The sequence below is a fragment of the Legionella tucsonensis genome, assembly GCF_001468035.1.
Classification (GTDB): Bacteria; Pseudomonadota; Gammaproteobacteria; order Legionellales; family Legionellaceae; genus Legionella; species Legionella tucsonensis.
The window spans coordinates 115,343-173,013 of sequence record NZ_LNZA01000012.1 but is presented as its reverse complement, the minus strand read 5'-3'; the positions used below and the strand labels follow the sequence as shown (position 1 = coordinate 173,013).

Below are 57,671 nucleotides of genomic sequence, written 5' to 3'. Positions count from 1 at the left end.
TAACCTTTACTAATGTTATGACTGTATGCACCCACAGTGCTCCATCGATCACTAATCGGCCAAGAAACAGAAACAATCCCTTGATGTAATGCATTATCTACTCCTGCATTATTCCTAACTTTTGTTACATCTCCATTAACTAAATAGCTGTAACCAAAATTAATAATCGCATTCTGCTTAGGCTGATAATGTAAATTCAAACCACCATTGTTTGTCGCAGAAGTAGCAGGATCCCACACATAATTACCGAGAACTTTCAAAGCAGGGTTGAAATGATAAACCGCTCGAGAGGCTATAGGTGAAAAACCATAAAATGGAGACAATTGTCCGATTTCAAAAGGTCTTGGCATACAAAACCCAGTTGGGCTACGACATAGCTGTACTTTTCTATCCGAAAAATATTTGATTTGCCCAATAGAAAAACTAGCACGTTCAACACCAGTTTCTTCAGACAACCAACGGGAGGTCAAGGCATAAGATAACTGATTGGCATCCCCAATTCGGTCATACCCTGAAAAACGATTCGTTCTAAAAAGCTGATCAAAATTAAAAATCATATTCGCAGTATCATAGATAGGCAACTGACTTTGATTATAAAAAGGTACATACAAATAGAATAAGCTGGGCTCTAAAGTTTGCGTATAAGCCCCTCCCTTCCAATTAAAATTACGATCGAAAAATAAACCGCTGTGAGCGCTGAGACGTGGAATAAAACGATTATATTCAGTGTTCACATCATTCCAATTGTTCTCAACCTGATAATAGTTTTCTACAAATTCTACTGATGGTGTAATAAATCCCCAATCAGCTCGCTGAGGTAAAGAAAGCACCGGATTTAAATGAAATCGGGGACCTTGAGGTTTTTTTCTCCTTGGGGTCTGCCAAGTTGATGTTGGCCAAAAAAACTGATCATATTGCCCTATGATATTTAAGCGCGCCTCTGCAGGCAATTCATTATAATAACCACGAGCAGACAATTGCGGCAAACGCTCGTATTGATCGGCAATAGGCGTCTCATTAATTGGATGTAACGTTTGAAAACTTTGAGCCATACCTTTAAAAGTCCAATGCTCTGTTGAATAAGTTAAATCTGCTTGACGCAATAATTGTCTTTGAGTAATCAGGGCTAAATTAGAACTAAAATCCTGGAAATAATAATCATCAGAAACTTGTTGAACATTTACATTTAATCGTAAATCTGGAGTAAATTGCGTTGTATTAAGAAAACCAAAAAGCCATCGATTTGTTGATTTATCTTTAAAGGAAGGAAATTGCTCCGCATGGCTGTTCAAAAAATTTCGATAAGCAGCATCATCCGGCAAAAAGTTCCCAACAATCATTCCGGCAGTGTTTCTAGTTAAATACCGGAACTCACCACCTAACATCACATTACGTTTAGAGTAAAGATGCGGGGTTAAAGTCAAATCATAGTTTGGTGCAATATTCCAATAATAAGGGAGTCCTAGATCAAAACCACCTACATTAGAATATCCTCCTAAAGGCATTAAAAAACCTGATTTACGTTCTTTAGTTGTAGGGAAACTCAAATAGGGAACATAAAGAACAGGCCATTCATGGATGCGCAATTTAACATTTCTGGCAACACCTATTTTTTTCTTATTATCAATAACAATTGATTTAGCCTCAATATTCCAAGCTTTATCTTGTGGAGCACATGTGGTGTAAGTTGCCTGACGCAACAAGTAATCTGAATTAGGAAAGCGTTGCATTAAAGCGGCCCTTCCCCATGCAGGCAATATGGCAGTACGTTTATTAGTATTAAACCGATAGATTACATCTTCGGTTTGACCCGATTTATCCTGAGGATTAATCATAGCCTTACGAGCGATCAGTAATTTATCAGGTTCCAGATAACGCACATTTCCCAGGAACTCAATTTTTGTAATTTGCTTGCTTTTGGGATCTCGATATACATATGCAGTTTGTGCATTGACTATTCTCTGGTTTTGTTGAATCTCTACATTTCCTTTCAAAGTTGACGGTTTATCTTGATAAAAAGAAACGCGATCCGCCATAATTCTTATTTCATCAGGTGAAGCCAGAGGTGTAACCGTAAGGGGTTGGTACGAGCCAAGACAAAGAGGAGAGCTTTGATCTGCTTGCCATCCCAAACATTGGGCAAACTTTGCTCTTACTGCATCAGTTAAATCAACATCGCGTGCTATGACACAAGCCTGAACTGGTTCATCAATCAAAGTGGCAGAGTAAGCCAGCGCATGATAAATTACCATGAGCAAAATGAGCATAGTCGTCAATATGCTCATCAAGAACCATTTGAATGAAATCTTGTTCACAGATAATAAAATGCCTTATTATGCACAAAAAATATGTAACTAATCACTTTTGATCGTCATACTCGCATGAGATTTAATTGCGGTAAAATTCATCCGCAACCCACTTCTTTACTCTCTCAATTCATGAGCGAAGTGATCTTAGTTATAAGTTACAACCAGAAATAATGATGGGGGAGTATACCATGCATGCAAGAGAAAACGCACTGAAAGAATGGTTAATTGATACACTAAAACTGCAAGATTTTCAGTTAGCTCCTTTGGCTGGAGATGCCAGTTTTAGAAAATATTTTCGTCTTCAATACAACGGGCTCACTCGCGTGATTATGGACGCACCTCCTGGAAAAGAAGATCTCAACCCGTTTATACATATTGCGCAAACCCTTGAGAAAGCGGAGGTTAATACCCCCAAAATTCTCGCGATGAATTTAGAAAATGGATTCTTGTTATTAAGTGATTTAGGAGACCAACTTCTTTTGCATGCTCTTCACTCTGAAACCGTGAATGTTCATTATCATGATGCCATAAGAACTTTATTTAAAATTCAGACGTGCTCAATTAATGATCCGTTGCTTGCTCCATTTGATAAAACTCATATGCTTAAAGAAATGAATTTATGCCTTGAATGGTTTTTTAATGCATATCTTGCCTTGGAACTCAATCAAGATGAATGTGATTTAGTCCAACAAACTATGGAATGGATTGCCTCTGAGGTAGCTCAGCAGCCATTAACCTTTATTCACCGTGATTATCACTCTCGCAATCTGATGATTTTGCGAAACCAAGCAGAATCCGCTTTGGGAGTTATCGACTTCCAAGATGCAATGTGTGGCCCCTTCACTTATGATTTGGTTTCTTTACTTAAAGATTGTTATATTTCCTGGCCACGACGTAAGGTTTTAGAATGGGTTGAATTTTTTTACACTCAAAGTTCTTTAACTAAAGATTATTCTTTGGCTGAATTTATTCGTGCGTTTGATCTTTGTGGCTTACAAAGGCACTTAAAGGTTTTAGGAATCTTTTGTCGTTTGCACTTACGAGATAACAAACCGGGATACCTTAAAGATTTACCTTTGACCTTGAAATATGTGTTTGAATGTACAGAAATTTATGATGAATTACGCCCATTTTTCCAATTTCTGCAAATGAGAGTTTATCTACCATGAAAACTGCTATGATATTAGCCGCCGGGCGCGGCGACCGCTTGAAACCTCTTACTGACGTTACGCCGAAAGCTTTGTGCATGGTTAAAAAAATGCCTTTAATAGAACATCATATAACGAATTTGGCAAAAGCTGGTTTTGAACGATTGGTGATCAATCATGCCTACCTTGGAGGCAAAATTCGCCAGCATTTAGGCAAAGGAGCACGTTGGGGAGTTGAAATTTGTTACTCACCAGAACCTCCCGGAGGATTAGAAACTGGTGGCGGCATTGTAAATGCACTGCCGCTATTAGGTGTTAACCCCTTTATTACCGTCAACGCAGATATCTATACGGATTTTGATTTTTCGCAAATACACCTGGAACATATTAATTCGATTCATGTGGTTTTGGTAAATAAAAATCCGGCGCTTAATCATCACGGTGACTTTGGGTTAATCAATCAGACTCAATTAAGTAACACAAATCCAGAATATACGCTTGCAGGAATCTGCTGCTACCATCCACAGATATTTGCCCACTGCATGCAAGGGCGCTATTCCGTCGCGCCTTTAATTCGTCAATATGCCGCACAAAATAAAGTAACCGCCCATGTTTATGATGGGCTCTGGTTTGATATAGGAACTCTAGAGAGGCTCCAAGCAGTGAATAAGATTTAAATTTAGCAGTGTACACGGTGCAGCCAAAGCCTTTGATGCTCAAGACCAATTTTTTGCTCTCGCTGCACCAGATAGTGCGGATTAAGAAGCCGGCCCAACATTTTGAGGCTGTTCGGGTTCTGGCTTTTCTTCTTCCAGTTTAGCTTCCTTAATTAGCGTATCTACAGCTTTCTGAGCAGCAGCTTTCTTGATTTCTTCCAATCGATGTTCGCCTGGGTATTCACGTTGTCGAGATACGAGTTCGGATTCAACGCCGCTCTTCTTCAAATATTCCTTAAATTCTTTAGCGGAATCTGCCATTAATGCCTCCACTTCTTCTGCAGTCAATTTTATTTGATTCCCTCCCGGGTTGTTTTTATAGAAATTGCCCTCTTTTGTTACAACTCGATGCTCATTAGCTAACCATGCGTTAAACAAACGGTCTAGGGCATCAATTGTACCCACTTCCAACGGAGGGGCTTCTTTCTCGGTCGAAGCATATCCACGAACAAAATGCCCCTCCTCGCTGATCGCAAAATCGAAGCGAATACTTGGGAAATTCTTTTTAGATAATGCATCGATAGCTTCTTCCGCAATTCTACTCTGCATTAAAACGAGAGCCGGTTTCGGGTCTTGACCTTTCCAAATTTGTGAGTCTTGAGAAAATTTATATTCCACAAATTTAGCATACTCATCTACTACTTTTAGTACTTCTTTCCCAGTTGCTATTGCTTCTGGGTTTCTATTTATCCACTTTGAATTTTCAACGATTTGGTGAACTCGTTCACGTATATACTGAGCTCCTTCCGGTGTAGTTTCTCCAGTTTGCATCGTCTTTAAAATATCTTCCCTGGGTGGCAATGTCACATTTTTGGTGGATACTATTACAGGTGCATTTGCAGACATAGATTAATCTCTCTTCCGAACTTTACTTATTGTATTGACTTAATTATAGCAAACTGGCGTTGTGTACAGGAAAACCGATTTTTAGCTCACCCGTTAAAAATTTGTAAAATATAGGACAAATGAACAGTTTTTGTTCCTACTGTCCTAAACGATTCACAAACCTAGTACTAAAAACTCCTTCACCATGGGGAGTGCTTCTAAGAAGAAGCATCTCCCTGCATAAACGGTGATTTAATCTTATCAATAACTGACTTAAATGATTGATTTTTCATTGACTCAAAAGTGAACTCATCAACTAAAATGGCATCCCAGCGGACGGCTTCCGTTGCAAGTAAAGCATCCATTTCCTGTTGAGTTAATTCCTTTTTTTCGACCTTTTCTTTTAATTTTTCCTTTAATTTACCAAATTTAACCCGTCTTAAGTCACCGGTCTTTTTGATAAGCTCGTCTGTTTGAATGATTTGCTGTAACGCATGCTCCACTCTATCTATTGGTTGTTTGGGGTCACCACTCAGGTAAACGATGTTCTTCAACCGCTCACGATATTGATTATTTGTGGTCATCAAACGAGCTAACTTTTGCTCCAACTTATCCGTAGGATAACGCATAGTCTGCCCCAAAGGAAATGCTAAGATGCGGGCGAGCCCTCCCAGAAATCTGGAGGGGAAGTTATAACACAAGGCGATCATTGCTCTTTGTGCGTGATAAAAACAATAGGACACTGCCCATCGAGCATGTAACAGATCATCAGGATTTTCATTATTCAATTGAGCATTACGTAAAACTGCCATTGCCATATAAAGATAAGACATTCCATCAGCAAGACGTGCTGACAGACGTTCTTTGCGCTTTAAATCCCCTCCCAGCACAATCAAAGATAAATCTGCAAGCCATGCATAAGCGTGGCTCAGACGTGCTAGCCGCTTATACTCACGTTTCATTTTTTGCTTGGGTGCGCTAATAAATATTCCACCAGTCCATCCAGAACAAATTGCTTTGGCAAAATTTTGCATGAAATATTGAATATGTTTCCAGATAACTTCTCTAAATGCTGTTTTATCCTGGTTGGAAATAGCATAAAACTCATGACGTATGTATGGGTGACATGCCATAGAACCTTGTCCAAAAATTAACAAGTTTCGTGACATTACATTTGCCCCTTCTACAGTAATGGAAATAGGAACCCCGTTATAAAAATTAGTTAAATAATTCCGCGGCCCCACCACTACAGCACGCCCTGCATGCACATCCATAGATGAATTGACCACTAATCGTGCCAGTTCGGTATTAAAATATTTAGCAATTGCGGAAGCGACGGAGGGCTTTTTATGCTCATTTACAGCAGCAACCGTCAGTAATCGATTTGAATTAATCAAATAATTTAAACCCGCGATCTCCGCAAGTTTCTCTTCAACTCCTTCAAACTGGCCAATTTCTACATTAAATTGACAACGTATGCGTGCAAAGGCACTGGTTGCGAGATAGCATGAAGAGGAAGAACCCGCACCAAGTGCAGGTAAAGAAATCGAACGACCAATTGACAAACATTCAACCAACATTTGCCATCCACTACCTATGCGTTTCTGACCTCCGATCACTGTTGTTATAGGCACAAAAATATCTTTCCCACGAATAGTTCCATTCATAAACGGTTGATCAGAAGGTAAATGGCGGTTGCCGATTTCCAAGTTTTTGGTATCGCGTGGAATCAGGACACAAGTGATTCCTTCTGCGCCTTCGCCCTGTAACAAATCATCGGGATCTTTCACATTGACTGCAAGACCAATTAACGTTGCTACTGGTGCTAAAGTAATCCAACGTTTGTCTAAAGTAATATTTAATCCGAGTACCATCTTACCATCAACTTTCTTCTTCATGACGATCGCAGTTGATTGAATGGAGGTTGCATCACTGCCTGCCCCAGGTTCAGTTAAGGCAAAACAGGGTATATCAATACCTTTCGCAAGACGCGGGAGGTAATGATTCTTTTGTTCCTCAGTACCGTAATAATTAATTAATTCACCAGGGCCTAATGAATTAGGTACCATAACAGTTACTGCAGCGACACCTGAACGACTGGATATTTTCATTACCACATCGGAGTGTGCGCGCGCTGAAAATCCCTTACCACCATATTCTTTTGGGATCACCAAACCGAAAAATCCATTTTCTTTCATGTACTTCCAAACATGCTCGGGTAAATCTCGTGTTTGGCTAATTTCCCACTCATCAATCATACTGCATAAGGTATGGGTCTCATTATTAAGAAATAATTGTTCTTCTCCTGTAAGCTCCGTATAAACGTTCGCCAATCTATCCCAATCTGGTTTTCCAGTAAAAATATCTTGTTCTATCCAGGTATCACCTGCATTAAGCGCTTCTTCCTCGGTTTTTGATAACTTAGGAATCGATTTACCGGCTTTCTTATAGAGGTAATCCGCAATCACTGCACGTAAGGGTTCGAGGTACACCACGAGTAAAGCCACAATAATCACAAGCCAAAGTAAAAAGCCAATAACCCAAGGCAAGCCAATAGCAAATGTGGCTACAATTAAATAAAAGACACTTCCTAATTCCCAAACTAACGGGTTCATTGCTCTATAAAGAACAATTAGGGTAAATATCAAGTACACGAAAAAGAACAGAATGGCCATAATATCAATACCTTCCCTTGCTTTGCATAATAAAGCTGTAGTATATACTCTTTATTTTGCGAGTAGCAATTGAGCACGAACCAACGCTTAGTCTGGAATTTCGAATTTGCCCCCAAAGCAAGCTTACCCTTGGCTCATTTTGTGGATAAAAAAGACGAACAATTAAAATGGGAGATTCGTTATTTTTGGCCAGATAATGAAACGATTATTTTAAACACTATTGATAATTCATTACTCGAGTTAGCTAATTATAAACAGAAAATTCGAGAAGATTATTATTATTTACTGCCTGGACAAAACTACAACATCAAGAAACGCCGAGAACAGCTGCTTTATAAACCATTACTCAAACAAACAAACCACGCTGCTGGTTATGGAACAAAAATAACCCTTGAACAAACCCAAGAGCAACCTATTTATCCAGAGTTACACGAGATAATGCAACACGTTGAAAAGGAAGGCATCGAAGTTTTTGTGAAAAAGGAAGCGCTTATCTATAAATTTCCAACAAAACCCAAAGTGAAAATCGAGCTTGCCCGTCTTGAAGTACTCCAAAAAATTTATTTTAGCGTATGTATTGAAGGAAGATCACTTCATCTCGTAGAGATGATTTCCAAGCACTTGCTGAATGAACCCGTTTCCTGCGAATATGTAACTTTCCTGAAAAATTTACTGCAATTATGATAAATACTCTGTTCGCGATTATTCTAAGCTTTGGAAAAATTGGTCTTATTTCCCTAGGAGGAGGTAATTCCATGTTAAAACTATTGGAATATGAAGCTGTTGAATATCGACATTGGATTGGACAAGAAGAATTTATTGCCATGGTTGGTTCAAGTTTTATTTTTCCAGGATTAACCGGGGTCAAATTATCTGCGCTTATAGGATATAAAGCCGCTGGAATCACCGGTCTGGTTCTTGCTGTCCTTAGCCTTAACTTGCCGGGGTTAGTAATGGCCATAGCAGGCTATCATTGGCTGACCAGCCATAATGGACCTGGAATGCGAAAAATAATGATTGGCGTACAATATGGTGCATTGGCTTTACTCGCTGCGGCCAGTTACTCAGTAGCGCAAGGCGTCGTCGGCATGTATTTTTCTATTCCAATTGCGCTGTGTTGTTTTGTATTTTTTCTCACTTTAACTTTTTGGAATTTATCACCCTTTTATGGTTTTATAGGTTTTATAACCGTGTGTTTTTTTCTGGTTCGTTAAAGTCTAAAATAGTAATATGCCCAGGTCTACTGGATAAGGGATCTCCATTTTTGCCCAGATAGTAGAAATGTTAGACCCTAATATTTAAAAAATAAATGGAGTTACTCCCTTGGAAACTGTGTTGGATAATCCAGAATATTATATCAATCGAGAATTTTCTATTATTGCATTTAATCAGAGAGTTCTTATGTTGGCTAATGATGAGCGCGTGCCTTTGCTGGAGAGAATGCGTTTTCTTAGCATCTGCAGCAGTAACCTTGATGAGTTTTTTGAAATACGCGTTGCCGGCCTTAAAGAAAAAATTGCTCTATCTTCGGGAAAATTAACAATTGATGGTTTACGTCCTGATGAAGCATTTAGCCAGATCAGCCAAAAAACACATAAACTCATAGATCAGCTTTACTCCATATTTAATAAACAACTTCTCCCGGCATTGGATAAGGAAAATATTCACTTTCTTGATACTGAAAAATGGACCGACGACATCCACTTGTGGGCAAAACACTATTTTAAACATGAGATTCAACCCGTAATTAGCCCAATCGCTCTTGATTTAGCACATCCTTTACCGCAACTGATTAATAAAAGCTTAAACTTTATTATTTCTTTAAGTGGTAAAGATGCTTTTGATCGAAATATTAATTATGCAGTAGTACATGCTCCAAGATCGATTCCCAGGATTATTCATTTGCCTTCAGAGTTATGTGGAGATGCGCATTATTTTGTTCATCTCTCCTCAATTATTACTACCCATGTAAATAGTTTATTCCCAGGGATGGAGATTAGCGGTTGCTATTCTTTTCGCCTTACTCGCAATAGTGATCTGTTTTTGCGAGAAGAAGAAATTGATGATTTGGCCAAAGCCGTACAACGAGAGATTTTTTCACGTCATTATGGCCATGTAGTTCGACTTGAAATTGAAAAAAATTGCCCAGAAAAAATTGTTGATTTCTTATTGCAAAAATACCATTTACGTCATGAAGATACTTATTATTGTGATGGACCAGTTAACATCCAACGTCACTTAACTGCAATTAACAGTATTGATAGACCGGATTTGAATTACCCATCTTTTACAGCACAATATCCCGACTTTCCAAAGTCAGAACGTAATTTATTTAATGTCATTGACGAACAAGACATTCTGCTGCATCACCCATACCAAAGCTTTGAAGTGGTTATTGATTTTGTAAGGCAGGCAGCGAGCGATCCTAATGTTCTGGCGATTAGTCAAACTTTATATCGTACTCGCTCCCAATCAGTAATGGTTGATGCTTTAGTGGATGCGGCTCATTCAGGCAAAGAAGTTACTGCCGTTATAGAATTACGGGCTCGGTTTGATGAAGAATCCAATCTGAAATTGGCAAATCGTTTACATGCCGCAGGAATTCTAGTGCTTTATGGTGTTGTAGGGTATAAAACTCATGCCAAAATGACCCTGGTTGTCAGACGCGCTCATGGGAAATTAAAGCGTTACGTACATTTAAGTACAGGGAACTACCATGAATACACCGCAAAACGATACACTGATTTGGGTTTACTAACTTGTGAGCCTACCATTACTTCCGATATTCAAATCATTTTTCAACAGTTAACTGGCCTTGGCAAAGTAGTTAAACTCAAAGCACTAAGCCACTCGCCTTTCACGCTACAAAAAACGCTGTTGCAATACATTGAACAATGCAGTGCAGCCGCATTAAAAAAAGGAGGCGACACTGAAATTCTCCTTAAAGTAAATGGGTTGGCTGATAAAACCATAATTCAAGCTTTATATAAGGCATCACAAGCAGGAGTTAAAATCAATTTGCTTGTGCGTGGAGTATGTTGCCTCAAACCTGGAGTACCTGGTATTTCAGAAAATATACGTGTGCTTTCCTATATTGGCCGCTTCCTAGAACATCATCGGGTATTCTACTTCCGCATTCATGAGGAAGAGTATTATTTTTGTTCCAGTGCTGATCTCATGGAAAGAAATTTATACCATCGTATTGAAATTATGTTTCCAATTCTTGATGAAAACTGTAAAAAAAGAATCAAACAAGAAATCATTAAAAACTACCTCAAAGACAACAGTAACACGTGGGAAATGCAAAGTGATGGCAGCTATAAACCCGTAACTCAAGGAAGTAATTGTGCTCAGGAAAAGCTTATTAAGCTCTATCAAGATGAAGAACGTGCGGTGTAATAATGCTCTTTGATGTCTCACTGCTTGTCCCTGAGAGATGTGATCAAGAGACAGTCGTTTCACTCAGACTACATGCTTTAGCGAAAACACGTTAATTGAGCCCTTTCCCCCAATTGCAAATGCGCCTCGGTGCCAAAAGAAATTGGAAAATTAATCGGGCCATGGCCTATTCCTGCAATTCTTAACACTGGAATAGGACAGCTTTCAGCAAAACGTTGTAAGACTGGCTCAATCAAAGAGAAGCCATTAGGTTCATCACCCTCAAGAAAATCTCCCAGTATAATTGCAGCAGCACGTGAAAAAAGACTTGCTTGCTTTAACTGTTCCAACATGCGATCAACACGGTATCCTCGCTCGCCAATTTCTTCGAGCAAAATAATTTTATCTCGACCATCCATTTGCCAACACGTTCCCACTCCTGACTGAATTATTGCTAAGTTACCGCCAGTTACATGAGATTTGATAAAACCCTCTTTTTGCGCATGCTTGTTCAGTGGGATTAATCCGTTAAATTGAGTCGGCTCATCTCTAAATAAAATTGACCTCACCGCTGCAATCGACTCTTTAGAAAATTTATCAGACGCAGCAGCCCCATGAATTGTTGGCCAACCCCAATGTTGTTGTAAATAAAGATGAAGACAAGTTACATCACTTATGCCAATAAATATTTTGACCTCACTTGGAGGATGAATTTCTGCTAATTTGGGGATTAAGCGCATGGAACCATAACCACCACGCACGCAAATTACCGCTTTTGTTTTAGGATTCTGCAGGGCATTTTTAAGGTGGGCGAAACGCATTTCATCTGTATTCGCACATAATAAATCGGGCGCAAAAATATCCTTTTGAACAACACAGTTTAACTCCCAAGACTCTAATAATTCTTTTAATCTAAACAATTGAGTGTCCGAGCTGCGAGATGAAGGTGCAATAATTTCAACAGAATCTCCAATGCTAAGGATAGGTAATTTTCTCATTTTTTTATCTCTTAAAATTTTTTCCATTTTGGATAAAAGCTATTTACTGTAATTTTTTTTTAGAAAAAGAAAGTAAATGCATTGTTCAAAGTATATTTAAATTAATAGGGTTTTACTTAATTTTCCTGGTTCTTCACAAGCTAAACGCGGCAATAAGTATCCTGGTAAAAGATTTTGTAATTGCTGATAAATATTTTGTACTGTTGCAAAAGGCAAATCAAAATGAGCGGCTCCTTTTACTTTATCTAACCGATGTAAGTAATAAGGTAGAACACCGTATGCAAATAAAGCTTGGCTTAAATCAGCCAGAATACGAACATCATCATTTACTCCCGCTAATAAAACAGTTTGATTTAGTAAATGGCATCCTATTTGCCGTAAATCATTAAGTACCTGGCGTACTGAGTCATCCAGTTCCTGTGCATGATTGCAATGCAGCACAATAACCTTGTTGAATCGAGTTGCTTTTAATAATGCAAGTAAGCCCGGCTCAATCCGTTCCGGAAAAACCACAGGAATTCTTGTATGAATGCGCAAAGTATGCAGATGAGAAATATCTTCCAATTGCCCGATTAGCTCAGAGAGAACCAAATCGGATGCCAACAAGGGATCACCGCCACTTAAAATCACCTCCGTAATACTGGTATCTTGCGCCAGATAATCACAAATTACTTTAAATCCATTACGACCAGGATTATTATCTTGATAAGGAAAGTGTCTGCGAAAACAATAACGGCAGTTCACAGCACAAACACCAGTCAGGGTTAACAAAACACGGCCGTAATACTTATGAATTAATCCGCGAATTGGATTGGTACTGCGCTCGTCTAAGGGGTCAACACTGAATCCTTCTTTCGTATGTAATTCAAGTTCAGTAGCTAAAACTTGAAGTAATAAAGGATCATGAGGATTTCCTTTCTGCATGCGCTTGGCAAATCCTAGTGGAATACGACTCGGAAATTGCGTTTCGGCATATAAATTTCCAATAGAGGAAGGTAGCTCCAGAAAAGTTAATAGTTCAGTAGCTGAAGCAAAACCTTGCGCCAGATTTTTTTGCCAACTTAAAGAGGTATCTCGCATTAATTACACAGACTTGATAAACTGTGCGAACTTTAACTAAAACGAAACAAAATCTCAACTGTGGAGCACTAATGGCAATTTATAGCACCAATGAATTAAAAAATGGCTTAAAAGTAATGGTTGATGACGCCCCATGCACTATTCTCGATTGTGAATTTGTAAAACCCGGAAAAGGACAAGCTTTTACCCGCGTTAAAATTCGTAACTTAAAAACAGGCCGAGTTGTAGAACGCACGCTCAAATCGAATGAAACCATACCCTCTGCCGATGTGGTCGATATGGAAATGCAATATCTGTACAACGATGGCGAGCAATGGCATTTTATGGTTCCTGATAATTTTGAACAATATGCTTTGAATCAAGAAGTACTTGCCGATGCGGCACAGTGGTTAAAAGAGCAAGATATTTGTATCGTAACCCTTTGGAATAATGAGCCAATACAAGTTACACCACCGAATTTTGTGATTTTGGAAATTACCGAAACCGATCCTGGATTAAAAGGCGATACCTCTGGAGGCGGTGGAAAACCAGCCATTTTAGAAACGGGCGCTGTTGTGCGTGTGCCCTTATTCGTACAAACTGGCGAATTAATTAAAGTAGATACACGTAAAGGTGAGTATGTTTCTCGCGCGAAAGAATAACTCAATGAGTAATCCCTCAAGTTTGGGGATTTTAGCTTATTTTCGGATAACGCTGGAAATTCAAAAATGAAAAAACTACGCTCCTGCCCAGGTAATAACGCAGGTCTCCCATTATAATATTTACGCAAATGGGACTGAGCACTTACCCACACAGTTTTATTAGATCCTCGCAGCCTCCTACGAGGATCACTTAATGAGCCCTGCTGAAACCAGGCCCTTCAATTAATAAACTTGATATGAATTATACATACCCCAATAACCTACATTGCCTAAATCATCATATCCATAATAATAAGCATCGCTATCATTGTAATAATCTATATCCCAATAGGGGCTCGTCTGATAGCGAACACTCCGGACATATACTGGGGTCCTATAGGCTGGAGTATAGTAGGTCTTAGTATAGCCCGGGGTGTAATTGGATTTAACAGCGGAAGTGTAGTAGGTCTTGGTCTTAGTGGCGGGAGTGTAATAAGTCTTAGTATAGGTTTTAGTAGTATAAACTGGAGTAGTATTGGTTGGAGTATAATAAACTCGATCCCTAGCACATCCTGTTACTAACGACACGGTGCCTAATACCGTTACAGCAAGCATTAATCTGTTCATGATCTCTTCCTATTTTAGATACTTAATAGACTGAATCTTAAAAATTAGTAATAATGCCAGTGATGCCATCTGTACCAATACCCATCTATGCCCATGATGCCAATAAACATAATTTGCTACTTTGGGTAAATTATTAATGGACGAGACATCTGTCCTTAGAGCTTGATTGTCAAGAGTTGGAGGAAATACCGTAAAAAGGGGCAAAACAGTAAAAAACGAGATACTTAAGACTACGGAAGTAATTAGCTTTTTCATAATTGCCTCCTGGCTCTTATTACAAATCTAATCTGCGTAGGTTAAGTATATAGCATGATCATATTTTAATCAAAATGATTGTTTTTATTACTTGCTCTTCTTAATGAAATACAGGCAACGACTTCCCGTATCCTGAGCCTGTTACATTTTTCACTGTGGAGGTTTATACAGAGCTTAAGGCTTCCTACCAACTACATAGGCTTGCACACCACTCTCCAACACAACCTCCCAACCTGAAGTTATTAAATGGTTCAGTCAGGAAGAATCATCACCTATATATGTAAATATTAGACCATTGAAGGCCATTTATGTGTGTTTTTTGCACAAATTTTACTTATTTTTTATTTCTAAATAAATGATTTGCAGAAGCTTGCACCGTAGGCATAATTGTCATTTCTTCAATATCCATATGTTGTGGACGAGTAATGCAATATACAATGGCATCTGCTACATCCTCTGCCAATAAGGGTTGAAAATCCTGATAAAATGCTTTTGCTTTTTGTTTATCATTCCATCGTACTTCACTAAACTCAGTTTCTACTGCCCCTGGGGCGATTTCAGTAACACGAACCGTGCTACCCAACATATCCAGTCTCATTGATTTTGAAATAGCATGCACTGCGTGTTTCGTTGCACAGTAAACATTACCGTTTGGATAACATTCATGTCCCGCCACAGAACTGATATTTACTATATGACCACAGCCTCGTTCTAACATGCCTGGAATCACAGCACGACTTACATAAAGCAACCCTTTAATATTGGTATCAATCATAACATCCCAATGTGCTTCAATTCCCTGTTGTAAAGGCAAACTATCCAATGCCAATCCTGCATTATTAATCAAGACATCTATAGATTGCCATTGACTGGGTAAAGAACCTAATTGTTTCTTGACTTGTCCATGATCACATACGTCTAAAGGCAAAAGGTAATGTTCTTCTCCATATTGTTGACTCAACTCTTTTGCCAAATCCTCAAGGCGTTCGACACGCCGAGCACTAAGTATCAATCGAGCTCCATGCTTGGCACACAATCGAGCACAAGCCTCACCAATTCCGCTGGAAGCTCCGGTAATTAAAATAATTTTATTGCTTAGATCATTCATCTTTTAACGCCTCAATTTCTTATAATTGTTTATTACTTAAATTGAGAAGAAATACAATGAAATTAATAAAAAATATTTATCACCAACTGAGATACAAACACCTTCATATTGAAAGCATAGAAGTTTTTGTGAGTGATATTATTCATATTGCTGCAATAATTGCATCACTTCTTCGTCTGTCGTTTGTGAGAAATTATCGTACCACAATCCTACAGCATAAAAATTCACTGGACGCATTGGGCAAATGAGCTCATCAACTAATGGAGCGATTTCAGCGCAGGTCGAGCGTGCAGCAACAGGAATTGCAACAATAAGTTTTGCTGGCTTTTTTTGTTTCAATGCCGCAATTGCCGCACGCATGGTATAGCCTGTTGCAATGCCATCATCCACAAGAATTATGGTTTTCCCCAATAATTCAGGAGAAGGTTTCTTGCCGCGATAAACTCGTTCACGCCGTAATAATTCTTCTTGTTCGGATTTTTGAATTTTGTCAATTGCTTCTGTGGAGATATGTAATAAGTTAACTATTTCATCATTTAAAATGGTTATCCCTCCAGAGGCAATAGCACCCATAGCTAATTCTTCATGTCCGGGAACACCTAACTTACGTACAATAAAAATATCAAGCGGCAGCGATAGTTTATTTGCAATTTCATAGCCTACAGGGACACCTCCTCGAGGCAATGCCAATACAATTACATCAGTGCGCTTCGCATAATTCTTTAGCGAATCAACTAGAACACGGCCTGCTTGATATCGATCATCATAGTTCATTGCCATATTCCTCTAAAAAGATCCCTCAAATTGAAGTCTAGCCCATACTTCGTAATGTAACAAAGTATCTAGAGCCTAATCGTTATTCTGTGTCTGATCCTCAACTATAATTGGCTTTTCCTCATCTATAGATACCTATTAATTATTATGAAGTGTCTTTATCTCACTATGCTATATTTAAACAATCAGCTGTTCTCATGGAGGAATTAGGGTGAATATTACGGAAAAAATTATCAAAACACATCTTCTTGAAGGCAAAATGGAACCAGGAAAAGAGATTGCCTTGAAAATAGACCAAACTCTTTGTCAAGACGCGACAGGGACCCTGGTCATGCTTGAATTGGAAGCAATAGGTCTTGAGCGAACTCAAGCAGAAATTTCCGTTCAATATGTAGATCACAACCTAATTCAAGAAGACAATAAAAATCCTGATGATCATCTCTTTCTTGCAAGTGCAGCAAGACGTTTTGGTTTTTATTTTAGCCGACCCGGGAATGGCATCAGTCATGCGGTACATATGCAAAATTTTGGAAAACCAGGTAAAACATTAACTGGCTCAGACAGTCATACCTGTGCTGCAGGTTCCCTGGGAATGATTGCTATTGGTTCAGGGGGATTGGAAGTAGCAATGGCTATAGCAGGTTATCCATTGTATATAAAAATGCCCAAAGTTATGGGTATTCATCTAACAGGATCGTTGCCCAAATGGGTAAGTGCAAAAGATGTTATTTTGGAAATGTTACGTCGTTATGATGTAAAAGGCGGTGTAGGTTACATTTTTGAATATTACGGAGAAGGTTTAAAACATCTAAACGCTATGGATCGCCACGTGATTGCCAATATGGGCGCTGAGTTAGGAGCAACTACTACAGTATTTCCTTCAGATGAAATAACAAAAGAATTCTTGCAAAGTCAAGGTCGTGAAAAAGACTGGATTGAATTAAAAGCAGACAAAAATTCATCGTATGATGAACATGCAGAAATCAATTTATCCAAACTAATACCACTGATTGCGAAACCTACAAGCCCAGGAAATGTAGTTCCAGTTGCCGAAATAGCAGGTCAAGAGGTTTACCAAACCTATATCGGCTCCTCAGCCAACCCTGGTTATCGAGATTTTGCGATTGCAGCCGAAATGGTAAAAGGACGAACCGTTCACCCCAATGTCTCATTTGATATTAATCCAACCTCCCGAACAATTTTAGAAGAACTAGTACGAGATGGTCATTTAGGAAGTCTGATTCACGCAGGTGCTCGCATTCATCAGGCAGGATGCAATGGATGTATCGGAATGGGACAAGCACCCGCAACAGAAAAAAACAGTTTACGCACGGTACCAAGAAATTTTCCCGGGCGCTCAGGCACTGATGAAGACAAGGTTTTTCTTTGCAGCCCCGAGACTGCAGCTGCATCCGCCTTGACAGGATTAATTACCGATCCTACAACTTTAGATATACCTTATCCTAAAATAAAAATTCCCAAACAAAGGATATTAAATCATGCATGCTTTGAAGGGCCTCTGCCTTTAGAGGAAGCAAAAAAAGTCAAATTAGTAAAGGGTCCAAATATTGTCACTTTACCAGACTTTGAAGCATTACCTCATTCATTGAAAATACCTGTCTTGCTCAAAGTAGAGGATAATATTTCAACGGATGAAATTTCCCCAGCGGGGGCAAAAGTTCTTCCTTATCGTAGTAATATTCCTAAAATTAGTGAGTTTTCCTTCGGTCACGTCGATCCAGACTATGTGGTGCGTACCCAAAAACATAAAAAAGGTCATGTGATCGTGGGTGGAGAAAACTATGGACAAGGTTCGAGTCGAGAGCATGCTGCGTTAGCTCCACGCTATCTTGGTTTACGAGTAGTCATTGCCAAAAGTTTTGCCCGTATTCATTGGCAAAATCTAATCAATTTTGGCATTTTGCCTTTAGTTTTTAAAAATCCTAAAGATTACGATGCAATTAACTTAAATGATGTTGTTGAAATCAAGAAATTGCCTGACATTCTGGACAAAGAAACATTTAAAATAAACATCAACAACAATGAAGTGGAAGTACAACAAACCTTATCGAAACGTCAAATTGAATTGCTTATTGAAGGTGGATTAATTAATTGGGTGAAAAAAGATCTTAAAAAGAAACATAAAAATAAATAAAACCTCAACCAGGGTACTTGCAACCAGATTTTTTTTCGAGATGTATATAAGATTCATGCTGCAAGCACCTTAGCCACACTATGCTCTTAGATAGAGAGTTAACTTTAATCAAAGTTTAGTTTTGGTCCTAAAGGCACAATTTGTGTTGGGTTTATGGTCTTATGACTAAAATAATAATGTTGTTTGATATGTAAAAAGTTTACGGTCTTGCTCACTCCAGGATGGTGATACAGTCGCTCTAAATAAGGTTGTAGCGCCTTATAATCACTTATTCGCTGCTGGTTTGTTTTAAAATGACTGTAATATACGGCATCAAAACGAATTAATGTCGTAAACAAGCGCCAGTCGGCCTCAGTTAACTGTTCCCCGCATAAATACTTTTGATTACGTAAACGCACATCCAGTTCATCAAGTAAAAGAAATAATTGGACATATGCCTCTTCATAAGCTTGCTGAGTTGTTGCAAAACCACAGCGATATACCCCATTATTAACGGCATTATAAATTCGCTCATTCAACACATCAATTTCCGCACGCAGTGGTTCTGGGTAAAAATCTTGGCTATCTCCTGTTAAATGATTAAATGCCTGATTAAACTGTCGAATAAGTTCTGCTGATTCATTACTCACAATCGTTTTTTCTTTTTTGTCCCACAAAACAGGTACAGTAACTCTACCATTGTATTTATCGTCTGCTTTAGTATAAAGCTCATATAAATAGTTCAACCCATATAGCGAATCTCCCGTAGCTCCCATCCCTTTTCTAAACTCCCACCCATGTTCAAGCATATGGGGATGCACAATAGAGACATCAATATAATCATCTAATTTTTTGAGTTTTCTGAAGATCAAAGTACGATGCGCCCATGGACAAGCAAGTGATACATACAAATGGTAACGGCCCTTTTCAGCGGGAAAACGAGTGTTGGGCTCATTACTAATTGCCGAGTGAAATTTTGTAGGTTCCCGTTTGAATGCTCCTCCTGTTTTAGAAGTATCATACCAAACATCATACCATTGACCATCAACTAATTGTCCCATGATTTATCCTTAGTTAAATTCGATAAACTGCTTTTTTCAAAGCAATAGATTATGCTATAAATTTAAAACGACTTCAGAAAAGAATAGCACATGAATAGTTCCAATAATTCTTATTTATCAGGAAATTATGCTCCAGTCCATGATGAGTTGTATGTTAATCAATTAGAAGTACTGGGTGAAATCCCTAAGGATTTATTGGGAGCCTATATGCGTAATGGTCCAAATCCGGAATTCCCGCCCCTTTCCTATACTTATCCATACGATGGCGACGGCATGATTCATGCGGTTTATATTGCAGATGGTAAAGCAGCATACCGGAATCGATTTGTTGAAACCAAAGGGTTACTTAAAGAACGGAAAGCTGGAAAAGCACTCTATAGCGGGGTTTTGTACCCTGCGCCAATGGATCCTAAATGGGCAGGCCCTGAAGATGAACCCATTGCTATAAAAAATGGCGCATTTATTCATGTTATTCGTCACCACGATATTTATCTTGCGCTCAGTGAATCTGCACCAGCATATCGAATGACAGCACAGTTGGATACCCTTGGTGAATGGAAGCCTTATCAAGATCAACATGCTATAGAAGTTTGTGCTCATACTCGATTAGATCCACTAAATGGCGAGTTGTGGTTTGTAAATTATGCTTTAGTTCCACCTTATTTAACGTTTTATCGATTGGATAAACATGGAGGAAACATTCAAAAATGGGATATTGAAAAACCTTATTGTTCTATGATTCATGATTTTATTTTAACAAAAAATTACGTTCTTGTTTTTGACTGTCCTGTACTCTTTGATATACAACAGATGATGTCTGGCGGAGCTGTTTTGAGTTGGCGACCCGAGCTCGGTGTACGTATCGGTGTTATGCCACGTTCAGACGAGCAAATAAAATGGTTTCATACGGAACCTTTTTTTGTATTCCACTTTGCTAATGCTTACGAGCAAAACCATGAAATTATTATTGACTACGTGAGGCATGAAAAAATTGTTCTTTTAACTCAGGAGGAACGCAAGTCTATCCCCCCTAGACTCAATCGAACGGTTCTTAATCTGGAAACGGAAATGGTGAAACATACCGTACTGGATGAACGGCTCGTAGAATTTCCTCGTATTAGGGAAGATCAAAACAGCCTATCCCATCAATTTATTTATACACCAACAAAAACGGCTGAACTTAATACCAAACAAGCGTTTAATGCGCTAATAAAATATGATGTAATAAATCAGCGCTCATGGGTTCATGATTTTGGCCCCCAAGCAGAAATAGGAGAAGCAGTTTTTGCACCAGCCGCAACCCATAAATCAGAAGATGACGGTTATTTACTGGTATTTGTATACGATAAACATTCAAACCAAAGTGAGCTCGTTTTATTAGATGCTCAAAATTTCCAGAATGATCCCATTGCCCGCATTAAGATGCCTCGCCGAATTCCGCATGGTTTGCATGGCTCATGGATGCCTGGAGTTTGGTAATTATTGAGTAGAGCAATGACCTTTATATAAGCTGCTTTTGATTTATTTAAATTTTTAGATCCATGCTATGATGCATCACTTAAATCATTTTTGATCTACTAATGAATGGAAAAATAATTTGCATTGGTGGTATAACCGTTGATCGAAAGCTAACATCGATTCATAAATTGCAATTGGGAACATCCAATCCCGTTTCCTCCATGTTTACGTTTGGTGGCGTTGCTCATAATGTAGCAACTAACATTGCCTTGTTGACTCATAATGTTCATATCTACAGCGTGGTGGGCGAGGATAATTATGGAATGCAGGCAATTACCCATTTAAAAAACATGGGTATCCAAATCCAAAATATTCTTACAATTCATAACAAACCTACTGCTCATTATGATGTGATTCTCGATAATGATGGTGAAGTATTTCTTGCTTTAGCAGACATGGAAATTTTTGATCATGTTCCTTTTGAGCAATTCACTCAATCTTGGAATGAATGGGGTAATAAAGAAATCGTTTTTCTTGATACTAATTTACCTCAAGAAATAATCGAATATGCGATTCAAATAGCACGTAGTCAAAATATTAAGCTATGCATTGATCCTGTTTCTGTAATCAAAGCAAAAAAACTTCCAGCGTGTTTGGAACATATTTTTCTATTGAAACCTGATCGTTTTGAGGCAGAAGCATTGACTCATACTCGTATTCATTCAGTATCCGATTGCATCAAGGCAGGTCAATTGTTATTGGAAAAAGGAGTTGGAAATTGCATTATCAGTTTGGGAAAATCTGGCTATGTGATTGTTAATGAAACAATTCAAAAACATTTCCCTGCGTTTTTTATTGATCCAATTATTGATGTTAGCGGTGCAGGAGATGCTTTTATTGCTGGAATTCTCTATGAATTAAAACAAGAAAAACCAATCATTAATGCATGTCAAACCGGTGCTGCAATGGCTGCTTTAACCGTGCAATCGCGTCATACGGTAAATAAACAGATTAATCATGAAGCACTAAAAAATATTCAGCTGAAACATAAAATAAGAGAAACAGATTATGAAGCAATTTTTTGATTACTCCCCAGAAATAAAATCAGCTCTTGAAAATAAAAAACCTGTATTGGCTTTGGAGTCCACCATTATTTCCCATGGCATGCCTTATCCTGAGAATTATGAAACAGCACAGGCAGTGGAACACATTGTTCGTGAATACGATGTCACTCCGGCTACTATTGCCGTGATTGATGGAAAAATAAAGATTGGTTTAACAGAAAATGAATTACACCAATTTGCATGCAATAAAGAGGTTTTAAAAGCAAGCCGACGCGATTTGCCTTTCATAGTAGCCAACAGGTATTCTGCCGGGACGACGGTTGCAGCAACCTTATTTTGCGCTGCTAAAGCAGGTATTAAATTATTCGCTACTGGCGGAATTGGCGGTGTCCATCGAGGTGATGCTCAGGATATTTCTGCTGATTTAATTGAAATCTCAAGAGCGCCAATTGCAGTTATTTGTGCTGGTGCAAAAGCCATCCTTGACTTACCTCGTACCTTAGAATTTTTAGAAACGATGAGTGTACCTGTTATTGGTTATCGTACGCAGGTATTGCCTGCATTTTACACTGACTCGACCCAGTATCCGTTATCAACTTGGGTAGAGGACGTACCCGCTCTTGCTAAAATATTAACGGCTCATTGGGATATCGGCATGTCTTCAGGAGTCTTAATTACCAATCCAATTCCTGCAGAATTTAATATTCCGCTTGAAGTGATTGAACCAGTGATCATGAATGCCATACAAAAAGCAGAGCAAAATAATATTTCAGGAAAAGCGTTAACGCCTTTTCTCTTGGCCCAAGTAGCTCAGCTGACCCAAGGAAAAAGTTTGCGTGCCAATATTGCTTTAATTAAAAATAATGCGTGTCTAGGGGCAGAACTCGCACGCGCTACTCTCACTTTATGATTGAGCAAGCAGTTAAATTGTTTTTGAAGCAACGCGGATATAAATGCAGTTATGTTCGGGAAAATTCTTTATTCAAAAATCAGGAATGAAAAGAGCACTAAAGCCCCTGTTACAATATGAGGGCTTCAGTATGATGACAGTAATGTATTATTTAATTAAGTGAATGCGCATGTGACTCTGCTTCTGTTTCTTGCGAATGAGCATTCTTTTCCTGCCACCAATGTGTCAGTCGATGCCAACCATGTAGTGCAGCTCGATATAAATCAGGAAGAACGGATACAATAGCATCAAGGTAATCCGTAAAACCACCCTTATTGAAACCATAAATGCAGCGACTGAATTCAGCGCCCTTTTTGCTAAGTGCAATCGTATCGTCTTTTTTAGAGAAAAATCGACTTGATTCAAAACCTGGTTGAAATCTTTTTTCGTATTCTTGTAGTTCTTGAGTAAATACATCTTCGATATCATCTGCAATCAAGTGTTTTACTTGAGTTTCAGTAAGAACCGGATAAAGCACCGCCATCATCTCACGTATTGATTTATTCTCTGTCAAATTACGTGTACGCTCTTTACGATCATCAGGACCTGTACCAAGACTCCAATTACATGCTCCCACTAAAAGTGTTAATGCCTCGTGGTACTCCGCATATGCAGTAGCGCGTTTGTTTATAAAGTAAGCTGCAGCTGCCCAGCCAATCCAACCTATATAACCTATTACTGGAAGAAAAGACAACGCGGTTGCTGTGGCCCCAAAAACCACACTTCCTGTAATTTTTTGATCAATACTTTTTAGTTGCATTGATTTTTCTTTTACGAGTGCGGTGCATTTATTTAAAAATTCGATATGATTTGAATTGGTAGTTAGAAAATTCTGCCTCACTGTGATGGCAAGTATATTGTCATCGGCCGCTCGAGCCTCTTTATCAATAGCAAAATACTCTTGCGATTCCAATTGCAGGGTATTTAATTCACTATTAATACCCAATTGAGGAATAGGTGTATAAGATGGTTGCCTTTTTATCCCGAAAGTCTCTAATACTGATGCCATTTTGGTCTACTCATAGTAAAAATGAAAAGCATTCTAAATTTTATTTTAAATAATAACAATAAAGAAATGTGCATAATGTTGCTTAGTTGAATAACTAATAACTTATTATTCCCCTTATGTGGTAGCGAGTGCTCTTTTTAAAAACGTAAAGAATGGAAGTCATTTAGCATTGGTTAAAGAGTGCAAGAACGTTTGTACTTAGTTTTTTTCGCAATTAACTCTTTAATATCAATTGTTATTTCACGGATTGTTTTTTCTTTACCTATATCATTACGAATATCTAGATCAAATTCATCTTCTAAGTCGAAGAAAAAATTAACTAAATCCAGAGAGCTAGGAACAACTTGGTCAATTGATTGATCCAAATCAATCCCTTCAGGTGCAATTTTCTGTGTTCTTGCAATTAAATGAATAACACGATGCTCTACTGTTTGCTCCATAAAAAATCCCTCTTCTCGATTCAAACAAGAAATTAACTCCTTTTTTAATGGAGTATACAGTCAGCGCTCATGCAACTCCATTAATATTTACCCACTCAATCAATTTGAAATTTTTTAGCATATACCCCACACGGGAGTCTTGTGCAAAATTTAAAAACCAAATTGTTTAAAGCATTGAGCTCCTAATGATTTCATGGCGCTGCATTGAATTATTGTTGTTGTGGCTTCTGCATCATTTGCTATTTGAATAACATATAATTGACCATTTGAGCATGAAATATTCCAATATGCCGCATCATAGAGATCGACTCCTTGATAAAAAGATTCAATGGGAGTACAAGCTCCGCCTGCCGCATTAATAATACCGCTTAGTATTTGCGTTTTTTGCGCGGATGTTCTGCTCAATAAAATATCATTGGCAATATTGGCATAATTACAAGAAGTAAACACCAATAGGAAAAGCATCATCATAAACTTACTCATAATGCATCCTTAAAATTGAATTGCATTGCCATAGCAAGATTTTGGTCTATATGATGTTATTTTAGAATATGGAATGGATTTCTCCAGGAGGAAAAAACAGCAGTAAAACACTGCCTCCTACTGCGAATCAATTACAACTTAACGTTCATCACAGACAGTATAATATCCATGGCGGAAGGGATTACTGCGCGATCTAAACTTATAATCTCGACAGCGTTGACCATGATCATCTGTATATCGTCTGTCTAAGCGGAATGAAAAATCTCCAAAATTCATATCTTGTTGCCATTCTCGCTCCTGACGGGCTCTATCTTCTTCATTCATTTGTTTCAAAAATTTACTGAGTTTACTGGCATGTCCTACTGAGAAGAGAGAGGTAAGGAGCAGAAGTAAGATTATTTTTTTCATAACTAGACACCAAAAAATACAAAAAGAACTCTATTAAACCATAATTTAACTAAATAGACAAAAAATTAAAGGAACAGAGCAAAGAAAGTGTATACTCGTGGTTATTAAGATCATTGAACAATCAGGGAAATTCTAATGCCAGGACAGCCATTCAAAATAACCATGCCTTTCGTTTTACTCAGCATTGTACTTTATCTTTTGTTACTTTCCTTTATTCAGTACCCTTTGACCACGTTGCTCAAACCCATTCCCATTGTTTTGTTGATACTATTTGTCTTTCAAGTCAATCCAAACAAGCACATAAAACGCCTATTATTTCTTGCCTTAGGATTTTCACTCATTGGTGATGTCTTTTTGACTCTTCCCATAAAAACGGCATTGCAAATAGGGATTTTGGCGTTTATGGCAACACATTGCAGCTATATCAGTTTATTTTTAAAGAACCTACAGTTTCAAAGAAAGAATTTGCTTGCCTTTTTACCCGTCTTATTATTTGTCCTCATAAGCTTTTACTTTTTATCCCCCTATCTGGGAGAAATGAAAATACCGGTAGCGGTTTATTTATGCCTGCTGACCTTAATGGTATTTTGCTCCTTCCAAGTCAAACAACAATCACTATTGCTGCGAACTGGAGCCTGCCTTTTTTTACTCTCTGACTTTGTTTTGTCATTAGACTTATTTATTTTATCGCATAATAGACCCATAGCTGTTTTAATTATGTTGCTCTATTACAGTGCCCAGGTTCTATTAGTAATAGGAATCACACAGACAAAAGAAAAGATCTTTCTCGGGTTACAAGACATATTTCGTTGTGTTAGGCTGGCGTAGTTTTTACTTTCAATGTATTTTCATAAACTATTTCATTTACATGCTGAGTAGCTTTGTTTTGATAAATTATAGGTATTTATCCTGATTCGACAAATAAATATGCTTGTGATGTAACTTTCTCAAAAAGCATATGGGACTCCTTCGCCAAATAGAGGGGAAGAATGTCTTGATTAAATCTTCATGCAAAGCCTAAGCAAATGCAAACTATGCCCAGGCTATTTTATATTCTATAATTTATCCCATTTTTTTATAGGAATCATGGCCAATAAAACGAGCTCCTGGTCCTTCATGAGTAATGTCGCTTGCCTGCTTATTGAGGATGGAAAAGGTATCAATTGCTTTTTGATTTTTATTAAAATTCCCACTAATACTCAATACAGACTCACATATTGGATAAACCACGCTAAAAGATAATGCATTGCCTACCACATAGCCGGTAATCGGTCTTTTTTGATTTATTGCTTGTGGGCACGTTTTAGAGGCAACAGCAGTGGTGAAATAACCTTCAATTTTATTATCTGGCAAGATATTGAGTTCTAAAATTGATCCCCTTTCATTTTTATAAGTAACAGTTTTTTGCTCAGCAAAAACAGATTGAGCCAATAAAGAGGAGGCAGCAATTGTGACACAAAAAAACGATTTAAAATTCATTAGATACTCCTTTGTTTTGAAACACCGATACTGGATTGTTGTTTAACATCTTACTCAGCCACGGTCAAATAGTATCTTTGCAATTGTATAGGAAAAGTATTTGCCTCGTTAAGAATACTCATTGAATAGATCTCAAGAGAACAACTCTTTTGACACACAGGATTCTTGAGCTTAATATACATAAGTTAATTACATATCTGCTGTTGTTCCACAGTAAAATAATAAAGCTCAGGATGGGTTTGAAATGCATAAGTTGGTGATCGTTTGGTTGACTATTTTACTGCTCGCAGCCTGCGAAAAAGAAAATAGGTCTTTTAGTGGATATGTTGATACAGATCTCGTCTATTTGTCTTCGGATTTTGGTGGGCGTCTGACTGATTTAGCTGTATTAAAGGGGCAGTTAGTCAAAAGCGATCAATTCTTATTTAAACTCGAACAAACCAGCGAACTTTATAATGTACAAATGAGTAAGCTCACCAAACAAAATCTGCTTGCTCAGCGCCAACAAATTTTGACCCAACTCAACTACAATGAAATCAATTATCGTCGTATCCAGGGAATGCGAAAACAAAATGCAGCAAGCCAAAATGATCTGGACGCAGCTCAAAGAGATTTAAAGGTTTCAAAAGATCAACTAACTGACATCGATGTTAAAATTCAAAGCAATCAGATTGAAACAAAAGATAAAAAATGGCAGATGACGCGCAAAGAAAACTTCGCACCAGAACGAGGAGTTATATTTGATACTTACCATAAACAAGGTGAGTTTGTCCAAGCAGGTGCCCCTGTTCTTTCATTGATTACCAAAAATAATATTAAAGCTGTATTTTTTGTTCCCGAGAAAGAACTTTCTAAATTACGCCTTAACGAACACGTTAAGATTAAGACCGATAATAATGAAAATTTTGCTATGGGACATATTTTCTATATTTCAAATATTGCTGAATTTACTCCTCCTATCATTTATTCCCGTGAAGAACGTCAACGTCTTGTATTCCGAATCGAAGCAAAAATTGATTCGCCCGATCTCGAAAAAATTCATCTTGGGCAACCTGTCACTTTGGAATTAGTTGATGAGTGATTTTGCAATTGATGTTAAAAGACTAACAAAAAAATTTGATGAAAAAGTCGCAGTCGATCACATTAGCCTACAAGTAGAGAAAGGCTCCATATTCGGCTTTCTTGGTTCAAATGGTAGTGGCAAGACTACCACCATTCGAATGATTTGTGGTCTTTTAACTCCTACAGATGGAGAAGGGAATTGTCTGGGATATGATATTCAAACTCAAAGCGACGAGATAAAAAAACATATAGGCTATATGCCGCAGAAATTCAGTTTTTATACGGGATTAACCGTTTATGAAAATCTGCGCTTTACTGCTGATATTTTTCAGGTAAAAAATCCAGCTCAAGCAATAGAAAATATCATAAAAGATCTTGAATTAGAGAACTATCGAAAAGTACAAGCAGGCAATTTATCAGGAGGATGGAAACAACGTTTGGCCTTGGCATGCAGTCTACTTCATAAACCGAAATTATTATTCTTGGATGAGCCGACCGCAGGTGTTGATCCCAAGGCACGTAAAGAATTTTGGGATTATTTACATAAAATTTCCTCTCGTGATGGCACCACAATTTTAGTAACTACCCATTATATGGATGAAGCGGAAAAGTGTACTGATTTAGCATATATTAATCTAGGGAAACTATTGTATACAGGCAGCACAAAAGATTTAATTCCTCAATCAAAAGTCAAAGCGTATGTATTGGAAGTCGATAGAAAAAAGCAAAATTCATTAATGGAAAAAATACATGATGCACATCCAAAATTATTGGCTTCAATTGTAAATAATGAATTGCGCATTTCATCACGTGATCATCAATTGCTAGAGCAAGTGATTCAAGAAAACAGTGATCGTTCAAATAAAGAAGTCACTCCTTCTTTTGAGGAGGTTTTTATCGGATTAATGCGATGAACTATAAAAATCTATTACAAGGAATATCTCTAACCCGTCTTGCTGGTTTAATACGTAAAGAATTTATTCTTGTCATTCGTGATCGAGGTACAATCGCGATGCTTGTTATCTTACCAATCATGTTACTTATCCTTTTCGGCTTTGCAATTGAATTCGATCCAAAACATCTACCTACTACCATTATTAGTTATGATAATTCGCCATTAACTCGAAGCTATGTCAGCTCACTTGAAGCTTCAGGATACTTTAAGGTCATTCATGAAGGATTTGATGAAAATAAGAAGAATGAAGATTTTGCAAATGGAAAAATCAGCTTTGCGTTTACCATCCCTCCAAATTTTACACGTAAGTATATCCGTAATGAGAACCCCCAATTACTGATTGAAATCGATGGTTCTGATCCAGGAAGTAGTGCCAGTGCGCTCAGCAATGCTCTGCCCATACTGAATCAAACTCTGGATAGGTTTAATCAACAAGGTTTAGGTTTCTCATCCACAACACCTACAAAGAGCAGTGTCGATCTCACTATCCACAGACTTTATAACGAATCAAACATAAGCGCTTATAATATTGTTCCTGGCTTAATTGGAGTATTGCTTACTCTAACTTTGGTAATGCTGACCTCGACTGCTATCACCTCTGAAAAAGAAACAGGCACCATGGAAATGCTGTTAAGTACTCCGTTAAAGCCTCTAGAAATCATTCTCGGTAAAGTGATCCCCTACATTGTTTTAGGTTATTTGCAACTTACAAGTATTTTAATTTTTGGTAAGGTTCTGATTCATATTCCTACTGAAGGAAGTATTTTGTTGCTTTATATAGCCGTAGCACCGTTTCTTATTGCTAATTTAATGGTAGGCATGATTTTCTCTACAATCGCACGTTTGCCTATGCAAGCAATGCAACTTAGTGTCTTTTTTCAACTACCTTCAATGTTTTTATCAGGTTATATTTTTTCTTTCTATGGCATGCCTACGTGGGCACAGTTCTTGGGATATTGTCTGCCAATGACCTATTTTACTCGGATTGCTCGTGGGATATTACTTAAGGGCAATACATTTAGCCAAATTGTTCCTAATATTTTACCTATTTTATTAATTGCCTTTATTTTGATTATTTTGACGGGGAAAATATTTAGAACAAAGCTCGACTAGGATCTACTGAATTCGCTAGAGTGAGCCAAAATAGTAGAATTCAACAAAAATGGTTAAATTATGAAACTAAAAATTATCTTGCTCAATCTATTTGCCATATTGCTTGGAGGATGCTGCAAAAATTGTATTATTCATGAAAAAGTGAATTATCCTAAAAGTACGCGCAGTGGAGTTCAATATATCAATAATAAGGCCAATTTAAGTCGTGTCGCATGGTGGAAAAAACTAAAGGATCCGGAACTTAACAAGCTTATTTCCCAGGCTCTCGTCTGTAATGATTCGATTAGAAGTTCCTATGCAACAATTGAGCAAGCACAAGGTCAACTTAAAGCAGCTCAATATGCCTGGATCCCAACTCTTAATGCAACGGCTAACGGCTTTACAGGCAGCGCCTGGAATACACATATTACTCCAAGAGGACAATTGGCGAATAATCCTTTCTTTTCAAACTCTTCCAATCCGAAGTTTAGAGGATATTATGCTGGATTTGTTCCAGGATACACATTTAACATCTTAAATAATATTAATAATGTTAAAGCAGCCAAAGCTTCTTTAGCCATAGAGCAAGCTCAAACTCAGTCAATAAAATTAGGGATTATTAGTCAAATGAGCGGAGCTTACTTTATGCTCTTAAGCCAACGAGAACAATTGGCAGTAGAGAAAGCCCTAACCAGTGACTTACGGAAACTACGTCAACTTGAACAGATTCGATTCCAAAAAGGTGCCAATGATATCGCAACAATAACCAATGTGGATCAACAGATTGCTCAAGAAGAAGCAAGGATTCCCCAAATTGAAAGTGTCGTTGCGCAAAGTGAAAATACCATTCACCTCTTATTGAATCAAAATCCTGGGCCTATTACTACGCATCGTACCTTACTTTCATTAAACTTAAATCATCTAATTCCTAAATCGTTACCTTCATCGGTTTTAAAAAATCGTCCTGACATCATGATTTCCTTAAATAACCTGAAAATGGCTCAGGCCCAGGTTGGAGTGGCTTATTCAGCTTTTTTCCCTACGATTGACTTGACTGGTTTGGTTGGAGGGGCTTCTGTAGATTTAACTAATCTTTTAAAATTAAGCACTAATATTTGGGTTGCACAAGCTGCTGCTTCGACAAAAATTTTCAATGCCAGTTCCTATCAAAATATCAAATCCGCTAAGGCCGGATTCAAAGCACTCTACTATGACTATCTGAACACACTTCATTCTGTATTCGCAGATGTAGATGATTCCCTTACAAATGAACAGAAAAACAACTTATCGTATTTGCAAACTCAAAAAGCATATTTAGCAGCACAAAAAGCATATGATATTGCATTAGCTCAATATAAAGCTGGAGCAAAAGATTATCGCAGTGTAATCAATGCCAAAATAAATCGTGATCGAAGTAAGTTGAGTTTAATCCAAGAAAAAGCTCAATTACTCGATAGCATTGTACAAGTATATAATGCTGTTGCCGGTGGATATGATGCTGCATAGCTTTCACTATGTTGCCTAGGTACAACCTAGCAGAACTCAGAAACATGATCGCATTTTAATCCTACAGTTCTACTGTGGCTGATTTCCAGCGATGTGTAGAAGACTCAAACACTGCTTCAGGCTAAACTTTTTCCTCAAGCGCTTGTTCAATAATTTTAACTAACCTTCCCGCTTCAGGAGAAGTAGTTGAATAGAAATAGTCAATAAGCTTACCTTTACGATTAATAAGGTACTTATGAAAATTCCATTTTGGTGCTGTGCCAAATCCTAATTCCTGTCTGGCCCAAAGATAAAAGGGATGGGCATTTTTTCCTGAAACTACTTCTTTTGCAGCCATTGGAAAAGTAACACCATAATTGACTTGGCAAAAATTTGCAATTTCTTGTTCGGTTCCTGGCTCCTGGCTGCCGAAATCATTTGAAGGAACTCCAAGTATGATTAAACCGCGATCTTTATACTTTTCATAAAGTTTTTCCAAGCGAGCATATTGCCGAGTAAAACCACATTTTGAAGCCGTATTGACTACCATTAAAACTTTCCCCTGAAAGTAAGACAGAGGCAATGGCTCATGTCCACGTAAGGTGTGGAACGAATAATCATACGCATTGTCATGGTGCAGGGTATCTGCTGCTGATAAATTAGAAGTCATGATAAGCCATCCTAGTATTATTAATGAGAGAAAATGCATGGTTATCCCTAATTTTATGAAAGCACAGAACTGGAACAGTTTTGGGATTTATATCAATAATATACTATTGATCTTGTAAAGCAAGAATGGATTTATTTAACTGATGTCTGATTTTTTCTTGCACCTCACGCATATATTCTTCATCTTTATAATGAGTAAGCGGCCCCAAAAAACCTTTGAGCCCATCTTGTTTATCCTGGGAACAATATGAATATGAAGATTAGGGATGCATTGACTAATTGTATTATTCATTGCAATAAAACCTCCTGAGGCTTCCATTGCTTTTTCAACAGCCTTCCCTATCTTTTGCGTGAATAAAAATACCAAAGAATCAGGCACATCATACAGTGTTTTATATGCATTAGTCGCCAACAAAGTATGACCTGGGAAAAGAGAACGAGAATCCAAAAAAGAAATAAAATTCTCGCCTTCAAAAATAATAAACGATTTTTCTTTTTTTGCCGTGTAGATCTTGATGTGTGGAATTAATACTTACATCGTTTCTGTGACTGTATTCAAATTGATCTTTTTTTTGTTGCATTTATTTCCTTTAAAAAGACTTGCCATTGCAAAACATGGGATTCCTACGAATTTAAACCGGAGTGCCCAATAATTTACTTTGGTACCAAAATTAAATACACAACTTGGCGGGCGGGAATTATATTCAACATTAAAAATTTTCATCTGAATTTTTATTTTTAAAGAATATGGAATGCATCATTGCAGATAAAATAATACTACAATATGTTTTCTTCCGGATGATTTCAATACCATACTTTATTATCCAATTTTTAAAATGAAATGAGCTGAGGTAAAAAATAATGAAAAAATACTCTCTATTTTTGTTCTTAATGATTTCTTTGTTTCACTACAATGCTTTTGCGAATAAATTCACCATAGAAAGTTCGGCTTTTAAAATGAATTCCATGATTCCGGATGAATTTACGTGTAACGGAGTAGATCAATCTCCCCCTTTAGCCTGGCATAATATCCCACCCAATACTCAGTCACTTGCTCTGGTTGTAGATGATCCGGATTCATCTAATGGTAGTGTCTGGACGCATTGGATTGTGTTTAATATACCGCCAAATATGAACGAATTAGGGGCAGGAAGTCCAGTCCCACCAGGCGCTGCAAATGCAAAAAACAGTTGGGGTGGTCTAGGATATCGAGGCCCTTGCCCCCCTTTTGGGATTGCTCATAGTTATCATTTTAAACTATATGCTCTGGATACCGTATTAAGTCTTGGGGATGGCACGACTCGAGATATCGTTTTGAATGCAATTACGGGACATGTTATCGGTGAAGCAGAACTGGTTGGGCTTTATCAAACCTTAAAAAGAAATGCTCCTGCTCAATGATATATTATAGTCTCATGCAGCGCAGCGGTATAGAACTCTCAAACGAAATCAGATTTCCCGCTGCGACACCCAACCACCATTCTACACAAGATAAATGCATCTCTCTTTTTTGGTGAAATAGACCAACTTCGGTCATGTTTTGACAAAAAACAAACCAGAACAAATAATTAATTATCAAATATAAAAAACCATTTACTTAAAAACAGGAAATGACATGCAAGCTGAACTTTTTTATACGATAGACAGTACCCATCCTGTTCCCCTTTATTTAATCTCCCAAAAACAATGGGAGAAGCATAGTACTCTATTAACTCCTATTGAACGTAATTATTTCATTCAAACTCAATTTAATGGAAAAATTGGCGAGTATTGCTTGCTTTATAATGCAGATGGCTTACTCGAGAAAGCTTATGTAGGCACTGGAGATGGAAATCAAGCATTAGCGATGGCCCATGCAGCTTTATTATTACCAGCAAACAGTTACCAGCTTCAAGATATCTGCTCCCAGGAAACAGCCCTGTTTTGGGCATTAGCACAATACCGTTTTGAAAAATACAAAAAAGCTCTTGTGCCTCCCCGGATCTTAGTAATCGAGCAACAAATGTTCACTAATTTAATTCATTTAGCGCAAGCTCATTTTTTAGTACGTGATCTCATCAATCAACCAGCCAGTGATATGGGGCCTAAAGAAATGGCAGATACAGTGAAACAATTAGCAGAAGAACATCATGCAAAATTCGAACAATGGATTGGTGATGAATTATTACATGCTAATTTTCCTGCCATTTATGCAGTTGGTCATGCTGCCAAATCAGAACCACGTTTACTCTCCTTAACCTGGGGGGATGAAACAAATCCTCATGTCACACTGGTAGGAAAAGGAGTTTGTTTTGATACAGGGGGTCTGAATCTTAAATCACCTTATGGCATGCGGATAATGAAAAAAGACATGGGTGGTGCGGCACACGTGATAGGTCTTGCTCAATGGATTATGAGGCGAAACTTACCTATTCGCTTGCATTTACTTATTCCTGCTGTAGAAAATGCAATTGGTCCTAATGCCTTTAAACCCGGCGATATTTTAATTATGCGGAATGGTTTTACTGTAGAAATCGATAATACTGACGCAGAAGGACGTTTGATTTTGGCTGATGTTTTGGTAAAAGCATGTGAAGAGGAGCCTGATCTACTGATTGATTTTGCTACCTTATCCTCTGCGGCACGTGTTTCTGTAGGGACTGAGATGTCTGCATTTTTTGCAAATGATGAATCTTTAGCAGCGGGGATAATGGACGCATCTCATAAAGCCGTTGATCCAGTATGGCGTTTACCGTTATTTGCACCTTATGAGAAGTTTCTACGCTCAACGATTGCTGATATGACAAATTGCAGTGATTATCCTTATGGTGGGGCGATTATTGCGGCATTATTTCTCCAGCGATACATTAACAAAAAAATTTCTTGGGTACATTTTGACATTATGGCATGGAGTGAACAAAGCAAACCCGGAAAACCTGAAGGCGGTGAAGCCATGGGTTTACGTGCTGTTATAGAATATTTATTACGTATTTATGGCTAGATGTCAAAATAACCCAGATAATTTGAATTCTGCCAAGGGATAGTAATTTTGTCTCTCCTTTTCAGTTCTGCTTTCTATGAGATGGATTTTATTAACCACGATTGGAGGAATAACCGGTACCTTTATTTTTTCCAATATTTCATAGGGTATCCTGTATCGAATTAATCGTCCCATGGTCAAGTGTCCTCTAAACGGACGAGTCTCAACAGGAACATTTAAAGCAATCGCAATGTCCCCAATTACTTTGGACAACATCGCTAAATCAGTTTGGGGTAAAACAGATAGAGAAAGAATTTTAGGATGGAGCAGAGTTGGAAACCATTCCAAATGACCGAATTGAAGTTGAAATGGCAGTATATTTTTTATAGCGGTCTGCACATTTTCAGTCAGAAGATTTAACTGCTCATGAGGTAAATTTCCTATAAATTGCAAAGTAATATGCATATTTTCTACATGAACCCAGCGAATGTAATCTGACCGTATGGTGTTTTGTAGCGTTTTTAAATTTCTAGATAGACGAACCTGGGTTGCCTTGGGAAAGATAATTGCAAAAAAAACGCGCAGTGCATGCATCATTTATTCACAAAATCAGGATGTAAGGACTCAAATCCATTGATTAAATGAAGCATTCTTAAGCTCCGTATCAAAAGATACCTTAAAGATACCTTAGGTTATTATACTATAATAATAGCAAAATTATCCAGAATTGGGTTCTGGCAATGTACAGAGAAAACACATGGATAGTGGAGGATTATGATGATCCTTAAGAGCTTGTGGGGAAAAACTGGATTCTTGGAAGAATGTCTTTTTCATATTGATCATATTTTCAAACATGTTACAAATAGTAAAAATTCACCCAATATCACTCTGCATAAAAAAGAAAAAATGATAACCAAAAAACATACACTTAAACTTAAAATCATTAGAACCAGTTATGCAAATTTGGGAATACTTCATTTTGCCTTCATTGAAGAAGGAAAATCTGTTCTGCTTAACAGGTTACAACTACGAGTTATTTATGAAAACTACAATAGTACATTCTTCTGATATTCTTTTAAAGCTCGCAAACCGTAAGGAATTAAAGGGAGAATTAACGTATCAGAATATTTTAGAAGTACTGGGTGAGCGAGCATTTGGAATTGTATTGTTATTTTTTGCTTTACCCAGTGCCTTACCTTTTTCTACAGTTCCTGGCGTTTCTTTTGTGTTTAGTGTGCCTATAGCACTTTTTGCATGTCAAATGATATTTGCCAGAAAGACATTGTGGTTACCAAAAATCATTGCGAAACGCACCATTCATCAAAAGACTATTTCCAAGATAATTCATACTACAGTACCTTATTTGACTAAAATTGAATATTTTTTGAAACCACGCTGGGTATTTATGACCTATCGCTTGATGGAAATAATCAATGGCATCATTATTTTTTGCTTAGCTATTTTTCTGATGCTGCCCATCCCATTAAGTAATTTTATCTTTGCATTACTACTTATTATTTTTAGTCTGGGATTGATAGAAAAAGATGGGGTACTTCTTATTTTAGGATATATTGGTGCTATTTTTTATATCAGTTTTATGTTTGTATTTGTTGAAGGAATAATTAAATATTTGTTTCATTAAAATGCTCTCTATCATTAATCTTACTGGATGCGCTTATTGGAAAAGTAACGCAGCGAGCTGAAAAATTTACCTCTTTCTCATTTTTAATTGCTTCTCTTCTTGCTTTTTTAACTGCCATTTCCTACGCAGAATTAAGCTCTCGATATCCGTACAGCGCAGGATCAGCTTTATATATTCGTAAAGCGTCCAATCAAACTTGGATTTCTGACTGTGTGGGGTGGGTGTGGTCCTGACGGGAGTAATTCTGCCGCTGCCATTTCTCATGGCTTTACCCGATATATTCAGCTTCTATTTCCCATTTCCCCTTACTTAAACATTACCATTCTTTAGGAAGTTTAACACGAAAAGGAAATACATTGCTCGCAACCCCAGTATTGCAAAAGCGTTTGATGAACACGCAATAAATGGAACTTGAGTAAGACCTAATACGGCAGGAAGGCTGTCAATAGAAAAAATCAAATCCCTCACTTCAATAAAAATAAGAACAACAAATAGAGGAAAATAGGAGTGTTTTTCTTAAACTTATAATGCACTGAGCCAAGCATAAATTTTTGCACTAAATAAGCGTGGTGCAAGTGGTTGGCAATGGCCTCCAGTACCCTCTTCATCATTAAAAAGAATATATTGTTTTTTGCATTGTAACTGGTCATATAACTTTTTTGCCTGACCTAATGTGATGTATTCTAAAGTATTATCACAAATCAGCATGGGACATTGAATCTTTTCGACTAAACCAGTCAACGTGTAAGCACGAGTTTTACCGAGCATTTCTTCAATCGTTTTAGCACCAAATCGCCATTTTCGACTTTCTAACATAAACCGTAAATTTTCATCTGTTTTCATGAGGTGTACTAAGGCTTGCTCTATAGGAGCATCGTTTAAATCAGGGAACTTCGTCATAAACGAATTAAATTTAGCTTCGAGATTACCACTTGCATCAAATATACCTGGGTCAACAATGCATGCTGCGATACGCTTTTCTTTTGTTACGGCACGAGCCGCAAGATAACCACCGAAGCTGCGGCCCATTAAGAAGATCTTATTTTGATCAATCTCGGGACGCTTGCTAATAAAATCGACAACCTTTTCAATTACTCGCTCCCAATCGGGGATAAAGGGTATTTTATTTAAACGCAACATACTGCCTTGACCAGGACCCTCAAAATTTAAACAGTGAAAACCTCGCTTTAACGCTTCAGCTGCAGAACTAAAATATAATTCTTCCTTAGTGCTATCACCCCCGCCCGTATCAATTAAAATAGGTTTGGGATGATTTGAAAAAAAGTTATTCAGATAAAGGTAGCCAGGCAACGTTGTTTCCTCAAAGGGAATTTCTACTTGTTCCACAGGAGTTTCAAAAAATTCGAGTGCTTGATGAAAAGCACGAATACTGTATTGCAGCGCTTGTTCAATCCTTGGATCAGAAGGCTCATCTTCCAGGAAAAAAAAGGCTGTTCGGTAATAAGTACATGCGCGCAGAAAAGCCAATTTGGCATCAAAATGAAAACCCTGACTTCGATAAGTTTCTGCCATGCAGTAATTGCTATCAGCAAATGCAATCCACCGTGCATGCCAACTTTCTTTATTACCAGGTTCTATTTGGTTCGCTATAGCAAGACATTCTCCAACTTCAGCCCCCTGATATGTAGCACATCCTAAACTTCTTATTAATTGGGCATTAAAAAGTGCCGGCTTGATTAACTCTTGCATGATAAAAATCTCCATTTTTTACTTAGAAGAATTTCTTGTTTTTTTGTCCCCTCTGAATATAGACCATTTATTACTTAATAAATAGTTGGTGCAAAAATACTCATCTTATAATTAAGAAAAATGATAATCCAATTTATTCATATGCAGTCTACTATGGATAAAAGAAAAATTGTTGTTGAGATCAATTTAAATTATATGTATTATTTTGATTCTTTTTGATTAATGAAGGAGTTCTAATGCTCAAAAAATTTAAAAATTTAATTGATAGGCTTGAAAAAAAATGGGATTCGGAAATAGTCCCTGCCTATGAAAAATTAAAACAACGTATCTCTGACAATAGAGTAGTAACAAAGACGGAGGCACAAGAGATCATCAATGAATTAACTACTCATTACCGTGAGTTTTGTGCAACTGTAACGAATACATTTGCACCTTACCAGAATCGCCTTAATGAGACCGAACGTCTTAGACTAGAAAAATTTATTGCGGATGTGAAAGAAAGTTATCAAACAGACATTAATGAATTTAAGAATATTTATAATCGAAAAGTGACTCTATTAAGAAATAACTTTTTTCAAAAACAAGCTGCACAATTGCCATTGCCTACATTTGAAGAACAATATATGGCAGGGGAAATTTTTCCTAACGATCCTCCTGAAGCGTACCCTCAATATTATACTTATGATTTTAAATAGCAGAGATTATAACTTCCCTGATCTTCGCAGAACAGTTGAATGAGGATCTTCTCATTCAACCCTTGAAACATCCAAAGTTCTCTTCTTCTAATTTTATCGTATATTATTTTGGGTACCCGATTCCCAATAAATAGAACAGATTATGAGTGGAATCTGCATAGGGTTATGTATTTGATGCTTTTTAAGTGATGCAAAGTAAAAAATATCGTGTGCATTCAGTCGATGAGCAGTTCCCTCGTAAGTTAAAACGCCACTTCCATTTAATACAATCCAAATTTCTTCTTGATGGTAAGCCAAAGAAGTTTCGTTATTGGGTAACACTTGAAAATAAGTTATTTGAAAAGGGGAGTTTAATGCAAGCGCGGGGCACTGTTCATATCCCAAAGCATTCCAGATTGCTTCACCAAGCTTCGGCATGTAAGGATAAATTACCCAAGTAAATCCTTTTAACCACGTTTAGGCAGCATTAATTATTTTCGAAAATTTGTACATAATCGAAAAATAAAATAATTAACAGGTTAATTGTGCTAATGAATGTTTTAGACAGATCAAGATCACGATTTCTAGCAACTCCTTATGGATGAACTAACTTCATAAAGGCTTAGTAATTAAATTTGCGTTTTCTTTGAATGCATAACTGCTAAAGGCCTTTTCAGCAAACCATTGAGCATACACATTGATATCTGGAGTTAAAAACGCTTTAAAATCCCATCCCAACTCATCATGATTAAAAGGCCCTAATTCAATATTTTTTGCTTGTGCAAGACCTCTTACCATCCATTCAACAATTGCTGAATTTCCTCGGCCTACAGGTTGTAATCGAGCAAGACTGTATGCAAGTTTTCCTGCATTAACTAAAAAATCGTTTACATCCTGAGTAGACTCCCAATTAAAACACGCTTGAAAATAAGGGTCGATTAACTCAAATTGCACCTGAAAATAACTGGACTTATCACGGTAATCCTCGGCAAATGGGGTAAAACGATGATCAATCACGATAGATGTTCTGCTGTCGTCCGTGCCATAGTCATTAAAAGTAATCGTAAGGACCACATCATCTTCAATAAATGGAAACTCAGAAGCTGCGTTTTTTTGGTGCGCTAACTCGCGTTCATCATCGGTCATTTTAATCTTAATTGTGTATTTTGTTCCTTCGCCTGACTTATCCGGATATCGTTGTACCTCAACGTGTCTCCAGCTTTGATGAATTAAATCAGTTAGATGTGCATAGATCAGATTTTTTTGGGTTGGTAAATCTCTAGATAAATTAAAATCATCTGTAGATACAAAGCCTGCTTTATTAATTAATCCAAATTGATGCCGAAGGGGCCCTTGTTTCAATACTTTGGCTATCTCACGTCGCTTATCGGCTAACCAAGCATAAGTGCAACCGACTTGAGAGCGCAACATGTCCTGAGGGCAATTAATGTCCTTACGAACTTCTGGCGGTACTGTTGGAAAAGAGGACACTCGTTCACCGAGTTCATGAATCACTGCTTTGCTGAAATCAAGCCATGCATCCTGTTTTTTTGCATCAAAATCTTTGAGACGATCTTTAGAGGAAGCTGCACTCGTATCTGTAGTTGAAAATAAAGTATTACGATGAACTCCTATTGATTGCTCCATTTTTTTATCGGTCATAATAATCTCTGTCTGCTTAATTTATTTTAATTATAGATGCAGAAAATGCACTCTACTCTCAATGAGCATAACTGGGCTCATTTGAAAATTTGATATTTCACTTCTATATTTATTTTTTACTCTTTTTTTTCTTTGATGTAAGCATCGCATTTAGAAACTCTTTGTTTTAAGGCACAATAAATAAAAATAAAAAATGGAGCTTGCTTATGGATACAAGTGAACACACGGAACTGGGTGATGCATTGAGATTTCAAGAATGGGATGTCTTAAAAGGCAATCCATACATCGATATTGAAAAAGGCACCTTGCATTTACACTTACAAGGAATGAATGAGTTTGGCCTTCCTGAACCTACTGGATTAAAAGTATCCGCAGGTGTCATTATCGCCATGTCTGGTGATTATTTTGGCGGCAAGGAAGTATCATTAAAGTTGCCAAGCATTTGTGAATTTAAAGAAAATCCAAAAGCTTTTGATAACACAGAGGCATGCAACACTTTGGGAAAATATTTAATTAAAAAACCCGTTACCGCGACCGAGGAAGAAAAACTAATTAGTTCTTATCAACGATTAGCGAATAATAACGTAAAACAAAGTCATATTAATACGATTTATACGATTAACAATGCCAATTACATTCCGTTTTCAAGTACATTAAATTCTTACATGCAACAACTCATGTTTGCGCTTAGAGTAAAAAACTACAGTGATATTTTAAATAGAAATATAGCGCATTTTACTCCATGGTCAGTCCGTGTTTATACAATAGGCCATTGTATCGCATTGAAATATGCACGTATTTATTATGAGTTAAAACAATTTCTAGCTCATACAGATTATCAATCAGAAAATAGTGATTTCAATACATTACTCCAGATACTCGAACAAACCCCTAAAGGTATGGATCGTGAAACACTAGAGGATTTAGCCCATCGCTATCAAGCTCTGTCTTTGGGAGTGGAGTTTTTTTGCTTTCACTATTATACCGATCATTTTGCTGCTGGCCATGTTTCATTTATGGGTGATTTACGTGCCTTACTTCCACAACGCTTTGGCGTTTGGGGCAGCATTTTAGTCAATAATTTGCATGATGAATTAAATAGAATAACCGTCTATACTAAACGCATTTACGATCCAACCCCCGATAAAAGCGAGCCTCCAGTTGCAGCGAGTGGTGATGGTGATTTTGATGTTGCAAATAATTATTTTAACAAGCAAGCCTGTCTTGCAGGAATGACTTCTTCATTGCACGATTTACATCATGTATTTAATGGAAGTAAATTGCCTGAACAGCCACAATATGGCGGCCTGGAACAAATGCCTGATATTGACTCTCAATACCGCCAGCCACAACCCTTGCTTTTATTAGGTCAAGACAAGAAAATTTATTATCGTACTGATCTCAACACTATTGATACCTTATCTCCATCCCAATTACAAACAACATATAATAATCCATTACACCATGGGTATACTGAATTAAGTAATAAATTCGAAGCATTTTCTTTGGTTTTCAAACTTCGGGTTCTGCCCTTTATTTATGCCAGTCAACTCAAAACACTTACTGCCGAACAACTAGAATTACTGGAAGCAGAAGAGCTTGAACTTAACCCAGGAAGAAGACCAATACCCCAGCCACCTGTCGTTCTTGGGAAGGAACCCATTGCAATACCGGTTTGGCAACAACCTGCAACAAATCATACCCTGATGCAGGCTCTGACAAAGAATGGATTCCTATCTACTTCTGGGGATAAACGTTCATTGGAGGAAGAGGTTTTGCAGGAAGAATATACATTGAGTACACCTGCACTCTAAAAAAAGCGATGCAACAGGAATCAATAAACTTCTTGTTCATCGCATTTAAATCGAATTATCCAACGTAGAGCTTCTCCCTAAATCAAGGAGGTGCCCTGTAGATGCCGATTTAAAAAGAGAGTATCGTTGACGAGGTGACAATTCATTATCATCACTAGAACGATGCAGTGGCAGAACGAACTTTATGGTGTCTGGAGCAACGTGTTCTTCATGTTTTGCAATCCCAACATTTGGTTTGGCTTGTTGTTCCTTCATCTTTTCTAACTCTGCTTTTAAATTAGATATTTCGATTTCCCCAGTCTGTGCTTGTAAAAGGGCAGCCTCTTTCTCTGCTTCCAAGGCAGACAATTCCTCTTTCAGACTCTTGATTTCTAATTGGTCAGACTCGTGCTGAACGAGTAAGTCAATCTTGAAATTAATGCTTGAAATTAATTCTTCCAACTCTTCTGTTTCTTTTTTAACTACATCCGATTTACATAATTTATCCATTTTCTTTTTATCCAATCCTCTCCAGCGGCTAATCAGATTTTCGATCCCTGGGCGTTCGACAAACCAATAAACACTTAGTGCTGCTAAGCCAACAGCAATACCTGCAACAATAATTGGCCAGGCCGTGGCAGCCATGCTAGTAACAAATAAACCCGCGATGGCCAAAGCTACAGTTTGTCCAGCAAAAAAACCGCCACTAAAAAATAAAATACCCGCAACACCTGCTGTGATGTATTTAGCCGCTTGTAAATAAGGATTATTCGAAGCTGATGTTAGATCGTTTCGAATTTGCTCTAAGTCCTTATATCTTTGCAATAACATTGTTGCAATCTGAAGATCCTCTTCGAGTTCTTCCTTAGTTTTCTTGGAAGTTTTGGCAAGACGCATGCGGATGGCTTGTATTTGTTTCACTTCATCAAGTAAAACATCCAGTAGTTTTTTTGTATCTGTGGATTTGATACCCAGGTTTTTGGAAATTTCAACCAAGTCAAAACTATAAAATACAACCATGGAAAGAACTGAAAATAATGTTCCTGCCACAAATAAAGCAATAGTTGGGATTGAAGAAAAAACACCCAGGATTGCGGTAATACCATCAAACCCTTCACAACCGAAATAAACCGTCCCGGCAAGAGCCAAGAGCGCATATTTAGCTTTTGCAGTCATTCCTCCTTTTGGAGTTTCTTCTTTTATCTGTCCCGGATTTAATGATTTATAGATATCTTTTAATAAAGAGGCTCGTAATGAGGTAATTAAAAAAAATGCTGGGTTGCCGCTTGCGATTTTCGAGTTTTGCTCGAGCCAAGCATACAGATTTTTTTTATCAATTTTCGTTGGGTTTGTAAATGTCTGAGTGAGGCTTGGATCTATTGCAACTAATTGTGCAATTAACTCTTGGCTTGTTAAACTCAGATCAATCTCAATTGTCATATTGCCCCCTAAATTACCGGACTTATTTTGCTGTTCAAGCAACACAAGGGAATAGATCATATGATACAGATCATTTATTAAACAAACATTAAATTAAAGAGCTAAACTATACAAAATATGATTTCTTTGTTAAGTAAGAGTAAAAATGCTCCTTTTGGTACATTAAAAAATGTACCTGATAATTTTTTTTCATTGATTTAATTTAAAAGCGAATACAAAATTTTTTCTTAATGATCGCAAATAACAAATTTACTTCAGTTTTGCATCAGAAGTTTCGTGGGATATTGATAATCTAATAAATAACTTACTTAATTTTTATTCCAAATAGCTTCAAGAGCCTTCAGCTCGATTTCGGTTAAAAGTTCATATTTATTAACCGAATGAGCGGTATCTGGATAATATTCAAGACATTTTTTAATCAGTTTTAATAAATTTTTCTCATTTATCGGTTTGGTAATAAAATCAATTGCTCCTGCTTTGATCGCTCGAACAGCCATGGGTATATCACCATAGGCGGTAATAATAATTACTTTGAGTAAGCTATTTTGTCCTTTTAACTTTGCGAGTAGTTCAAGGCCATCTATATCAGGCATACGAACATCGGTAATCAAACACCCTATATGCTTGGGATTATACTGCTCCAAAAAATCTGCTGCATTCGAGTAGGTTTTAACTTCAAAACTCATCGAGTCAAAAAGCCATTTCAAAGCACGCAATACGCCCTCATCATCGTCAACAATATAAATTGTCTTATTCATCACGAGACTCCAAAAGTTGATTAGGTAATCTAAAAGAACTTACAGTGCCTTCACCCGAGGCATTTCTTTCTATTTTGATGGCCCCACCATGTGCTTCAATAATTTTTTTACAAATGCTTAACCCAAGACCCAAGCCGTATTCTTTGGTGCTGTAACATGAAGCAAATAGATTATCGAGTACATTTTGTGAAACTCCAGGCCCATTATCAATAATAGTAACCAATACATACGTTTCATAGTTTTTTATCTTGATAAGCAAGATAGGATTCATCGTTTTTGCATCGAACATCGCTTCAAAAGCATTATTAATGAGGTTTAAAAAAACCTGCCGCATTTGATTTCGATCCAAATAAACTTCAGTTAAATCCTCATCAAACTCATATTGAACTGTTCCAGAAAAATTGGAATAAAATTTTGACAGTATGACTGACTGTTTTGCCAGCAAATTTAAATTAACGCGCTCAAAATGTAATTCCCCATGAGTAACAAACCGCTTCATTCGCTTAATAATAGTACTTATCAATTCAACTTGTTCTAATGCTTTCTGGAGCACGCTTATAAATTCATTTGTTTCTTTATCCTCTTGCTGTAAACGTAAAATACTCCCTAGCAAGTAAGAATTTAGTGCCAATAAGGGCTGAGAAATTTCATGAGATAATGAAGATGCGGCCTCCCCTGAAAAATAACATCTTGATATACGCTCAAGCGTCGTTTGTTGCAACTTAATCAATTCCTGATTATGTTTCTGTTCAGTAATAAAATGCCAGGTACCTATCATTTTAATTGGATTATTCTCTGCATCACGGATATAGCGGCCTCGAGCAGATACCCATTCATAATGTCCTTTGGCAGATAGAATACGAAAATCTGAATAATGATCTTCAAAATGAGTTAAAGAGTTGACTAATGTATTAGCAATTTCCTCACGGTCCTCTGGATGAAGTCGTGTTATAAAATGATCTATATGTCCTACTTCACTTTTTTCGTTGGAAATAGATAAAGATTCTGAGTAACCAAAATCAATGACTTCATTTGTACCCAGATCCCACTGCCAAACATTTAATTTGCCGACATCCAACAATTCCATTAGGTATTCATGAGAGATTTCATAGGTGCGGTTATTTGAAAATAGATCTTTAGAGCCTTTCTTTTTTAAATCCAATGCTACCTTGGAGTTTATCATCACACCCCCATTCGCTACAGTTTCTGCAGACGAAACTATTTCGTTCACTTTTGAGAATAATACCACAGTATTTTATACTTGCTAACAATATGTTAACTTAATGATTATTAAGTTAATTTTTTAATATTGATAAAAACAATTAAGAGGGCTCGTGGTCATGCAGCCAGAAAGATCGTCACCTTATATAAACAATTAATCAGAGTATTAATGATCAAATTGTTTATATATAATATAATTCCCGTCCACGCGGAAATAACCTAAATTTAGATCAAAATGTTCTCTTATGTTTAATATTGATTGTCAAAAACTCTTTTGTTTGAAAAAAGGTGAACGATCCCTTAAGCCAAGTTATTGAAAGGAGCTCTAAGCTCAACTTAATCAGCAGGAAGGTATGGCTTGTAAACTGGATCCCATACATTGTTAGCAAGCTCGTCCTCAAATCCTGATTCATTAACCCCGGCAAGATCTTCCAATATCGCCTGTTTCCCTACAGCTTTTGCAACAGCAAGACTAATTGAGCGAAGCTGTGTAAGTGGGGGCAGAAGATTGGCTGATTTATTTTCCCGAGCCGGAGAGCATGCTGCAAGAGCAAGTGCTGCAGCCTTAATCATTCCATCAGAAACTCGTTTCGCTTTGGAAGAAATAATACCTAAAGCTAAACCTGGAAAAATGTATGAATTATTTGTCTGATCAATATGATATTCTTTTCCATTAAATTGTACGGGATCAAAAGGGCTTCCTGTTCCGATTAAAGCCCGTCCTTCCGTCCAATTAAGAAGATCTTTAGGTATTGCTTCACTATGAGAAGTTGGATTGGAAAGTGGAAAAATAACCGGTCGCTCCGTGTATTTCGCCATAGAGCGTACTACTTCTTCGGTAAATGCTCCTTGCTGTGTTGAAACACCAATCAGCGCTGTAGGTTTGACGTTACGAACCACATCAAGCAATCCAATTTCCTCAGAATTGGTAACCTGCCATCCCGCCACTTCAGAACGTTTGCGGGCAAAGGTTGCCTGAGCAGCAGTCAATCCCTTATTTCCTTCTACAAGAAGCCCATATCTATCCACAGCATAGATACGATCACCAGCTTCTTGATCGTTTAATCCGGCATCTCTAAGCGCGCCACGCATCAGTTGTGCAATTCCATAACCCGTGCCACCAAAACCAAGAAAAACAATTTTTTGGTCCTTCAGTGGAATTCCAGTCACATTAATGGCAGATAGTAGGGTCCCTGTCGCCATAGCAGCAGTTCCCTGGATGTCATCATTAAAAGTGCACAGTTGATCTCGATAACGCTCCAACAACCGTGCTGCGTTCACACCTGCAAAATCTTCCCATTGCAGAAGAACATTTGGCCAACGACGTTTAACTGCAGATACAAATGTATCAACAAATTCGTCATACTCTGCACCACGAATACGATTGTGTCGCCAACCAATATAAAGAGGATCGGCTAATCGCTCTTCATTGTCTGTTCCTACATCCAGAAGAATGGGCAAACAATATTGTGGAGGAATGCCGGCCAAAGCGGTATAAAGTGCCATTTTACCTATTGGGATTCCCATTCCGCCTGCCCCTTGATCACCGAGACCAAGAATGCGTTCACCGTCACTCACGACGATACACTTAATTAAGTCATAACGTCGATGAGAAAAGATTTGATCAATCAAATTCTTGTTAGGATAACTAAGAAATAGACCTCGAGGCTTGCGGAATACTTCACTGAATTTTTGACATCCTTCCCCTACAACAGGAGTATAAACAATGGGCAACATTTCCTCGATATTATTAATGATCAACGAGTAAAAAAGGGTCTCATTGTTATCTTGGAGATCACGCAAGAAACTGTATTTCTCTAAAGAGGTTGGCAGTGCGGCCAAGCTATCTTGACGGCGTTTTTGCTGATCATGCAAAGTACTCACTTGTGGTGGTAACAAACCGTGTAGAGAGAAGGCATCCCTTTCGCTATTAGTAAACGCAGTGCCCTTGTTCAATCTGGAATTATTCAGCAGATTATAACCTGTCAATATGGTTTTGATGCTGCCATCTTTGAGATATTGAGTTTCCTGATCTGATTTTTTCATTTTCAAGGTCCTTTTATAATGAATATCTATTACAAAGCCTAAATTGAGACGCCTCCATAAACGGTTTATTCTGGCAAAGGAGAAATTCGTACTCATCGCCAGGTATTTTTCCAAATTTCCCTTCATTCCAGTCCAATTTGGCCTGCTCAATTCTTTCTTTCGAACTGGCTACAAAATTCCACCAAAGATATCGCCTTTGTTCAAGAGCCGGTCCCCCCAGAATAATCATATGTACATCCGAGGTCGCCATTACTTCGATTTCAATTCCTGTTTTAAGAATGAGCATTGTTGTGGCATCATATTGAGTAGCATTAATTTTTATCTTACCATTCAGAATATGAATTGCTCGTTCCTCTACTGTTGATGGAATGATCAACTTTGCATGAGTCTTCAATTTACATTCAACAAAAAGGGCTTCATTTTGAGTAATAACTGATGATTTTAACCCCATCCACTCTCCAGAAATAATGCGCAAACTCATATTTTTATCATCATTGTATATAGGAATTGCACTTTTATCATAATGAGTAAATGAAGGGTTGGTTTCCTCTTTGTTAAGGGGTAATGCTAACCAACATTGGATACCAAAAAAATGCTGTGGATAGAGGCGGTCTTGGTGCGGCGTACGTTCCGAATGAACAATCCCTCGGCCAGCAGTCATCAAGTTCACCTCACCGGGGACAATAATTTGATGACCGCCGAGCGTATCACGATGTTCCAGTTTCCCGGAAAATAAATACGTCATGGTTGATAAACCAATATGGGGGTGCGGGAGTATATCAATACTATTGCCCATAAGCAGTTCACTAGGACCTGCCTGGTCCCAAAAAACAAACGGACCGACAGTTCTCTTTTCCTTAGATGGTAAAATGCGATCTACTTGAAACCTGCCAAGATCAACTGATCGTGGAATAAGCGCAACGCTAACTTGCTCCGGACATCCTTGAGTCTCGCATATTGGGTCCTTTGCATTAAAATAACTCATTTTTGTATTCTCCCTGGATGACACAAGAACACAATATTGCACTGGCGTATTGAAATAAGCATAGCTCAAATTAAAAATTAAGGGGAATACTGTAAAATTATAAAAATAGAACGGTCAATCAATAAATTCTATATCAACACCAAAGTTTCTATTGTAGAAAACATACTAAAGTGAAGTGTTCATCTTAGAAATGATGAGCCTTATAGGGTTGCTTAGAAATCGTAATCAGAGCAGCTAAAGGCAACAATGGTACGTAGTACATAATTCTCCTTTATAAGATGGTTAGTAGCATAAAATTCACTTTAATTTTTCTTACATGTTTGATTAAATTTTGCTGTAAGTTCATCGAGCATATTTTGCTTTAACTTAGTTTTACCTACAGTAATATAAGAAGTGATTAATTGATTAAAACATGACTGCAACAACCCCTGATCGGGGATTTCTTTGGCCTCATCAATAGTTTTTAAATCCACATAACTCAATTTCAGATGAGCATTTGAACTCACTTCATAATATGCTTTAGCAGCACAGCAAACGGCACATGCCGCTAAATCATCATACGCTTTAACATTGGGGTCTAACTTTTTGGATAATGCAATAAGCTCATAGGCAGTAAGATTCTGACTAAAATTTAAGTGGTTATTGATTTCAGCCACATCTTGCAGCCCGCCATTACAACGATCACCATCTGCTAGAGTTTCTATCTCTAAAGTATCTGCGTTTTTTCTTTTCACTTCATGGATAGCGGTGAATTCACCAGTACCTCCGCCGCTATTAATTGTATAAAGCCAATATCGGTTTTCTCCAGCATTAAAAAATTTATAATAGCTGTACCCTTCAGCTGAGTCTGGAAACTGGGGATCTTGCCAATTATAACCAATATAACCTTTTGCCATGAGCTGAGAATTACGTCGTTTGATAACGTATTTCTCTTTTTCCAGCCCACATTTTTTCAGATCAATTGTCTTTCCTTCGAGGTTAAAAAAACACAAAGGATCTATGGGTTTATTATCAAACATTAAATCCGCAGGAACAACTGCATTAATTTTTGCAGCAAATAAATTGGAAAACAAAAAAAACCAGAATATTCTCATCTGCATTTTAAAATCACCATCAATAACCTAAGTCGCTCCAGCATAGCCACAAAAGACAATCACATCGTGAATTCTGGAATTTTATTCAACAGAATAAACCATACCGGTTTGAGCTCCTTCGACACTTTTACTATAAGCCAAAGCAACTCGATTGACTGGAACCGGTTCAAAACCACGAAAAAAAGGGGCATACCGATTCATTGCTTCCGATATGACTGTAGGACTTACTGCATTGATGCGAAGATGGTGCGGTAATTCAATCGCTGCGCTTTTTATAAAAGAATTGATTGCCCCATTGACCATAGAAGCAGACGTTCCCATAAGGATTGGATCATGGCTTAAAATACCGCTTGTTAAAGTAAATGAACCTCCTTTATTGATGTATTTGAGGCCAATTAATACGAGCCTGACTTGTCCCATCAATTTACTATTCAATCCAATAGTGTATTGTTCTTCAGTAAAAGCAGTTAACGTTTCAAAGCACACCTCACCTGTTACAGCAACAACTGCATCGAACGAACCTATTGATTTGTAAAGTAACTCAATTGAACGGGTGTCTCTAATGTCCACTTGAAAATCACCTTTAGTATGTCCCACTGTAATCACTGTGTGACGTTGTTTCAGCTCTTTACATACCGCTTCACCAATTAATCCAGTTCCGCCAACTACAATAATTTTCATTTATATTTCCTTTTTAGAGACCGAGCCATCCCATCATCTTGAACTGTGTGCTGCAAGCGAAAAGTAAGAAAAAACACAGATAAGAGATTTTTTTAACTTTTAAGTATTTGAGCATTCTTTATAAATTTGATCCAAAATTTTCACTCGAAAATTTAACATGGGATTTCTAACTTTTCAAACATCATTGATTCATTCATAATGAAAATAAATAATAAGGAAAATTATGTATCAACCCATCAATAAATTATTTTTTTACTTCCTGGCTTCGATCAGTGCGCCTGTTTTTGCTTCAGAATTTGCTCCGATTGAAATTAATCTGGATCCCAATAAACCTGTTATTTTAGCGAATACAAATAAACAAATCATCTCTATGTTATGTGAAGTACACGCCGTTTCAAGCGCAAAAAACTCAATTTCAATTCAGATAGTTAGTGGAAAGGGAAAATTCAATGGCACTACCTTTAAACAAGGTGACTATTTAGTCTGGACTTTAACCAACATGCAACAAATTCCCGTAGTGGCCGATCCTGGAACTAAAGCTCAGGTTACCGATTTAGGAACACATGCTGTAAAAGCACTATGTTACTAGAATGAGATAAAAACTAAATTTTTAAAAAGTTATAACTTACCTGCAAAACATTCAAAGGAGTGACATATTATGAATTGGTTTTTTTTAAAGAGCGTCAGTATTTTTGCTCTTACAATGCTGTTTTCCTTATCAGTTAATGCAGATTTTGCAGAGGGAGACTTTCAAACTCGTTGTACCGAAGCCTGGATGAAAAAAGCAGATGAAGCAAAAGACAAAGTAGATTTTAAAAATTTTGGCGAAAAATATTGTGGTTGTGCTGCAAAACAATCGTTAGATAATGAAGCAGCCGTTCAAAAAGCAGTTAAGGTATGTATGTCAAGAACATTGCTTCATGACACAATGGATTCTATAGAAGATGACATCGGCTTAAGCAAAGCAAAAGATAGTGATGTTGCTGATTATTGTCAGGACCGATGGGATCTTGTTCTGCCCAAACCAACTGACGAAGATAAAAAATTAATTACTGCCTATTGCGAATGCGCTAAACCTAAATTAGTCGAGCTGCTTAAAAAGTCAAATGATATGACCGATAAACAATATTATAACGAAATTGATGGTGTTGCTGATGTGTGCGCTGACAGTGCCGTCGCATCCAAACCTTCATCAACAAATTAAGTAAAATTTGCCCTCTCCTACTCATGAGAGAGGGGTTTGTTCCCTATCCCAATTGAAAAGTTCTCAACCACACATTCATTCAATTACGTGGGATCTGATACATGGATCGAAACATTCTCTAAGAATAGATAAGGTTTTTTTAGTGAATTAACCCATTTTCTTCCCCAGCATATTTGACAGGGAATGAGTCTTTTGATGCATGCAATTTTTTCTTTGGTGATATGAATCATACAGGTCCGAAACGCAATATGATATTCCAAACCCGCACCAATTTTCATTGCTATAGCATCACAATTAGGTTCGATGATCTGAGTTGCTAATGCTTCCGTTGCAAGTAGTGATACATCAGGCGTTAAATTACTATAAAGCTGACGAAATTCTCTATCATAAAAAACCATCTCTTTTTCCAAACAATAAGCATATCTCTCTCGAGTAAGCGTGAATTGACATTTGCCACTGTAGCTAAGATAAGTTGCATTTGCATGTACCTCACCCGAAATTAAAAAAAGACATAAGAAAATACTATGATATGTTTTTTTCACAATATACTCCCTGTTTCAATAGTTCAGCTTCATCTTTATTTCGAGTTAATGAAAGCGTACCTATTCAACTATAAATGTTAATGCCGCATTAATTCAACTAATCGATATGCTATGATAAATACCTGCTACAAAGTGGTACACCACATGAAATACACTAAATATGGTTATAGGATAAAACAACTCACTGAAGGTCATGGATTTTCCTGGTTATTTTTGCCCGGTGGTCCAGGATTGGGATCGGAGTACCTTACTGATTTATGTAACAAATTGCATTTTCTTGGATCAATTTTTCTTTTAGACTTTCCTCAAGATGGGACCAATACCCAGGGTGAACTGAACATCAAATATTGGCAAGAAGGATTAATTGATTTGTTAAAGTCCTTTTCCAAACCGGTATTAGTTACCCACAGTTTTTCAGGAATGTTTGCGTTAAATTTGCCCGAATTAAAAGACTCTTTAACAGGACTGGTATTAATGAATACCACGACCAAAAACAGTTTTTTCGAACATGTAAGCGCCATGCAACAGCAACATCATTTACCTGATTTGATTCCTGCAGCTGCTCAATACCATTTAACACCTTCAAATGAAACATACAAAGAATTTTGGAACACTTATAAATATTATTGTTTCACTGCCGATGAATTGAAGGAAGGGGAAAAAATCATTCCCCTTTTCGCTTTTAATAATACAGCTTATTATTATGCCATTGAACATTTTTACCCGGATTATTCCTGCAAATGGTTTCCCGAATTAATACCCACAATGACCATTGCCAGCGAACATGATTTTATTTGTCCACCCAAAATCTTCCTGGAAAATAAAGAGTTCCAAAGGAAAAATATTATAAATAAGATCATTGCTCAAGCAGGCCACGTGCCTTGGTTAATGGCCCTTAACCAAGTTCAGCATTGTTTTGGTGATTTTATAATCAAGCTGAATTCTGCAACAATGAATGAGTAAGAAGCGTTATTTTTATTGAGGAAACACAATATATCCACTAACAATCCTTATCCGCTCATTATTAACGCACTGCAGTGTACTGAAGTATCTTAAATGAAAGACATGAACCAATTATTGATTTCTATAACGCGTTATTATGTTTTAAAATTCTTAATCACCGCGTCAAGCTACGACACAAATTGTTGTTTTTGTAAGCGTGCTATAAGTTCCATATCCTCTAAACAGCGCACTCCATGATCAATGCGACATACCTTTAAGAGATCTAGAGCTTGAGTAATATAAGCAGCCGGGCCCTCTTCGCCCGCATGAGCAACGGCTAATAAACCATGAGCTCTTGCTTTATCAAATACCGAAACAAAATCTCTGGGAGGATGAGCACGCTCAGCAAAATCTAATCCCACAGCAATAAATTTATCTTGATACTTCAATGCACTTTCTAAAGTATGCAAAGCATCTTCTTCCGGCAAATCTCTTAAAAAACATAAAATCATCTCTGAGCTTATATTGAATTGTCTTTTTGCCTGTTCCAGTGCATTATGAATGCCCTCAATCACCACCCCGATATTAATACCTCGAGCAGTATGCGTTTGCGGATCAAAAAAAATTTCCGTATGCCGTACATTTTGCCGCTGTATTTTTTGAATGTAAGCCCAGGTTAAATCATAAAAATCTTCTTCAGTTTACAAAACATTGGTTCCTGCATAATAAAGATTTAAAAAAGATTGCAGATCAGTAAACTGATAGGCTGCAAAAAGTTCATCAGGATTTGTGTAGGGTAATGCAATTTTATTTCGTTCTGCTAATAAAAACATTAAATCAGGTTCAAGCGTACCCTCTATATGAATATGAAGTTCAACCTTAGGCAAGGCCATAACTCATTCATTTTATTTGATTCCGTTTTACTCACAGTCCGATTCATAACCTCTAATTTTCAGAAACTCATACAAATTCTTTTTATTTGATATTTGGAGTCAGATCCATTATGTTCTTCTAAAGAAAAATCGTCTTATCTGGGTTAATGGATGACCAACCATCTTATAAATAAAAATGTTGATATTTATAAGTATCCAAGTGAATTCGAGCACAATTTAGGTTCGATCACCCTCGGTGATTTACATGGCAACCCAATCAAACTCATCCACTTCCTCTTTCGCCATCAAATTATTCAATTTAAAGATGAAGTTAAAAATACTGAAGAAGCTTATCAACAATTTGTGACACTTTATGAGCAGTATGGTGAGATTCTTCAAGAATATCTGGAAAACCGTGTTCTTTTACAATTTACCCAAGTAAAAATCGACAATGCAAAAGAACGAATTGCAAATCTGGATAAACAATTAATTGAAACAAATAAAGAAACACAACAATATCAGACTTTGGCCCAATTGCGGCAACAAACACTGGAAAAATTACATGCAGCTGAAGAAGAACAGAGAAAATTAAAACAAAAACTAAGCGCCCCCCAAAATAAGTTGGTTGACTGTATTGCCCAATTTAATCACTTCATGGCTCAATTGAGAGTCTGTGACAATCAAACAATAGTTCGTCTTTTAGGTGATGAAATTGCTGATCGTGGAAACTGTGATTATTTCACATTAAGAATTCTTAATTTGCTTCATCGAAATCATTGCCCATTAACCATTCTTGTTTCTAACCACGGTAGTGAATTTATTTACGCATATGAGCAACTGATAGCAGGACATCCATTTGCGCCCCCAGGTTATATCGGTGATTTTCAAACCCCTTCGTTTTTTGGGCTTAAGCTTTTACTTGCTCAAGAAATTATTCCTCATTCAGAGTTAATCCATTTAGTTAATGAAAGCTATAAACCTACTTTAAAGATCCTGGATTACACAATAAGCGCAAAGGGAGTCACGTTATTTAGTCATGCTCCCATCCGCTTTGACGCTCTACAGTTGATGGCCAAAAGTCTTGGGGTGAACTATGATGACTCCACGAGTGAAGCCTTAGCAATAACGATTGATCAAATGAATCACCAATTTCAATCCTATGTTGAGAGCAATACCATTCATTCACTCTTTCATACTGATGCGATTCACGACAAAACCAATATGTCAGCACAGGAAAGAGCGGCATGGCCTTTAATTTATTTTTTCTGGAATCGCTGGGATGAAACGAAAGAAACTGAAACCGCGAGACCAGCTACGCACAATGGATACACTATTAATTATGTCCATGGACATGATGGATTTCAGAGTGCCCTAGCTCATATTTATAACCTAGATACTCTTTGCGGTAAGGATCCACGAAAAACTGAAGATCAACAAATCGAACAGGCATTTCGTTATATTATTGAAAATCGCAATAAAATTGTAGATAAAACACCATCAGAATTCTATCTTCGCCATGTTTTAAGATATAAAGTTCTAAATTCAGATGAACATCGCTTAGAACTCAATGAACAAAAGAAACTGGAGCCTCTTAAAGTTTCCCTAAATAATGAACTCAATGGCAGCATAAAAAAATTAGGCCTGCTGGGAAAACCTGTCGAACATCACCCAACGCCATTTATTGAGTTAAAATCGCCGGCAACCAACCCGAGTCCAAGAGAATGGATCGTCGCGTCAGAGAAACAAGAAGACAAAATAATATTTTTTTCTTCTTTAAGTTTAACCAGCTAAAAAACCTATGAACAATAAGGTCGCAGCCTGGGAAAACGAAGCAAAGCCCAGGCCTAAGGTAGTTAGTTAGTCTGTTAGCAGTACTTATCGTTGATGTTGAAAAAATAATTTCTTATCACCATAATTTGAGGCTAATAAAGGACTTTCCAGCATTAATGTCCCTATATGATATTCTGAGCCTTGGTATTCTCCATATATTTCATAGAGGGGTCCCATAGGTACTTGTAAAAAGGAAACTCTAAAATCTTCACGTGAATTTTCTGGAATCAAGTCTTTGACTAAATCAGTCGGTCTGAAATAGATTCGCTCAGGAAATATTGGAATACCTTTGAATCTACCCTCACTCGTCCAAGCAGCTAAATGCCACAGAGGCAGATTATTCGCGGGATCTCGAGTGAATTCAAATATTTTCTCAATTGCAGTCAGCGTCCAACTTGTAGGATGAGGGATTTGATTTGAAAAATCTTTTGCAAAATAATTCCAATTCTCTTTTTGTCCCTCAAGTAAATTCATTATGTGCAGATTTAAAGATGGATGCTTGGAGACTAAAATTTTAACTGCCAAACCAGGAATATAATTGTCGTCAGCAGGAGGAATCGCCAAAGAAAGACGTGCTAGACCAATTCCGCCGGACTGGTAAATACCGGTAAAAGGATGGCCTGCTGCAGGGATTAAAGCAATTTTTCCTACTGAACCATTAGCATGAATAATTTTTACTCGACCTTCTGGTATTTCATCACTGGCATGATCAAATGTAGGTTTTAAGTTAAACAATCCTTTTACTTTTTCAAGTACTTCATTATAACTGTTGCCAGTCAGCGGAGGCAAAGACTCTTCTGCATTGCTTAAAGTAATTTCATTCCATAATAAATCTTGCTTTTCAGCAGCAGATAAATCCTGATAATCGCAGGGTAACTGAGCATATAAACCAAAACTCATGAAAAAATAGATAAGTCCATTCATAATCAAAGTCGAACAACGGCGCATCAAAACCTCCTTGTTATTAAAGTTTATTTTTATGAACAGAGTATACGAAATAGAAAAGCTTTCCTAATATTTTTTGAGAACATACGTGTTGCTGTGCGCAGCAACACGTAACCGGGGTTAACAAACACCCCTCTCTTTCAAGTTCCATCTCGCTGTCATAGTTTACTTTTTGATAGGTTAATTAGAATTTCATAAAATGATCATAAATAGCACGACTAGCAAGGGCTATAGCGCGACTGCGTGGATAATCACTGGCTGATTTTGATTTCACATATACTGCAATCGCAATATGTCCTTTATTATGAGGCAAGGTAATAATCCCAACATCGCTAACAAAACGATATAGTTTTTTAGAGCCAGGATATCTTAAATAGTCTGGTTCATAGATTGACCAGGTTCCTGTTTTA

General features: G+C 37.4%; 55 protein-coding genes and 2 pseudogenes (2 of these 57 running past the window's edge). 24 read left to right on the top strand and 33 right to left on the bottom strand.

Translation table 11 applies throughout. The features are described 5' to 3' along the window. Positions 1-2,285 carry the 5' portion of an LPS-assembly protein LptD gene (locus Ltuc_RS14780; protein ID WP_058522122.1) on the bottom strand. 226 nt of this gene lie to the left of the window's left edge, so only the first 2,285 of its 2,511 coding nucleotides appear in the window; its start codon is at positions 2,283-2,285; its stop codon lies beyond the left edge, outside the window. A gap of 212 nt (positions 2,286-2,497) precedes the next feature. On the opposite strand from Ltuc_RS14780, the gene Ltuc_RS14775 reads away from it, so the two are divergent. Together Ltuc_RS14775 and murU are read left to right on the top strand one after the other, a co-directional pair. After that, positions 2,498-3,478, top strand: a complete 981-nt coding sequence (locus tag Ltuc_RS14775) for an aminoglycoside phosphotransferase family protein (RefSeq protein WP_058522121.1) — start codon at positions 2,498-2,500, stop codon at positions 3,476-3,478. Beyond that, entirely contained in the window at positions 3,475-4,134 is a 660-nt protein-coding gene (murU, locus tag Ltuc_RS14770; protein ID WP_058522120.1) for an N-acetylmuramate alpha-1-phosphate uridylyltransferase MurU, read from the top strand. The genes Ltuc_RS14775 and murU overlap by 4 nt, the downstream gene beginning before the upstream one ends. Positions 4,135-4,215: 81 nt before the next feature. Here murU and Ltuc_RS14765 read toward each other — a convergent pair whose 3' ends face one another. Continuing rightward, complete coding sequence (locus tag Ltuc_RS14765) at positions 4,216-5,019, bottom strand: hypothetical protein (protein ID WP_058522119.1); 804 nt, start codon at positions 5,017-5,019, stop codon at positions 4,216-4,218. Positions 5,020-5,216: 197 nt separating this feature from the next. After that, positions 5,217-7,673, bottom strand: coding sequence for an acyl-CoA dehydrogenase (locus Ltuc_RS14760; protein WP_058522118.1), 2,457 nt, complete (start codon positions 7,671-7,673; stop codon positions 5,217-5,219). Positions 7,674-7,742: 69 nt separating this feature from the next. On the opposite strand from Ltuc_RS14760, the gene Ltuc_RS14755 reads away from it, so the two are divergent. From Ltuc_RS14755 to ppk1, 3 genes are all read left to right on the top strand, one after another. Further along, positions 7,743-8,357 carry a hypothetical protein gene (locus Ltuc_RS14755; RefSeq protein ID WP_058522117.1) on the top strand — a complete coding sequence of 205 codons (615 nt, stop codon included), beginning with the start codon at positions 7,743-7,745 and terminating at the stop codon, positions 8,355-8,357. Beyond that, positions 8,354-8,887, top strand: a complete 534-nt coding sequence (locus Ltuc_RS14750; RefSeq protein WP_058522116.1) for a chromate transporter — start codon at positions 8,354-8,356, stop codon at positions 8,885-8,887. The genes Ltuc_RS14755 and Ltuc_RS14750 overlap by 4 nt, the downstream gene beginning before the upstream one ends. Before the next feature lie 109 nt (positions 8,888-8,996). Further along, positions 8,997-11,072 (top strand): polyphosphate kinase 1, encoded by a 2,076-nt coding sequence (gene ppk1, locus Ltuc_RS14745; protein WP_058522115.1) that lies wholly within the window; start codon positions 8,997-8,999, stop codon positions 11,070-11,072. A gap of 77 nt (positions 11,073-11,149) precedes the next feature. Here ppk1 and Ltuc_RS14740 read toward each other — a convergent pair whose 3' ends face one another. Further along, the gene (locus tag Ltuc_RS14740; protein ID WP_058522114.1) at positions 11,150-12,049 is read right to left on the bottom strand and encodes a S66 peptidase family protein; all 900 of its coding nucleotides are present in this window, start codon (positions 12,047-12,049) and stop codon (positions 11,150-11,152) included. A 96-nt stretch (positions 12,050-12,145) separates the two neighbouring features. Beyond that, positions 12,146-13,129, bottom strand: a complete 984-nt coding sequence (epmB, locus tag Ltuc_RS14735) for an EF-P beta-lysylation protein EpmB (protein ID WP_058522113.1) — start codon at positions 13,127-13,129, stop codon at positions 12,146-12,148. Between the two features lie 71 nt (positions 13,130-13,200). On the opposite strand from epmB, the gene efp reads away from it, so the two are divergent. Next, positions 13,201-13,770: an elongation factor P gene (efp, locus tag Ltuc_RS14730; protein ID WP_058522112.1), complete on the top strand. Its 570-nt coding sequence runs from the start codon at positions 13,201-13,203 to the stop codon at positions 13,768-13,770. 222 nt (positions 13,771-13,992) lie between these two features. Here the strand turns inward: efp and Ltuc_RS15200 are convergent, their stop codons facing one another. The 4 genes from Ltuc_RS15200 to Ltuc_RS14715 form a co-directional block, all read right to left on the bottom strand. After that, positions 13,993-14,376 carry a hypothetical protein gene (locus Ltuc_RS15200; RefSeq protein ID WP_083498125.1) on the bottom strand — a complete coding sequence of 128 codons (384 nt, stop codon included), beginning with the start codon at positions 14,374-14,376 and terminating at the stop codon, positions 13,993-13,995. Positions 14,377-14,385: 9 nt separating this feature from the next. After that, the gene (locus tag Ltuc_RS14725; RefSeq protein ID WP_058522111.1) at positions 14,386-14,631 is read right to left on the bottom strand and encodes a hypothetical protein; all 246 of its coding nucleotides are present in this window, start codon (positions 14,629-14,631) and stop codon (positions 14,386-14,388) included. A 334-nt stretch (positions 14,632-14,965) separates the two neighbouring features. Then, the gene (locus Ltuc_RS14720; protein WP_058522110.1) at positions 14,966-15,739 is read right to left on the bottom strand and encodes an SDR family NAD(P)-dependent oxidoreductase; all 774 of its coding nucleotides are present in this window, start codon (positions 15,737-15,739) and stop codon (positions 14,966-14,968) included. Positions 15,740-15,877: 138 nt separating this feature from the next. Continuing rightward, positions 15,878-16,513 (bottom strand): phosphoribosyltransferase, encoded by a 636-nt coding sequence (locus Ltuc_RS14715; protein WP_058522133.1) that lies wholly within the window; start codon positions 16,511-16,513, stop codon positions 15,878-15,880. A 211-nt stretch (positions 16,514-16,724) separates the two neighbouring features. On the opposite strand from Ltuc_RS14715, the gene Ltuc_RS14710 reads away from it, so the two are divergent. Next, a complete protein-coding gene (locus tag Ltuc_RS14710) occupies positions 16,725-18,668 on the top strand; it encodes an aconitate hydratase (protein ID WP_058522109.1) in 1,944 nt (647 codons plus the stop codon). Positions 18,669-18,772: 104 nt separating this feature from the next. Here the strand turns inward: Ltuc_RS14710 and Ltuc_RS14705 are convergent, their stop codons facing one another. Next, positions 18,773-19,708 carry a glutathione S-transferase family protein gene (locus tag Ltuc_RS14705; protein WP_058522108.1) on the bottom strand — a complete coding sequence of 312 codons (936 nt, stop codon included), beginning with the start codon at positions 19,706-19,708 and terminating at the stop codon, positions 18,773-18,775. Positions 19,709-19,798: 90 nt separating this feature from the next. Here Ltuc_RS14705 and Ltuc_RS14700 point away from each other — a divergent pair, with 90 nt between their 5' ends. The 3 genes from Ltuc_RS14700 (at position 19,799) to Ltuc_RS14690 (ending at position 23,140) form a co-directional block, all read left to right on the top strand. Continuing rightward, positions 19,799-21,187: a carotenoid oxygenase family protein gene (locus Ltuc_RS14700; protein ID WP_058522107.1), complete on the top strand. Its 1,389-nt coding sequence runs from the start codon at positions 19,799-19,801 to the stop codon at positions 21,185-21,187. A gap of 101 nt (positions 21,188-21,288) precedes the next feature. Then, positions 21,289-22,251, top strand: coding sequence for a carbohydrate kinase family protein (locus tag Ltuc_RS14695; protein ID WP_058522106.1), 963 nt, complete (start codon positions 21,289-21,291; stop codon positions 22,249-22,251). Then, positions 22,235-23,140: a pseudouridine-5'-phosphate glycosidase gene (locus Ltuc_RS14690; RefSeq protein ID WP_058522105.1), complete on the top strand. Its 906-nt coding sequence runs from the start codon at positions 22,235-22,237 to the stop codon at positions 23,138-23,140. Before Ltuc_RS14695 ends, Ltuc_RS14690 begins: the two co-directional genes overlap by 17 nt. 151 nt (positions 23,141-23,291) lie before the next feature. On the opposite strand, the gene Ltuc_RS14685 is transcribed toward Ltuc_RS14690, so the two are convergent. The 4 genes from Ltuc_RS14685 to Ltuc_RS14670 all read right to left on the bottom strand — a co-directional run bounded on the left by Ltuc_RS14685 (position 23,292) and on the right by Ltuc_RS14670 (position 25,519). After that, positions 23,292-24,188, bottom strand: a complete 897-nt coding sequence (locus tag Ltuc_RS14685) for a hypothetical protein (RefSeq protein WP_058522104.1) — start codon at positions 24,186-24,188, stop codon at positions 23,292-23,294. Between the two features lie 173 nt (positions 24,189-24,361). Next, a complete protein-coding gene (locus Ltuc_RS14680) occupies positions 24,362-24,652 on the bottom strand; it encodes an acyl carrier protein (protein ID WP_238584167.1) in 291 nt (96 codons plus the stop codon). Between the two features lie 126 nt (positions 24,653-24,778). Beyond that, positions 24,779-25,111 (bottom strand): hypothetical protein, encoded by a 333-nt coding sequence (locus Ltuc_RS14675; protein ID WP_058522103.1) that lies wholly within the window; start codon positions 25,109-25,111, stop codon positions 24,779-24,781. Between the two features lie 138 nt (positions 25,112-25,249). Then, entirely contained in the window at positions 25,250-25,519 is a 270-nt protein-coding gene (locus Ltuc_RS14670; RefSeq protein WP_058522102.1) for a hypothetical protein, read from the bottom strand. Positions 25,520-25,654: 135 nt separating this feature from the next. Between Ltuc_RS14670 and Ltuc_RS14665 the strand changes: the two genes are divergently transcribed. Further along, a complete protein-coding gene (locus Ltuc_RS14665; RefSeq protein WP_058522101.1) occupies positions 25,655-26,347 on the top strand; it encodes a lysoplasmalogenase in 693 nt (230 codons plus the stop codon). A gap of 234 nt (positions 26,348-26,581) precedes the next feature. Here Ltuc_RS14665 and Ltuc_RS15195 read toward each other — a convergent pair whose 3' ends face one another. Continuing rightward, complete coding sequence (locus tag Ltuc_RS15195; protein WP_083498124.1) at positions 26,582-26,998, bottom strand: avidin/streptavidin family protein; 417 nt, start codon at positions 26,996-26,998, stop codon at positions 26,582-26,584. A 244-nt stretch (positions 26,999-27,242) separates the two neighbouring features. Between Ltuc_RS15195 and Ltuc_RS14655 the strand changes: the two genes are divergently transcribed. From Ltuc_RS14655 to Ltuc_RS14640, 4 genes are read left to right on the top strand one after another with little or no spacing between them, the layout of a single operon-like run. Continuing rightward, positions 27,243-28,079, top strand: a complete 837-nt coding sequence (locus Ltuc_RS14655) for an HlyD family secretion protein (protein ID WP_058522100.1) — start codon at positions 27,243-27,245, stop codon at positions 28,077-28,079. Beyond that, positions 28,072-28,974 (top strand): ABC transporter ATP-binding protein, encoded by a 903-nt coding sequence (locus tag Ltuc_RS14650; RefSeq protein WP_058522099.1) that lies wholly within the window; start codon positions 28,072-28,074, stop codon positions 28,972-28,974. Before Ltuc_RS14655 ends, Ltuc_RS14650 begins: the two co-directional genes overlap by 8 nt. Next, positions 28,971-30,128, top strand: a complete 1,158-nt coding sequence (locus tag Ltuc_RS14645) for an ABC transporter permease (protein ID WP_058522098.1) — start codon at positions 28,971-28,973, stop codon at positions 30,126-30,128. The genes Ltuc_RS14650 and Ltuc_RS14645 overlap by 4 nt, the downstream gene beginning before the upstream one ends. A gap of 60 nt (positions 30,129-30,188) precedes the next feature. After that, positions 30,189-31,613, top strand: a complete 1,425-nt coding sequence (locus Ltuc_RS14640) for a TolC family protein (RefSeq protein ID WP_193786872.1) — start codon at positions 30,189-30,191, stop codon at positions 31,611-31,613. Between the two features lie 121 nt (positions 31,614-31,734). Here the strand turns inward: Ltuc_RS14640 and Ltuc_RS14635 are convergent, their stop codons facing one another. After that, on the bottom strand, positions 31,735-32,262 hold the full coding sequence (locus tag Ltuc_RS14635; RefSeq protein WP_058522096.1) for a glutathione peroxidase: 528 nt from the start codon (positions 32,260-32,262) through the stop codon (positions 31,735-31,737). Between the two features lie 135 nt (positions 32,263-32,397). After that, a complete protein-coding gene (locus Ltuc_RS14630; RefSeq protein WP_238584166.1) occupies positions 32,398-32,709 on the bottom strand; it encodes an HIT family protein in 312 nt (103 codons plus the stop codon). 413 nt (positions 32,710-33,122) lie between these two features. Here Ltuc_RS14630 and Ltuc_RS14625 point away from each other — a divergent pair, with 413 nt between their 5' ends. Further along, the gene (locus tag Ltuc_RS14625; RefSeq protein ID WP_058522095.1) at positions 33,123-33,662 is read left to right on the top strand and encodes a YbhB/YbcL family Raf kinase inhibitor-like protein; all 540 of its coding nucleotides are present in this window, start codon (positions 33,123-33,125) and stop codon (positions 33,660-33,662) included. Between the two features lie 214 nt (positions 33,663-33,876). Next, on the top strand, positions 33,877-35,241 hold the full coding sequence (locus Ltuc_RS14620) for a leucyl aminopeptidase family protein (RefSeq protein WP_058522094.1): 1,365 nt from the start codon (positions 33,877-33,879) through the stop codon (positions 35,239-35,241). 3 nt (positions 35,242-35,244) lie between these two features. Here Ltuc_RS14620 and thpR read toward each other — a convergent pair whose 3' ends face one another. Next, the gene (gene thpR, locus Ltuc_RS14615) at positions 35,245-35,817 is read right to left on the bottom strand and encodes an RNA 2',3'-cyclic phosphodiesterase (protein WP_238584165.1); all 573 of its coding nucleotides are present in this window, start codon (positions 35,815-35,817) and stop codon (positions 35,245-35,247) included. Between the two features lie 442 nt (positions 35,818-36,259). Here thpR and Ltuc_RS14605 point away from each other — a divergent pair, with 442 nt between their 5' ends. Beyond that, positions 36,260-36,862 (top strand): exopolysaccharide biosynthesis protein, encoded by a 603-nt coding sequence (locus Ltuc_RS14605; RefSeq protein WP_058522092.1) that lies wholly within the window; start codon positions 36,260-36,262, stop codon positions 36,860-36,862. 309 nt (positions 36,863-37,171) lie between these two features. Here the strand turns inward: Ltuc_RS14605 and Ltuc_RS15190 are convergent. After that, positions 37,172-37,345: pseudogene (locus Ltuc_RS15190) on the bottom strand (TerC family protein); the annotation flags it as partial. Positions 37,346-37,384: 39 nt separating this feature from the next. After that, positions 37,385-38,572: an alpha/beta hydrolase family protein gene (locus tag Ltuc_RS14600; RefSeq protein ID WP_058522091.1), complete on the bottom strand. Its 1,188-nt coding sequence runs from the start codon at positions 38,570-38,572 to the stop codon at positions 37,385-37,387. Positions 38,573-38,808: 236 nt separating this feature from the next. Between Ltuc_RS14600 and Ltuc_RS14595 the strand changes: the two genes are divergently transcribed. Further along, positions 38,809-39,267, top strand: coding sequence for a hypothetical protein (locus Ltuc_RS14595; RefSeq protein WP_058522090.1), 459 nt, complete (start codon positions 38,809-38,811; stop codon positions 39,265-39,267). Between the two features lie 93 nt (positions 39,268-39,360). Here Ltuc_RS14595 and Ltuc_RS14590 read toward each other — a convergent pair whose 3' ends face one another. Then, entirely contained in the window at positions 39,361-39,684 is a 324-nt protein-coding gene (locus Ltuc_RS14590; RefSeq protein WP_058522089.1) for a cupin domain-containing protein, read from the bottom strand. Positions 39,685-39,858: 174 nt separating this feature from the next. Then, entirely contained in the window at positions 39,859-40,908 is a 1,050-nt protein-coding gene (locus Ltuc_RS14585) for a hypothetical protein (protein WP_058522088.1), read from the bottom strand. Positions 40,909-41,114: 206 nt separating this feature from the next. Here Ltuc_RS14585 and Ltuc_RS14580 point away from each other — a divergent pair, with 206 nt between their 5' ends. Then, complete coding sequence (locus Ltuc_RS14580; RefSeq protein WP_058522087.1) at positions 41,115-42,722, top strand: hypothetical protein; 1,608 nt, start codon at positions 41,115-41,117, stop codon at positions 42,720-42,722. 45 nt (positions 42,723-42,767) lie between these two features. On the opposite strand, the gene Ltuc_RS14575 is transcribed toward Ltuc_RS14580, so the two are convergent. The 7 genes from Ltuc_RS14575 to Ltuc_RS14545 all read right to left on the bottom strand — a co-directional run bounded on the left by Ltuc_RS14575 (position 42,768) and on the right by Ltuc_RS14545 (position 50,926). Next, positions 42,768-44,141 carry an AAA family ATPase gene (locus tag Ltuc_RS14575; protein ID WP_083498127.1) on the bottom strand — a complete coding sequence of 458 codons (1,374 nt, stop codon included), beginning with the start codon at positions 44,139-44,141 and terminating at the stop codon, positions 42,768-42,770. Positions 44,142-44,449: 308 nt separating this feature from the next. Then, complete coding sequence (locus Ltuc_RS14570; RefSeq protein ID WP_058522085.1) at positions 44,450-44,899, bottom strand: response regulator transcription factor; 450 nt, start codon at positions 44,897-44,899, stop codon at positions 44,450-44,452. Continuing rightward, on the bottom strand, positions 44,892-46,082 hold the full coding sequence (locus Ltuc_RS14565) for a sensor histidine kinase (protein ID WP_058522084.1): 1,191 nt from the start codon (positions 46,080-46,082) through the stop codon (positions 44,892-44,894). The genes Ltuc_RS14570 and Ltuc_RS14565 overlap by 8 nt, the downstream gene beginning before the upstream one ends. A 374-nt stretch (positions 46,083-46,456) precedes the next feature. After that, the gene (locus Ltuc_RS14560) at positions 46,457-48,166 is read right to left on the bottom strand and encodes an NAD-dependent malic enzyme (protein WP_058522083.1); all 1,710 of its coding nucleotides are present in this window, start codon (positions 48,164-48,166) and stop codon (positions 46,457-46,459) included. A gap of 13 nt (positions 48,167-48,179) precedes the next feature. Further along, positions 48,180-49,151, bottom strand: coding sequence for a pirin family protein (locus tag Ltuc_RS14555; RefSeq protein WP_133138322.1), 972 nt, complete (start codon positions 49,149-49,151; stop codon positions 48,180-48,182). Between the two features lie 302 nt (positions 49,152-49,453). After that, positions 49,454-50,251 (bottom strand): hypothetical protein, encoded by a 798-nt coding sequence (locus Ltuc_RS14550; protein ID WP_058522082.1) that lies wholly within the window; start codon positions 50,249-50,251, stop codon positions 49,454-49,456. A gap of 75 nt (positions 50,252-50,326) precedes the next feature. After that, positions 50,327-50,926, bottom strand: a complete 600-nt coding sequence (locus Ltuc_RS14545; RefSeq protein ID WP_058522081.1) for a short chain dehydrogenase — start codon at positions 50,924-50,926, stop codon at positions 50,327-50,329. Positions 50,927-51,149: 223 nt separating this feature from the next. Here Ltuc_RS14545 and Ltuc_RS14540 point away from each other — a divergent pair, with 223 nt between their 5' ends. Both Ltuc_RS14540 and Ltuc_RS14535 read left to right on the top strand, forming a co-directional pair. Next, complete coding sequence (locus Ltuc_RS14540) at positions 51,150-51,515, top strand: hypothetical protein (protein WP_058522080.1); 366 nt, start codon at positions 51,150-51,152, stop codon at positions 51,513-51,515. A 69-nt stretch (positions 51,516-51,584) separates the two neighbouring features. Beyond that, on the top strand, positions 51,585-52,130 hold the full coding sequence (locus tag Ltuc_RS14535) for a hypothetical protein (protein WP_058522079.1): 546 nt from the start codon (positions 51,585-51,587) through the stop codon (positions 52,128-52,130). Positions 52,131-52,213: 83 nt separating this feature from the next. Here Ltuc_RS14535 and Ltuc_RS14530 read toward each other — a convergent pair whose 3' ends face one another. Further along, positions 52,214-52,672 carry a lysozyme inhibitor LprI family protein gene (locus tag Ltuc_RS14530; protein WP_238584164.1) on the bottom strand — a complete coding sequence of 153 codons (459 nt, stop codon included), beginning with the start codon at positions 52,670-52,672 and terminating at the stop codon, positions 52,214-52,216. Between the two features lie 144 nt (positions 52,673-52,816). Here Ltuc_RS14530 and Ltuc_RS14525 point away from each other — a divergent pair, with 144 nt between their 5' ends. After that, entirely contained in the window at positions 52,817-53,635 is an 819-nt protein-coding gene (locus Ltuc_RS14525) for an alpha/beta hydrolase family protein (protein ID WP_058522077.1), read from the top strand. A 167-nt stretch (positions 53,636-53,802) separates the two neighbouring features. Here Ltuc_RS14525 and add read toward each other — a convergent pair. Next, positions 53,803-54,507: pseudogene (gene add, locus Ltuc_RS14520) on the bottom strand (adenosine deaminase). A 150-nt stretch (positions 54,508-54,657) separates the two neighbouring features. Here add and wip point away from each other — a divergent pair. After that, positions 54,658-56,277 carry a Dot/Icm T4SS effector Wip gene (gene wip / locus Ltuc_RS14515; protein WP_058522076.1) on the top strand — a complete coding sequence of 540 codons (1,620 nt, stop codon included), beginning with the start codon at positions 54,658-54,660 and terminating at the stop codon, positions 56,275-56,277. An 84-nt stretch (positions 56,278-56,361) separates the two neighbouring features. Here the strand turns inward: wip and Ltuc_RS14510 are convergent, their stop codons facing one another. Beyond that, positions 56,362-57,264: a hypothetical protein gene (locus tag Ltuc_RS14510; RefSeq protein WP_058522075.1), complete on the bottom strand. Its 903-nt coding sequence runs from the start codon at positions 57,262-57,264 to the stop codon at positions 56,362-56,364. 181 nt (positions 57,265-57,445) lie between these two features. Next, positions 57,446-57,671, bottom strand: partial view of a class A beta-lactamase gene (bla, locus tag Ltuc_RS14505; RefSeq protein ID WP_058522074.1) — the 3' end only. Its footprint extends 848 nt past the window's final position; only the last 226 of its 1,074 coding nucleotides appear in the window; its start codon lies beyond the right edge, outside the window; the stop codon is at positions 57,446-57,448.

What these genes read in the sequence shown, in the direction of transcription:
- Ltuc_RS14580 (WP_058522087.1), top strand. Translation starts at nt 41,115, where the DNA reads ATGGATACAAGTGAACACACGGAACTGGGTGATGCATTGAGATTTCAA.
- Ltuc_RS14550 (WP_058522082.1), bottom strand. Translation starts at nt 50,251, where the DNA reads ATGCAGATGAGAATATTCTGGTTTTTTTTGTTTTCCAATTTATTTGCT.
- Ltuc_RS14640 (WP_193786872.1), top strand. Translation starts at nt 30,189, where the DNA reads ATGAAACTAAAAATTATCTTGCTCAATCTATTTGCCATATTGCTTGGA.
- Ltuc_RS14635 (WP_058522096.1), bottom strand. Translation starts at nt 32,262, where the DNA reads ATGACTTCTAATTTATCAGCAGCAGATACCCTGCACCATGACAATGCG.
- Ltuc_RS14760 (WP_058522118.1), bottom strand. Translation starts at nt 7,673, where the DNA reads ATGGCCATTCTGTTCTTTTTCGTGTACTTGATATTTACCCTAATTGTT.
- Ltuc_RS14565 (WP_058522084.1), bottom strand. Translation starts at nt 46,082, where the DNA reads ATGATAAACTCCAAGGTAGCATTGGATTTAAAAAAGAAAGGCTCTAAA.
- Ltuc_RS14585 (WP_058522088.1), bottom strand. Translation starts at nt 40,908, where the DNA reads ATGACCGATAAAAAAATGGAGCAATCAATAGGAGTTCATCGTAATACT.
- efp (WP_058522112.1), top strand. Translation starts at nt 13,201, where the DNA reads ATGGCAATTTATAGCACCAATGAATTAAAAAATGGCTTAAAAGTAATG.
- Ltuc_RS14705 (WP_058522108.1), bottom strand. Translation starts at nt 19,708, where the DNA reads ATGGGACAATTAGTTGATGGTCAATGGTATGATGTTTGGTATGATACT.
- Ltuc_RS14670 (WP_058522102.1), bottom strand. Translation starts at nt 25,519, where the DNA reads ATGAAAAAAATAATCTTACTTCTGCTCCTTACCTCTCTCTTCTCAGTA.
- Ltuc_RS14605 (WP_058522092.1), top strand. Translation starts at nt 36,260, where the DNA reads ATGAAAACTACAATAGTACATTCTTCTGATATTCTTTTAAAGCTCGCA.
- murU (WP_058522120.1), top strand. Translation starts at nt 3,475, where the DNA reads ATGAAAACTGCTATGATATTAGCCGCCGGGCGCGGCGACCGCTTGAAA.
- Ltuc_RS14650 (WP_058522099.1), top strand. Translation starts at nt 28,072, where the DNA reads ATGAGTGATTTTGCAATTGATGTTAAAAGACTAACAAAAAAATTTGAT.
- Ltuc_RS14675 (WP_058522103.1), bottom strand. Translation starts at nt 25,111, where the DNA reads ATGAGTAAGTTTATGATGATGCTTTTCCTATTGGTGTTTACTTCTTGT.
- Ltuc_RS14560 (WP_058522083.1), bottom strand. Translation starts at nt 48,166, where the DNA reads ATGAAAAAATCAGATCAGGAAACTCAATATCTCAAAGATGGCAGCATC.
- Ltuc_RS15195 (WP_083498124.1), bottom strand. Translation starts at nt 26,998, where the DNA reads ATGAATTTTAAATCGTTTTTTTGTGTCACAATTGCTGCCTCCTCTTTA.
- Ltuc_RS14690 (WP_058522105.1), top strand. Translation starts at nt 22,235, where the DNA reads ATGAAGCAATTTTTTGATTACTCCCCAGAAATAAAATCAGCTCTTGAA.
- Ltuc_RS14555 (WP_133138322.1), bottom strand. Translation starts at nt 49,151, where the DNA reads ATGAGTTATTTTAATGCAAAGGACCCAATATGCGAGACTCAAGGATGT.
- Ltuc_RS14685 (WP_058522104.1), bottom strand. Translation starts at nt 24,188, where the DNA reads ATGGCATCAGTATTAGAGACTTTCGGGATAAAAAGGCAACCATCTTAT.
- Ltuc_RS14765 (WP_058522119.1), bottom strand. Translation starts at nt 5,019, where the DNA reads ATGTCTGCAAATGCACCTGTAATAGTATCCACCAAAAATGTGACATTG.
- Ltuc_RS14545 (WP_058522081.1), bottom strand. Translation starts at nt 50,926, where the DNA reads ATGAAAATTATTGTAGTTGGCGGAACTGGATTAATTGGTGAAGCGGTA.
- Ltuc_RS14525 (WP_058522077.1), top strand. Translation starts at nt 52,817, where the DNA reads ATGAAATACACTAAATATGGTTATAGGATAAAACAACTCACTGAAGGT.
- Ltuc_RS14725 (WP_058522111.1), bottom strand. Translation starts at nt 14,631, where the DNA reads ATGAAAAAGCTAATTACTTCCGTAGTCTTAAGTATCTCGTTTTTTACT.
- thpR (WP_238584165.1), bottom strand. Translation starts at nt 35,817, where the DNA reads ATGATGCATGCACTGCGCGTTTTTTTTGCAATTATCTTTCCCAAGGCA.
- Ltuc_RS14695 (WP_058522106.1), top strand. Translation starts at nt 21,289, where the DNA reads ATGAATGGAAAAATAATTTGCATTGGTGGTATAACCGTTGATCGAAAG.
- Ltuc_RS14600 (WP_058522091.1), bottom strand. Translation starts at nt 38,572, where the DNA reads ATGCAAGAGTTAATCAAGCCGGCACTTTTTAATGCCCAATTAATAAGA.
- Ltuc_RS14590 (WP_058522089.1), bottom strand. Translation starts at nt 39,684, where the DNA reads ATGCCGAAGCTTGGTGAAGCAATCTGGAATGCTTTGGGATATGAACAG.
- Ltuc_RS14775 (WP_058522121.1), top strand. Translation starts at nt 2,498, where the DNA reads ATGCATGCAAGAGAAAACGCACTGAAAGAATGGTTAATTGATACACTA.
- Ltuc_RS14510 (WP_058522075.1), bottom strand. Translation starts at nt 57,264, where the DNA reads ATGCGCCGTTGTTCGACTTTGATTATGAATGGACTTATCTATTTTTTC.
- Ltuc_RS14575 (WP_083498127.1), bottom strand. Translation starts at nt 44,141, where the DNA reads ATGACAATTGAGATTGATCTGAGTTTAACAAGCCAAGAGTTAATTGCA.
- Ltuc_RS14740 (WP_058522114.1), bottom strand. Translation starts at nt 12,049, where the DNA reads ATGAGAAAATTACCTATCCTTAGCATTGGAGATTCTGTTGAAATTATT.
- Ltuc_RS14625 (WP_058522095.1), top strand. Translation starts at nt 33,123, where the DNA reads ATGAAAAAATACTCTCTATTTTTGTTCTTAATGATTTCTTTGTTTCAC.
- Ltuc_RS14715 (WP_058522133.1), bottom strand. Translation starts at nt 16,513, where the DNA reads ATGAACTATGATGATCGATATCAAGCAGGCCGTGTTCTAGTTGATTCG.
- Ltuc_RS14655 (WP_058522100.1), top strand. Translation starts at nt 27,243, where the DNA reads ATGCATAAGTTGGTGATCGTTTGGTTGACTATTTTACTGCTCGCAGCC.
- wip (WP_058522076.1), top strand. Translation starts at nt 54,658, where the DNA reads ATGACCAACCATCTTATAAATAAAAATGTTGATATTTATAAGTATCCA.
- Ltuc_RS14700 (WP_058522107.1), top strand. Translation starts at nt 19,799, where the DNA reads ATGAATAGTTCCAATAATTCTTATTTATCAGGAAATTATGCTCCAGTC.
- Ltuc_RS14720 (WP_058522110.1), bottom strand. Translation starts at nt 15,739, where the DNA reads ATGAATGATCTAAGCAATAAAATTATTTTAATTACCGGAGCTTCCAGC.
- Ltuc_RS14540 (WP_058522080.1), top strand. Translation starts at nt 51,150, where the DNA reads ATGTATCAACCCATCAATAAATTATTTTTTTACTTCCTGGCTTCGATC.
- Ltuc_RS14645 (WP_058522098.1), top strand. Translation starts at nt 28,971, where the DNA reads ATGAACTATAAAAATCTATTACAAGGAATATCTCTAACCCGTCTTGCT.
- epmB (WP_058522113.1), bottom strand. Translation starts at nt 13,129, where the DNA reads ATGCGAGATACCTCTTTAAGTTGGCAAAAAAATCTGGCGCAAGGTTTT.
- Ltuc_RS14570 (WP_058522085.1), bottom strand. Translation starts at nt 44,899, where the DNA reads ATGAATAAGACAATTTATATTGTTGACGATGATGAGGGCGTATTGCGT.
- Ltuc_RS14750 (WP_058522116.1), top strand. Translation starts at nt 8,354, where the DNA reads ATGATAAATACTCTGTTCGCGATTATTCTAAGCTTTGGAAAAATTGGT.
- Ltuc_RS14595 (WP_058522090.1), top strand. Translation starts at nt 38,809, where the DNA reads ATGCTCAAAAAATTTAAAAATTTAATTGATAGGCTTGAAAAAAAATGG.
- Ltuc_RS14535 (WP_058522079.1), top strand. Translation starts at nt 51,585, where the DNA reads ATGAATTGGTTTTTTTTAAAGAGCGTCAGTATTTTTGCTCTTACAATG.
- Ltuc_RS14620 (WP_058522094.1), top strand. Translation starts at nt 33,877, where the DNA reads ATGCAAGCTGAACTTTTTTATACGATAGACAGTACCCATCCTGTTCCC.
- Ltuc_RS15200 (WP_083498125.1), bottom strand. Translation starts at nt 14,376, where the DNA reads ATGAACAGATTAATGCTTGCTGTAACGGTATTAGGCACCGTGTCGTTA.
- Ltuc_RS14665 (WP_058522101.1), top strand. Translation starts at nt 25,655, where the DNA reads ATGCCAGGACAGCCATTCAAAATAACCATGCCTTTCGTTTTACTCAGC.